This window comes from Citrobacter sp. LUTT5 (assembly GCF_009905315.1).
Taxonomy (GTDB): domain Bacteria; phylum Pseudomonadota; class Gammaproteobacteria; order Enterobacterales; family Enterobacteriaceae; genus Citrobacter; species Citrobacter freundii.
The window spans coordinates 115,343-173,013 of the sequence record NZ_CP047606.1 but is presented as its reverse complement, the minus strand read 5'-3'; the positions used below and the strand labels follow the sequence as shown (position 1 = coordinate 173,013).

General features: G+C 51.5%; 52 protein-coding genes and 3 pseudogenes (1 of these 55 cut by a window edge). 33 read left to right on the top strand and 22 right to left on the bottom strand.

What is annotated here, in order from left to right:
• A protein-coding gene (gene avtA / locus GUC46_RS00830; protein ID WP_003837697.1) for a valine--pyruvate transaminase crosses the window boundary here: on the top strand, positions 1 to 87 show its final stretch. 1,164 nt of this gene lie to the left of the window's left edge; 87 of the gene's 1,251 nt are visible here — the last part of the coding sequence; the start codon falls outside the window, past its left edge; the stop codon is at positions 85 to 87.
• 34 nt (positions 88 to 121) lie between these two features.
• Here the strand turns inward: avtA and GUC46_RS00825 are convergent, their stop codons facing one another.
• Both GUC46_RS00825 and yiaJ read right to left on the bottom strand, forming a co-directional pair.
• A complete protein-coding gene (locus GUC46_RS00825) occupies positions 122 to 595 on the bottom strand; it encodes a 4Fe-4S dicluster domain-containing protein (protein ID WP_130715271.1) in 474 nt (157 codons plus the stop codon).
• A gap of 117 nt (positions 596 to 712) precedes the next feature.
• Entirely contained in the window at positions 713 to 1,528 is an 816-nt protein-coding gene (gene yiaJ, locus GUC46_RS00820) for an IclR family transcriptional regulator YiaJ (RefSeq protein WP_003024237.1), read from the bottom strand.
• 217 nt (positions 1,529 to 1,745) lie between these two features.
• Here yiaJ and yiaK point away from each other — a divergent pair, with 217 nt between their 5' ends.
• The 8 genes from yiaK to araD all read left to right on the top strand — a co-directional run bounded on the left by yiaK (position 1,746) and on the right by araD (position 9,320).
• On the top strand, positions 1,746 to 2,744 hold the full coding sequence (gene yiaK, locus GUC46_RS00815; protein WP_138828018.1) for a 3-dehydro-L-gulonate 2-dehydrogenase: 999 nt from the start codon (positions 1,746 to 1,748) through the stop codon (positions 2,742 to 2,744).
• 11 nt (positions 2,745 to 2,755) lie between these two features.
• The gene (locus GUC46_RS00810) at positions 2,756 to 3,220 is read left to right on the top strand and encodes a YhcH/YjgK/YiaL family protein (RefSeq protein WP_003024232.1); all 465 of its coding nucleotides are present in this window, start codon (positions 2,756 to 2,758) and stop codon (positions 3,218 to 3,220) included.
• A 12-nt stretch (positions 3,221 to 3,232) separates the two neighbouring features.
• Positions 3,233 to 4,165, top strand: coding sequence for a DUF4862 family protein (locus tag GUC46_RS00805; RefSeq protein WP_003837689.1), 933 nt, complete (start codon positions 3,233 to 3,235; stop codon positions 4,163 to 4,165).
• Between the two features lie 31 nt (positions 4,166 to 4,196).
• Positions 4,197 to 5,516: an MFS transporter gene (locus GUC46_RS00800; protein ID WP_003837687.1), complete on the top strand. Its 1,320-nt coding sequence runs from the start codon at positions 4,197 to 4,199 to the stop codon at positions 5,514 to 5,516.
• A 97-nt stretch (positions 5,517 to 5,613) separates the two neighbouring features.
• The gene (locus tag GUC46_RS00795; protein WP_049001510.1) at positions 5,614 to 7,116 is read left to right on the top strand and encodes an FGGY-family carbohydrate kinase; all 1,503 of its coding nucleotides are present in this window, start codon (positions 5,614 to 5,616) and stop codon (positions 7,114 to 7,116) included.
• Positions 7,116 to 7,778 carry a 3-keto-L-gulonate-6-phosphate decarboxylase UlaD gene (gene ulaD / locus GUC46_RS00790; protein ID WP_049001526.1) on the top strand — a complete coding sequence of 221 codons (663 nt, stop codon included), beginning with the start codon at positions 7,116 to 7,118 and terminating at the stop codon, positions 7,776 to 7,778. The genes GUC46_RS00795 and ulaD overlap by 1 nt, the downstream gene beginning before the upstream one ends.
• The gene (locus GUC46_RS00785) at positions 7,771 to 8,631 is read left to right on the top strand and encodes an L-ribulose-5-phosphate 3-epimerase (RefSeq protein WP_003024218.1); all 861 of its coding nucleotides are present in this window, start codon (positions 7,771 to 7,773) and stop codon (positions 8,629 to 8,631) included. The genes ulaD and GUC46_RS00785 overlap by 8 nt, the downstream gene beginning before the upstream one ends.
• Positions 8,625 to 9,320: an L-ribulose-5-phosphate 4-epimerase gene (gene araD / locus GUC46_RS00780; RefSeq protein WP_003024215.1), complete on the top strand. Its 696-nt coding sequence runs from the start codon at positions 8,625 to 8,627 to the stop codon at positions 9,318 to 9,320. The genes GUC46_RS00785 and araD overlap by 7 nt, the downstream gene beginning before the upstream one ends.
• Positions 9,321 to 9,324: 4 nt before the next feature.
• Here araD and GUC46_RS00775 read toward each other — a convergent pair whose 3' ends face one another.
• On the bottom strand, positions 9,325 to 10,140 hold the full coding sequence (locus tag GUC46_RS00775; RefSeq protein ID WP_003844563.1) for a helix-turn-helix domain-containing protein: 816 nt from the start codon (positions 10,138 to 10,140) through the stop codon (positions 9,325 to 9,327).
• Positions 10,141 to 10,392: 252 nt separating this feature from the next.
• Between GUC46_RS00775 and GUC46_RS00770 the strand changes: the two genes are divergently transcribed.
• Positions 10,393 to 11,793 (top strand): MFS transporter, encoded by a 1,401-nt coding sequence (locus GUC46_RS00770; RefSeq protein ID WP_130715273.1) that lies wholly within the window; start codon positions 10,393 to 10,395, stop codon positions 11,791 to 11,793.
• 10 nt (positions 11,794 to 11,803) lie between these two features.
• Complete coding sequence (locus tag GUC46_RS00765; protein WP_130715274.1) at positions 11,804 to 13,759, top strand: glycoside hydrolase family 127 protein; 1,956 nt, start codon at positions 11,804 to 11,806, stop codon at positions 13,757 to 13,759.
• Positions 13,760 to 13,858: 99 nt separating this feature from the next.
• Here GUC46_RS00765 and GUC46_RS00760 read toward each other — a convergent pair whose 3' ends face one another.
• Entirely contained in the window at positions 13,859 to 14,599 is a 741-nt protein-coding gene (locus tag GUC46_RS00760) for a MipA/OmpV family protein (RefSeq protein ID WP_003024206.1), read from the bottom strand.
• Positions 14,600 to 14,720: 121 nt separating this feature from the next.
• On the opposite strand from GUC46_RS00760, the gene GUC46_RS00755 reads away from it, so the two are divergent.
• On the top strand, positions 14,721 to 15,683 hold the full coding sequence (locus tag GUC46_RS00755) for a LysR family transcriptional regulator (protein ID WP_130715275.1): 963 nt from the start codon (positions 14,721 to 14,723) through the stop codon (positions 15,681 to 15,683).
• Positions 15,684 to 15,690: 7 nt separating this feature from the next.
• On the opposite strand, the gene GUC46_RS00750 is transcribed toward GUC46_RS00755, so the two are convergent.
• From GUC46_RS00750 to GUC46_RS00720, 7 genes are all read right to left on the bottom strand, one after another.
• Positions 15,691 to 16,827: an HlyD family secretion protein gene (locus GUC46_RS00750; RefSeq protein WP_061549525.1), complete on the bottom strand. Its 1,137-nt coding sequence runs from the start codon at positions 16,825 to 16,827 to the stop codon at positions 15,691 to 15,693.
• A 5-nt stretch (positions 16,828 to 16,832) separates the two neighbouring features.
• The gene (locus GUC46_RS00745; RefSeq protein ID WP_003024200.1) at positions 16,833 to 17,156 is read right to left on the bottom strand and encodes a DUF3302 domain-containing protein; all 324 of its coding nucleotides are present in this window, start codon (positions 17,154 to 17,156) and stop codon (positions 16,833 to 16,835) included.
• Between the two features lie 211 nt (positions 17,157 to 17,367).
• Positions 17,368 to 18,906, bottom strand: a complete 1,539-nt coding sequence (aldB, locus tag GUC46_RS00740) for an aldehyde dehydrogenase AldB (protein ID WP_003837670.1) — start codon at positions 18,904 to 18,906, stop codon at positions 17,368 to 17,370.
• 92 nt (positions 18,907 to 18,998) lie between these two features.
• Positions 18,999 to 20,150: an L-threonine dehydrogenase gene (gene yiaY, locus GUC46_RS00735; RefSeq protein ID WP_003844555.1), complete on the bottom strand. Its 1,152-nt coding sequence runs from the start codon at positions 20,148 to 20,150 to the stop codon at positions 18,999 to 19,001.
• Between the two features lie 189 nt (positions 20,151 to 20,339).
• The gene (gene selB / locus GUC46_RS00730; protein ID WP_003024195.1) at positions 20,340 to 22,184 is read right to left on the bottom strand and encodes a selenocysteine-specific translation elongation factor; all 1,845 of its coding nucleotides are present in this window, start codon (positions 22,182 to 22,184) and stop codon (positions 20,340 to 20,342) included.
• On the bottom strand, positions 22,181 to 23,572 hold the full coding sequence (gene selA, locus GUC46_RS00725) for an L-seryl-tRNA(Sec) selenium transferase (RefSeq protein WP_130715276.1): 1,392 nt from the start codon (positions 23,570 to 23,572) through the stop codon (positions 22,181 to 22,183). The genes selB and selA overlap by 4 nt, the downstream gene beginning before the upstream one ends.
• A gap of 98 nt (positions 23,573 to 23,670) precedes the next feature.
• Positions 23,671 to 24,279: a glutathione S-transferase gene (locus GUC46_RS00720; RefSeq protein WP_003024191.1), complete on the bottom strand. Its 609-nt coding sequence runs from the start codon at positions 24,277 to 24,279 to the stop codon at positions 23,671 to 23,673.
• Positions 24,280 to 24,479: 200 nt separating this feature from the next.
• Here GUC46_RS00720 and GUC46_RS00715 point away from each other — a divergent pair.
• The 9 genes and pseudogenes from GUC46_RS00715 to GUC46_RS23975 form a co-directional block, all read left to right on the top strand.
• Positions 24,480 to 26,932: pseudogene (locus GUC46_RS00715) on the top strand (type VI secretion system Vgr family protein).
• 9 nt (positions 26,933 to 26,941) lie between these two features.
• Positions 26,942 to 27,934 carry a CHAP domain-containing protein gene (locus GUC46_RS00710; protein ID WP_044715523.1) on the top strand — a complete coding sequence of 331 codons (993 nt, stop codon included), beginning with the start codon at positions 26,942 to 26,944 and terminating at the stop codon, positions 27,932 to 27,934.
• 174 nt (positions 27,935 to 28,108) lie between these two features.
• Positions 28,109 to 28,507 (top strand): hypothetical protein, encoded by a 399-nt coding sequence (locus GUC46_RS00705; protein ID WP_160179648.1) that lies wholly within the window; start codon positions 28,109 to 28,111, stop codon positions 28,505 to 28,507.
• On the top strand, positions 28,491 to 29,189 hold the full coding sequence (locus tag GUC46_RS00700; RefSeq protein WP_053088662.1) for a hypothetical protein: 699 nt from the start codon (positions 28,491 to 28,493) through the stop codon (positions 29,187 to 29,189). The genes GUC46_RS00705 and GUC46_RS00700 overlap by 17 nt, the downstream gene beginning before the upstream one ends.
• Positions 29,189 to 29,692 carry a hypothetical protein gene (locus tag GUC46_RS00695; RefSeq protein WP_160179646.1) on the top strand — a complete coding sequence of 168 codons (504 nt, stop codon included), beginning with the start codon at positions 29,189 to 29,191 and terminating at the stop codon, positions 29,690 to 29,692. Before GUC46_RS00700 ends, GUC46_RS00695 begins: the two co-directional genes overlap by 1 nt.
• Positions 29,693 to 30,279: 587 nt before the next feature.
• Positions 30,280 to 31,560: pseudogene (locus GUC46_RS00690) on the top strand (type VI secretion system Vgr family protein); the annotation flags it as partial.
• Positions 31,561 to 32,211, top strand: coding sequence for a T6SS effector amidase Tae4 family protein (locus GUC46_RS00685; RefSeq protein WP_049002647.1), 651 nt, complete (start codon positions 31,561 to 31,563; stop codon positions 32,209 to 32,211).
• Entirely contained in the window at positions 32,208 to 32,822 is a 615-nt protein-coding gene (locus GUC46_RS00680) for a hypothetical protein (protein WP_044714158.1), read from the top strand. Before GUC46_RS00685 ends, GUC46_RS00680 begins: the two co-directional genes overlap by 4 nt.
• 86 nt (positions 32,823 to 32,908) lie before the next feature.
• Positions 32,909 to 33,202, top strand: a pseudogene (locus GUC46_RS23975) (RHS repeat protein); the annotation flags it as partial.
• Positions 33,203 to 34,089: 887 nt separating this feature from the next.
• On the opposite strand, the gene GUC46_RS00675 reads toward GUC46_RS23975, so the two are convergent.
• Together GUC46_RS00675 and GUC46_RS00670 are read right to left on the bottom strand one after the other, a co-directional pair.
• On the bottom strand, positions 34,090 to 35,226 hold the full coding sequence (locus tag GUC46_RS00675; protein ID WP_003024188.1) for an HlyD family secretion protein: 1,137 nt from the start codon (positions 35,224 to 35,226) through the stop codon (positions 34,090 to 34,092).
• A gap of 2 nt (positions 35,227 to 35,228) precedes the next feature.
• Positions 35,229 to 35,591, bottom strand: coding sequence for a DUF3302 domain-containing protein (locus tag GUC46_RS00670; RefSeq protein ID WP_003844553.1), 363 nt, complete (start codon positions 35,589 to 35,591; stop codon positions 35,229 to 35,231).
• Positions 35,592 to 36,122: 531 nt separating this feature from the next.
• Here GUC46_RS00670 and mtlA point away from each other — a divergent pair.
• From mtlA to mtlR, 3 genes are all read left to right on the top strand, one after another.
• Complete coding sequence (mtlA, locus tag GUC46_RS00665) at positions 36,123 to 38,039, top strand: PTS mannitol transporter subunit IICBA (protein ID WP_003024181.1); 1,917 nt, start codon at positions 36,123 to 36,125, stop codon at positions 38,037 to 38,039.
• Positions 38,040 to 38,259: 220 nt separating this feature from the next.
• Entirely contained in the window at positions 38,260 to 39,408 is a 1,149-nt protein-coding gene (gene mtlD, locus GUC46_RS00660) for a mannitol-1-phosphate 5-dehydrogenase (protein WP_160179642.1), read from the top strand.
• A complete protein-coding gene (gene mtlR, locus GUC46_RS00655; RefSeq protein ID WP_003024179.1) occupies positions 39,408 to 39,995 on the top strand; it encodes a mannitol operon repressor MtlR in 588 nt (195 codons plus the stop codon). Before mtlD ends, mtlR begins: the two co-directional genes overlap by 1 nt.
• A gap of 12 nt (positions 39,996 to 40,007) precedes the next feature.
• Here mtlR and GUC46_RS00650 read toward each other — a convergent pair whose 3' ends face one another.
• Entirely contained in the window at positions 40,008 to 40,214 is a 207-nt protein-coding gene (locus GUC46_RS00650; protein ID WP_003024176.1) for a hypothetical protein, read from the bottom strand.
• A 292-nt stretch (positions 40,215 to 40,506) separates the two neighbouring features.
• Here GUC46_RS00650 and GUC46_RS00645 point away from each other — a divergent pair, with 292 nt between their 5' ends.
• The 6 genes from GUC46_RS00645 to trmL all read left to right on the top strand — a co-directional run bounded on the left by GUC46_RS00645 (position 40,507) and on the right by trmL (position 46,803).
• The gene (locus GUC46_RS00645; protein ID WP_003024174.1) at positions 40,507 to 40,869 is read left to right on the top strand and encodes a YibL family ribosome-associated protein; all 363 of its coding nucleotides are present in this window, start codon (positions 40,507 to 40,509) and stop codon (positions 40,867 to 40,869) included.
• A 262-nt stretch (positions 40,870 to 41,131) separates the two neighbouring features.
• Positions 41,132 to 42,787, top strand: coding sequence for an L-lactate permease (lldP, locus tag GUC46_RS00640; protein ID WP_003837651.1), 1,656 nt, complete (start codon positions 41,132 to 41,134; stop codon positions 42,785 to 42,787).
• Positions 42,784 to 43,560, top strand: a complete 777-nt coding sequence (gene lldR, locus GUC46_RS00635; RefSeq protein WP_046671016.1) for a transcriptional regulator LldR — start codon at positions 42,784 to 42,786, stop codon at positions 43,558 to 43,560. The genes lldP and lldR overlap by 4 nt, the downstream gene beginning before the upstream one ends.
• On the top strand, positions 43,557 to 44,747 hold the full coding sequence (gene lldD / locus GUC46_RS00630) for an FMN-dependent L-lactate dehydrogenase LldD (protein ID WP_003837647.1): 1,191 nt from the start codon (positions 43,557 to 43,559) through the stop codon (positions 44,745 to 44,747). Before lldR ends, lldD begins: the two co-directional genes overlap by 4 nt.
• A 195-nt stretch (positions 44,748 to 44,942) precedes the next feature.
• On the top strand, positions 44,943 to 46,283 hold the full coding sequence (locus tag GUC46_RS00625) for an aromatic acid/H+ symport family MFS transporter (RefSeq protein ID WP_130715279.1): 1,341 nt from the start codon (positions 44,943 to 44,945) through the stop codon (positions 46,281 to 46,283).
• A gap of 46 nt (positions 46,284 to 46,329) precedes the next feature.
• Positions 46,330 to 46,803, top strand: coding sequence for a tRNA (uridine(34)/cytosine(34)/5-carboxymethylaminomethyluridine(34)-2'-O)-methyltransferase TrmL (trmL, locus tag GUC46_RS00620; protein ID WP_016151165.1), 474 nt, complete (start codon positions 46,330 to 46,332; stop codon positions 46,801 to 46,803).
• A gap of 86 nt (positions 46,804 to 46,889) precedes the next feature.
• Here the strand turns inward: trmL and cysE are convergent, their stop codons facing one another.
• The 5 genes from cysE to GUC46_RS00595 all read right to left on the bottom strand — a co-directional run bounded on the left by cysE (position 46,890) and on the right by GUC46_RS00595 (position 50,058).
• Positions 46,890 to 47,711, bottom strand: a complete 822-nt coding sequence (gene cysE / locus GUC46_RS00615; protein WP_003024160.1) for a serine O-acetyltransferase — start codon at positions 47,709 to 47,711, stop codon at positions 46,890 to 46,892.
• A gap of 78 nt (positions 47,712 to 47,789) precedes the next feature.
• Complete coding sequence (gene gpsA, locus GUC46_RS00610; protein ID WP_003844543.1) at positions 47,790 to 48,809, bottom strand: NAD(P)H-dependent glycerol-3-phosphate dehydrogenase; 1,020 nt, start codon at positions 48,807 to 48,809, stop codon at positions 47,790 to 47,792.
• Positions 48,809 to 49,276, bottom strand: coding sequence for a protein-export chaperone SecB (gene secB / locus GUC46_RS00605; RefSeq protein WP_003024155.1), 468 nt, complete (start codon positions 49,274 to 49,276; stop codon positions 48,809 to 48,811). Before secB ends, gpsA begins: the two co-directional genes overlap by 1 nt.
• 46 nt (positions 49,277 to 49,322) lie before the next feature.
• Positions 49,323 to 49,574 carry a glutaredoxin 3 gene (gene grxC / locus GUC46_RS00600; protein ID WP_003024152.1) on the bottom strand — a complete coding sequence of 84 codons (252 nt, stop codon included), beginning with the start codon at positions 49,572 to 49,574 and terminating at the stop codon, positions 49,323 to 49,325.
• 52 nt (positions 49,575 to 49,626) lie between these two features.
• Positions 49,627 to 50,058: a rhodanese-like domain-containing protein gene (locus tag GUC46_RS00595; protein WP_003024148.1), complete on the bottom strand. Its 432-nt coding sequence runs from the start codon at positions 50,056 to 50,058 to the stop codon at positions 49,627 to 49,629.
• Between the two features lie 248 nt (positions 50,059 to 50,306).
• Here GUC46_RS00595 and gpmM point away from each other — a divergent pair, with 248 nt between their 5' ends.
• Genes gpmM through GUC46_RS00580 form a run of 3 tightly spaced genes read left to right on the top strand, consistent with a single transcriptional unit; the run spans position 50,307 to position 54,083 of the window.
• Positions 50,307 to 51,851, top strand: a complete 1,545-nt coding sequence (gpmM, locus tag GUC46_RS00590; RefSeq protein WP_003837640.1) for a 2,3-bisphosphoglycerate-independent phosphoglycerate mutase — start codon at positions 50,307 to 50,309, stop codon at positions 51,849 to 51,851.
• Between the two features lie 33 nt (positions 51,852 to 51,884).
• A complete protein-coding gene (gene envC / locus GUC46_RS00585; protein ID WP_230122419.1) occupies positions 51,885 to 53,144 on the top strand; it encodes a murein hydrolase activator EnvC in 1,260 nt (419 codons plus the stop codon).
• Positions 53,145 to 53,147: 3 nt separating this feature from the next.
• Positions 53,148 to 54,083 (top strand): divergent polysaccharide deacetylase family protein, encoded by a 936-nt coding sequence (locus GUC46_RS00580; RefSeq protein WP_071698848.1) that lies wholly within the window; start codon positions 53,148 to 53,150, stop codon positions 54,081 to 54,083.
• On the opposite strand, the gene GUC46_RS00575 is transcribed toward GUC46_RS00580, so the two are convergent.
• From GUC46_RS00575 to kbl, 3 genes are all read right to left on the bottom strand, one after another.
• Complete coding sequence (locus tag GUC46_RS00575) at positions 54,084 to 55,121, bottom strand: glycosyltransferase (RefSeq protein ID WP_088902953.1); 1,038 nt, start codon at positions 55,119 to 55,121, stop codon at positions 54,084 to 54,086.
• Between the two features lie 192 nt (positions 55,122 to 55,313).
• Positions 55,314 to 56,339 carry an L-threonine 3-dehydrogenase gene (tdh, locus tag GUC46_RS00570; protein ID WP_003024132.1) on the bottom strand — a complete coding sequence of 342 codons (1,026 nt, stop codon included), beginning with the start codon at positions 56,337 to 56,339 and terminating at the stop codon, positions 55,314 to 55,316.
• Between the two features lie 9 nt (positions 56,340 to 56,348).
• Positions 56,349 to 57,545, bottom strand: coding sequence for a glycine C-acetyltransferase (kbl, locus tag GUC46_RS00565; protein ID WP_003837635.1), 1,197 nt, complete (start codon positions 57,543 to 57,545; stop codon positions 56,349 to 56,351).
• Positions 57,546 to 57,671 lie beyond the last annotated feature (126 nt).

Here is a 57,671-nt window from a genome sequence, read left to right as displayed (position 1 = left end):
ATGAACTACGTGCCAGAACCAGAGAAAATCGAAGCTGGCGTGAAGATTCTGGCTGAAGAGATCGAACGCGCCTGGCTGGAAGGCTAACGCAAACCCGACCCAAGTGCGGGTCGGGCTCACTTCACAGCGGTTGTGAACGCAGACGCTGTCGCTGAATACTGACGGCATCAATACACTGCAACGCGCTGGTCGGGCAGGCTTCTACACACGCTGGCCCCGTCTCACGATGCCAGCACAAATCGCATTTTATCGCCTGCACCCGCGACGAACGGGCAACGACATTCATTGCCCCAAACGGGCAGGCCAGCATACAGCTTTTACAACCAATACAACGTGTCTGTTCAACGAAGATATGCCCATGTTCACGACGAATGGCGTGCGTTGGGCAAACATTCGCACAGGGAGCGTCTTCGCATTGATGGCAGGAGACCGCCGTTGTAAAGGCGTCATCTTTGATTACCCGAATCCGCGGTATAAACGCAGAAGAAGAGACCGACGCACAGTCCTGGTTTTGCTGGTGCGCGACGACGCAGGCAACTTCGCAGGTACGACACCCAATACATTTTGCCGCATCCGCCATAATAAACGCGTTCATTGTCCCCTCCCTCTGCGTGAAAACCACAGAGTGCCAGAGAGGTCGCCCTTGTCGCTTTGATCGGACAGGGGAAACGGTTAAATATTGTCAGGTGCCTGAATAACTATGGATCTCTGCCTAATCGCGAACGGTAAAACCCAGCTCATTTGAAATCGCCTGCGCGGTTTCCCGTAGTGGCTTGAGTAGATTTTTTTCCCCTATCTGCTTAAGTCGCGAGGTAGAGAGTGAAATTGACACCGCGTACGGCACCCGACCATGAATATCAAACACCGGCACGGCAATACAGGAAACGCCCAGTTCGTTCTCTTCCCGATCCATCGCCATACTGCTTTCGCGGATCTGCGCCAATTCGTCGTACATCGCCGGTAAACCGGTAATGGTATTGCGGGTCAGGGGCTGAATAAGATCCTGATGGCTCTCCCAGTAGGCTTCCACATAATCCGCATGCCCAAACGCCATGTAAATTTTACCCATCGCCGAGCAATACAGCGGCATATGCTGACCGATATAAGCGCGGGTACGCAGCATGCCCGTCGTCGGTTCCAGCTTATAAATCAGAATCGCGTGGTCATCTTCACGGCTTGAGAAGTTGATGGTTTCACCAGTGGCGATATTCAGCGCTTCGAGGTGCGGCGCAGCAACATGGATGATGTTCAGTGACGACAACGCCTTCTGACCCACGGCAATAAATTTGGTGGTCAGGCGATAACTCCCTGCCGCTGGCGCGGGGGTGACATACCCACAGGATTGCAGCCCTTGCAGCAGTCGATGCACAGTACTTTTGTTCAGCCCTGCCAGTTCAGACAAATGCGCCAACGGGCACCCATTCGGATAGTTACTCAGAATCTCAATCAACATCAAACCACGGAACAGGCTCTGACTTCCGGCTGGCCTCTCTTTGTCTTGCGTCATTTCACTCTCTTTTGTGCCCATCGCTTCCGCTCCCCTTTTCGTCGCGCTCTGATGGTAGCGCAAAGTGTGTTTCAGTTCACGATCTGAACCGAAAAAACACAACTATTTGATTTTGATGATTTTAAAAAATAGACCACCCCGTTGATCTGTCAAAATTTGATCGCTATATTTGAAATCAGATTTCGCATAGTGAAATTTAGAGATAAAAAAGCGATCAAATTTAAACAAGGAAACAGGAATGAAAGTCACTTTTGAGCAGTTGAAAGATGCGTTCAATCGGGTACTGCTGGCACGCGGTATCGCCGTTGAAACCGCCGATGCCTGTGCCGAAATGTTTGCGCGCACCACCGAGTCCGGCGTGTATTCACACGGCGTGAATCGTTTTCCTCGTTTTATTCAGCAATTAGATAACGGCGACATCATTCCTGAGGCCAAACCGCAACGCATTACTAGCCTGGGAGCGATTGAACAATGGGATGCCCAGCGTTCGATCGGAAATCTGACGGCGAAAAAGATGATGGACAGAGCCATTGAGCTGGCCTCCGATCACGGTATTGGCCTGGTCGCACTGCGTAACGCCAACCACTGGATGCGCGGCGGCAGCTATGGCTGGCAGGCGGCGGAGAAAGGTTACATCGGTATCTGCTGGACTAACTCGATTGCCGTCATGCCGCCGTGGGGTTCGAAAGAGTGCCGCATTGGTACTAACCCGTTGATCGTCGCGATCCCCTCATCGCCAATCACCATGGTTGATATGTCGATGTCGATGTTCTCCTACGGCATGCTGGAAGTGAATCGCCTGGCCGGTCGCGAACTGCCGGTAGATGGTGGCTTTGATGATGAAGGCAATCTCACTAAAGAGCCGGGCGTTATCGAAAAAAACCGCCGCATTTTACCAATGGGTTACTGGAAAGGTTCAGGTCTGTCGATTGTGCTGGATATGATCGCCACCCTGCTTTCAGACGGTTCTTCCGTGGCCGAGGTCACCCAGGACAACAGCGATGAATATGGCGTTTCACAGATTTTCATCGCCATTGAAGTAGACAAGCTGATCGATGGCGCCACCCGTGATGCCAAGCTACAGCGGATTATGGATTTCATCACCTCCGCCGAACGCGCCGATGAAAACACACCTGTCCGCCTGCCGGGCCACGAGTTTACAAAGCTGCTGGAAGAAAACCGCCGCAACGGTATCACCGTTGATGACAGCGTCTGGGCCAAAATTCAGGTGTTGTAAGGAGTCAGAGTATGATCTTTGGACATATCGCTCAGCCTAACCCATGTCGTTTACCCGCGGCGATTGAAAGGGCACTCGACTTTCTGCGCAGCACAGACTTCCGCAATCTGGAACCGGGCGTGGTAGAAATCGACGGTAAAAATATCTTCGCGCAGGTTATCGATTTAACCACGCGTGACGTTGCCGAAAATCGCCCGGAGGTGCATCGCCGCTACCTGGATATTCAATTTCTGGCCTGGGGCGAAGAGAAAATCGGGATCGCGATTGATACCGGGAATAACCAAATCAGCGAATCGTTATTAGAACAGCGCGATATTATTTTTTATCACGCCAGCGAACATGAATCTTTCATTGAAATGATTCCGGGAAGTTATGCCATATTTTTCCCGCAGGATGTTCATCGCCCTGCATGTCATAAAACTGTCGCCACGCCGATCCGCAAAATAGTTGTGAAGGTTGCTATTTCAGTTTTATAAAAGGAGCACAACATGAGCGTTAATAATGCCGGTTATATTATCGGTGCGTACCCCTGTGCACCCTCATTTCACCAAAAGAGTGAAGAGGAAGAGAAGGAATTCTGGCGACAGCTCGCCGATACTCCCGATATTCGCGGTCTGGAGCAGCCCTGCCTTGAACATCTTCACCCGTTAGGCGACGAATGGTTATTACGTCATACGCCGGGCGACTGGCAAATCGTGGTCACCGCCATTATGGAAACCATGCGCCGTCGCGGCGCAAACAGCGCTTTTGGGCTGGCCTCCAGCGACGAAGAACAGCGTAAAGCCAGCGTGGCGTATTACCGTCATCTGCAGCAGAAAATCAACCATATCAATACGGCACACGCCGGAAAAGTGATTGCGCTGGAACTGCATGCCGCCCCCAATGCCAGCAACCCAAATGTTGCACAGGCCACCGACGCGTTTGCCCGTTCGCTGAAAGAGATTACCTCCTGGGACTGGTCCTGCGATCTGGTGCTGGAACATTGCGATGCCATGACCGGCATTGCGCCACGCAAAGGCTTTCTGCCGTTAGACAATGTGCTGGAGGTCATTGCCGGGTATGACATCAGCGTGTGCATTAACTGGGCGCGATCGACCATTGAAGGGCAGAACCCCGCCCTGGCGCTGGCCCACACGCAGCAGGCCAAACGGGCTGGAAAACTGGGCGCGCTGATGTTCTCCGGTACCACGCTTGCGGGGGAATACGGCGAATGGCAGGACTTACACGCGCCGTTTGCCCCATTCTGCCCACAAAGCCTGATGACCACCGACCATGCCCGCGAACTATTCGCCTGCGCAGAAGCCGAACCATTGCAATTTGCCGGTATTAAATTGCTGGAAATAAATGCCAATGCAGATGTGAACCATCGCGTAGCAATATTGCGCGACGGTATCGCCGCATTAAATAAAGCAAAACTATAAAAATAAAATACTACTCTACGAGAATATTAATATGAACATGACCTCTCGCCCTACACTCAAAGATATACCCCGTCAGCGCTGGCTGCGGATTATTCCACCTATTCTCATCGCCTGTATTATTTCTTATATGGACCGCGTCAATATCGCTTTCGCGATGCCGGGCGGAATGGATGAGGAATTAGGTATTTCCGCCACCATGGCAGGACTGGCTGGCGGTATTTTCTTTATCGGTTATCTGTTTTTACAGGTTCCCGGCGGAAAAATTGCCGTTCACGGCAGCGGCAAGAAATTTATCGGCTGGTCGCTGGTTGCCTGGGCGGTTATTTCCGTCCTCACGGGGTTAATCACTAATCAGTACCAACTGCTGGTTCTGCGCTTTTTACTCGGCGTTGCCGAAGGCGGCATGCTGCCGGTGGTGCTGACGATGATCAGTAACTGGTTCCCCGACGCCGAGCGTGGTCGCGCCAATGCGATTGTGATTATGTTTGTGCCGATTGCCGGGATCATTACCGCTCCGCTCTCGGGCTGGATTATCACCGTTCTCGACTGGCGCTGGCTGTTCATCATTGAAGGTTTGCTTTCCGTCGTTGTACTGGTGTTGTGGGCCTATACCGTTTACGACCGTCCACAGGAGGCGCGCTGGATCTCTGAGGCCGAGAAAAATTACCTGGTCGAAACGCTTGCCGCCGAGCAAAAAGCCATTGCCGGAACGGAAGTCAAAAATGCCTCTCTGGGCGCGGTGCTTTCCGATAAAACCATGTGGCAGCTCATCGCGCTGAACTTCTTCTATCAGACCGGGATTTACGGTTACACCCTGTGGCTGCCGACCATCCTCAAAGAGTTGACGCACAGCAGCATGGGACAGGTCGGTATGCTCGCCATTCTGCCGTACGTCGGGGCCATTGCCGGGATGTTCCTGTTCTCTTCTCTCTCTGACCGCACCGGTAAACGCAAGCTGTTCGTCTGCCTGCCGTTGATTGGCTTTGCCCTGTGCATGTTCCTTTCCGTGGCGCTGAAAAATAACGTCTGGCTGGCTTATGCCGCGCTGGTCGGCTGCGGCTTCTTCCTGCAATCGGCAGCGGGCGTGTTCTGGACCATTCCGGCGCGTTTGTTCAGTGCGGAAATGGCCGGTGGCGCGCGTGGAGTCATCAACGCGCTGGGCAACCTCGGCGGCTTCTGCGGTCCTTATGCGGTCGGCGTACTCATCACCCTGTATAGCAAAGATGCGGGGGTTTACTGCCTGGCTATCTCACTGGCTCTGGCCGCGCTGATGGCGCTGCTGCTGCCAGCCAAATGCGACGCCGGTGCCGCTCCGCTAAAGACACTGAATCCACATAAACGTACAGCGTAAAACAATGCCCGGTGGCGCTGCGCTTACCGGGCCTACAGGTAGCAACCGTCCCAGGCCGGATAAGCGCAGCGCCATCCGGCAAAAATGAGATAACAAGATGAGTGAGAAAGAGACCTTCTGGCTGGGTATTGATTGTGGCGGTACGTATCTGAAAGCCGGGTTGTATGACGCCAAAGGTCATGAACATGGCATTAACCGGCAATCGTTGCAGACCGCATCGCCATTGCCCGGTTACGCCGAACGCGATATGCACCAGTTGTGGCAACAATGTGTAGCCACGATCGCCGGGCTGTTAGCGCGCACCGGCGTCTGCGGCGATCAAATCAAAGGCGTCGGTATTTCCGCTCAGGGCAAAGGCCTGTTCCTTCTCGATAAGCAGGATAAACCGCTGGGCAATGCCATCCTCTCTTCCGACCGCCGGGCGATGGACATCGTTCAGCGCTGGCAGCAGGATGGGATCCCTGAGCAGCTCTACCCGGTCACCCGCCAGACATTGTGGACCGGGCATCCGGCATCATTGCTGCGCTGGGTGAAAGAGAATCAACCTCACCGTTACGCGCAAATTGGCTGCGTCATGATGGGCCATGACTATCTGCGCTGGTGCTTAACCGGCGTCAAAGGCTGTGAAGAGAGCAATATTTCCGAGTCGAACCTCTACAACATGGCTTCGGGTCAGTACGACTCGCGCCTGACCCAGTGGCTGGGCATCAGTGAGATCGACAATGCGCTACCACCGATTGTCGGTTCAGCAGAAATATGCGGGGAAATCACCGCTCAGACAGCCGCCATAACCGGTCTGGCGGCGGGCACGCCCGTCGTCGGCGGACTGTTTGATGTGGTTTCCACCGCACTCTGCGCCGGTATCGAAGATGAATACACCCTCAACGCGGTGATGGGTACCTGGGCCGTCACCAGCGGGATCGCTCACGGTCTGCGCGACCACGAGGCCCATCCCTATGTTTATGGGCGCTATGTCAACGACGGGCAGTACATCGTTCACGAAGCTAGCCCGACCTCTTCCGGCAATCTGGAATGGTTTACCGCCCAGTGGGGCGAACTCTCTTTTGCTGAGATCAATCAGGCCGTCGCCAGCTTACCGAAAGCCGGTAGCGAGCTTTTCTTCCTGCCCTTTTTGTACGGCAGCAACGCCGGGCTGGAGATGACCAGCGGCTTTTATGGCATGCAGGCAATACACACTCGCGCCCACTTATTACAGGCCATCTACGAAGGCGTGGTTTTTAGCCACATGACCCACCTCAACCGCATGCGCGAACGTTTTACGAAGGCGCATACCCTGCGCGTCACTGGCGGTCCGGCGCACTCCGACATCTGGATGCAAATGCTGGCAGACGTCAGCGGTTTACGTATCGAATTGCCGCAGATTGAAGAGACCGGTTGCTTTGGCGCTGCGCTCGCCGCCCGCGTCGGCACCGGCGTTTATTCCAACTTCAGCGACGCCCAGCGCAGCCTACAGCACCCGGTGCGCACGCTATTGCCGGACGCCGCCGCGCAGTCGAGCTACCAGCGTAAATACCGCCAATACCTGGATTTAATTACCGCACTACAGGGCTACCACGCCCGCATTAAGGAGCACGAATGATGAGTCGACCATTACTGCAACTGGCGCTCGACCACACCAGCCTTGAAGCCGCACAACGCGACGTCGCGCTGCTACAAGAGAACGTCGATATCGTTGAAGCGGGGACGATTCTCTGCTTAACCGAAGGACTGAGCGCCGTGAAAGCACTGCGTGCCCAGTGCCCGACTAAAATCATCGTCGCCGACTGGAAAGTGGCCGATGCGGGCGAAACCCTCGCGCAGCAAGCCTTTGGAGCAGGTGCAAACTGGATGACCATTATCTGTGCTGCGCCGCTGGCGACGGTAGAGAAAGGTCATGGCATCGCGCAGTCCTGCGGCGGCGAAATTCAGATGGAGCTGTTCGGCAACTGGACGCTGGATGATGCCCGCGACTGGTATCGCGTTGGCGTTCGCCAGGCGATTTACCATCGTGGCCGCGATGCTCAGGCCAGCGGACAACAGTGGGGAGAAGCAGACCTGGCGCGTATGAAGGCGCTTTCTGATATTGGTCTGGAACTGTCGATTACCGGTGGGATCACGCCCGCCGATCTGTCGTTGTTTCGCGATATTAACGTCAAAGCTTTTATTGCCGGGCGCGCGCTGGCGGGAGCGCAAAACCCAGCGCAGGTTGCTGGCGAATTCCATGCGCAAATCGACGCCATCTGGGGAACACAGCATGCGTAATCATCCATTAGGTATCTATGAAAAAGCGCTGGCGAAAGACCTCTCCTGGCCGGAACGGCTGGTGCTGGCAAAAAGCTGCGGTTTTGATTTCGTCGAGATGTCGGTGGATGAAACCGATGAACGTCTGTCGCGTCTCGACTGGAGTCCGGCTCAGCGCGCATCGCTGGTGAGCGCGATGCTGGAAACCGGCGTGGCGATCCCATCAATGTGCTTGTCCGCCCACCGTCGTTTTCCCTTTGGCAGCCGCGATGAAGCCGTGCGTGAGCGGGCGCGAGAAATAATGAGCAAAGCCATTCGTCTGGCGCGCGATCTGGGTATCCGCACTATTCAACTGGCTGGTTACGACGTCTATTACGAAGAACATGACGCAGGAACGCAGCAGCGCTTTGCCGAAGGGCTGGCATGGGCAGTCGAGCAAGCCGCTGCCGCGCAGGTGATGCTGGCGGTAGAAATCATGGATACCGCGTTTATGAACTCGATCAGCAAGTGGAAAAAGTGGGATGAAATGCTGTCATCGCCGTGGTTCACCGTTTATCCGGACGTGGGCAACCTCAGCGCCTGGGGGAATGACGTCACTGCCGAATTGACGCTGGGCATTGACCGCATCGCTGCTATCCATCTGAAAGACACGCTGCCGGTAACCGAAACTCATCCGGGCCAGTTTCGCGATGTACCGTTTGGCGAAGGGTGCGTGGACTTTGTTGGCATCTTCAAAACGCTGCATCAGCTGAACTATCGCGGGTCGTTTCTGATTGAAATGTGGACTGAAAAAGCGAAGGAGCCGGTACTGGAAATTATCCAGGCACGGCGCTGGATAGAAGCACGCATGCAGGAAGGAGGATTTCCATGTTAGAACAACTGAAAGCCGAGGTGCTGGCGGCAAACCTGGCGCTCCCGGCTCATGGCTTAGTCACCTTTACCTGGGGCAACGTCAGCGCAGTGGATGAAACACGTAAACTGATGGTGATTAAGCCATCCGGCGTGGAATATGAGGTGATGACCGCCGACGACATGGTGGTAGTGGATATTGCCAGCGGCAACGTAGTGGAAGGCAACAAAAAACCGTCGTCCGACACGCCAACCCATCTGGCGCTGTATCGTCGTTATCCACAGATCGGCGGGATCGTCCATACCCATTCTCGCCACGCGACAATCTGGTCGCAGGCGGGTCTGGATCTCCCTGCATGGGGCACCACGCATGCCGATTATTTCTATGGTTCTATTCCGTGTACGCGTCTAATGACCGCTGAAGAGATCAACGGCGAATATGAATATCAAACCGGAGAGGTGATCATTCAGACCTTCGAGCAGCGCGATCTCAATCCGCTGCAGGTTCCGGCGGTATTGGTGCACTCCCACGGACCGTTCGCCTGGGGTAAAGACGCCGCAGACGCGGTGCATAACGCTGTGGTGCTCGAAGAGTGCGCCTACATGGGGTTGTTCTCTCGCCAGTTAGCCCCGCAGTTGCCGGATATGCAGTCTGAGTTGCTGGATAAACATTATCTGCGCAAACACGGGGCGAATGCGTATTACGGACAATAACGGGTCAGGCGCTATTGATATGTTCTTTGCAATAGCGCCGTTTCCACGCCGCGGGCGTCAGGCTGGTGTGCTTGTGGAATATTTTGCGAAAATAACCCACATCATTAAATCCACATTTCATCGCCACCTCGGTTAGCGACAGCGAATCGCTGATTAACAGTTTTTCTGCCGCCCTCACCCGCTGACGGTGCAACGCTTCGGTTAGCGTCAGCCGGAAAGCGCCACGGAAAACGCGCCCCAGATAATCCGCATTGCAATGCAGCTCTTTCGCCAACGTTGAGGCGGAAATCGGCAGGTGGAACCGGGTGTGAATGATTTGCTGCGCTTTCCAGGCCAACGCATTCCCGGGGCTGTCGACAGGTTGCTCGCTGGCGGCTGCGGATATTTGCTGCAAAATCAGCAGCAGGATCAGTTCCAGCGCCATGCTGCGATGAATATTTTCCTGCTCGCGTAAGAACTGGCGAAACAGCGAAATAATATATTGGGGCTCGCCCACCCGGGTATGTTGAGGGATAGCAAGTAACGGTTCCGTTATTGATGCGTCGTTTTCTGCCGTCACCTCAAAATGCAGCCAGTAAAATTTCAAATCAGCCGGAAATTGCCCAACGCCAATATGCAAGCGCTGCGGCCACAGCAGCAAACTTTCTCCGGCATTCACGCAAAAAACTGTCTGGCCTTCGCGAATCGTTAATGTCCCTTTTTCAACAAAGATAATTTCCCAGGATTGCAATCGTCGCGCAGGATGACTGCCCACGCCCCGGGAAATAAATAGCCCACCATTTTGCACTTTAATCGGAAGAGACATGGATAATTCGAGCATATATATTCAAATTCCCGCTTTCTACATTATTTAAACCGATCTTTATCATTGATTATTCACGATAAACCTGCTTTCCGCCGGATCGAAATCACATTTTTATAATGAAGTCGGAATTGTCATCTTTTTATACTTTTCTCTTCCCTTGTTGACCCAAACATTTCGTGCAGAATAAATAACGTATTTTGCAAATTACAAACAAATAACCCGCAACGTAGCGGGATACTTTCTGAACATCCTCTCCGGGAGTTATTTATGACTTCGGCTCCGATTACAACATCTGATTTGGCACAGCGCGCCCAGGACGACAAATTATCCCTGCGTGAAAAAATTGGTTATGGGCTAGGCGATGCTGGCGGGACGGTAATTACCTGCCTGATCATGAACTTCCTGACATTTTTCTACACCGATGTCTTCGGGTTAACGCCTGCGCTAGTCGGCACATTATTTATTGCCCTGCGTGTATTTGACGCCATTTCCGACCCCATCATGGGCGTGCTGGCCGACCGTACGCAAAGCCGCTGGGGGCGCTTTCGCCCGTGGCAACTGTGGGTTGCGATTCCGATCGGTATTATTGGCGTGCTCACTTTTACCGTCCCGGACGCCAGCATGGGGGTCAAGATCGCCTGGGCATTCGGCACCTATCTCCTGCTCTCTGTCGGCTATACCGCCATCAACGTACCGTATTGTGCGCTGATCAACACCATGACGACCCGCCATAACGAGGTGATCGCCTGTCAGTCCTGGCGCTTTGTGCTGTGCGGCGTGGCGGGATTCCTGGTTTCCGTTGGTCTGCCGTGGATGGTGGATATTCTGGGTCAGGGCAATGCCGCGCAGGGTTATCAGTTTGGCGTGGGCATCCTGTGTGCCATCGCGGTGGTGATGTTCCTGTGCTGTTTCTTCTGGGTTCGCGAGCGTGTGCCGCTGGCGATGATGGGGAAATTTACCCTGCGTGAACACATTGGCGGTCTGCGCAAAAACGATCAGCTATTGTTGATGCTGGTAATGTCTTTCCTGCTGATCAACGTCTTTAATATTCGCGGCGGCGGGTACATGTATTTTATTACCTACGTGCTGGAAGGCAGCACCGCCTATACGTCGCTGTTTTTCACCATGGTCACTTTCGCGTCCATCATCGGTTCAGTGATCGTCAGCCCCCTGACCCGCCGCATCGATACTGTCAAACTCTATTACTACACCAATCTGGTGCTGACGGCCCTGGCGATACTGATGTGGTTCCTGCCAACCGGCCCGGCTTATCAGACGCTGTGGCTGGCAGTCATCCTCGGTAACGGCATTATTTTAGGCTTCACGCTGCCGTTGCACTTCTCACTGATGGCCTTCGCCGACGATTACGGCGAGTGGAAAACCGGCGTACGTTCCTCCGGCATGAATTTCGCCTTCAATCTGTTCTTCATCAAGCTGGCCTGGGCCTCAAGTGCGGGGATCATCAGCCTGCTGTTTATTTTTGTCGCCTATCAGCCAGGCGCTGGTAACCAAACCACCAGCTCGCTGCAAGGAATTACCGCGATGGAGACGCTGCTGCCCGCGCTGTTCCACCTGCTGTTGGCGCTGTCTATCCGCATCTGCAAACTCAATAATCCGATGATGTCGCGCATTGCCACCGATCTGCGTCAGCGTCATGTACAGCCTTAAGGAGCACGAAATGAACGTACTGGAAGTCGACCTGCATAAGCTCACCGTCAGCGATCCGTTCCTCGGACAATATCAGCAGTTGGTGCGTGACGTGGTGATCCCCTATCAATGGGATGCGCTCAATGACCGCATTGCAGAGGCGGAACCAAGTCATGCGATAGAGAATTTCCGTATCGCCGCGGGCCTGCAGGATGGCGAATTTTACGGCATGGTTTTTCAGGATAGCGACGTAGCAAAGTGGCTGGAGGCCGTTGCCTGGTCCCTGTGCCAGAAACCCGATGCGGAACTTGAACAAACGGCCGATGAAGTCATTGAACTGGTGGCGGCCGCCCAGTGTGAAGACGGCTATCTCAATACGTACTTCACAGTGAAAGCACCGGATGAACGCTGGACCAACCTCGCCGAGTGTCATGAGTTGTACTGTGCAGGTCATTTGATCGAAGCAGGCGTCGCGTTCTTTCAGGCAACGGGTAAACGCCGTCTGTTAGAGGTGGTGTGTCGCCTGGCGGATCACATCGACAACGTGTTTGGACTCAGGGAGAATCAACTGCGCGGCTACCCAGGACACCCGGAAATCGAACTGGCGTTAATGCGCTTATACGAAGTGACCCAGCAACCACGCTATATGGCGCTGGTAAATTACTTTGTGGAACAGCGCGGCGCACAGCCCCATTTCTATGACGAAGAGTACGAAAAGCGCGGCCAAACCTCTTACTGGCATACTTACGGTCCGGCATGGATGGTGAAGGATAAACCCTATAGCCAGGCTCATCAGCCCATTTCAGAACAGCAAACGGCGATCGGGCATGCGGTGCGCTTTGTCTACCTGATGACCGGCGTCGCTCATCTGGCACGCTTAAGCCAGGACGAAGGCAAGCGTCAGGATTGCCTGCGTCTGTGGAAAAACATGGCACAGCGCCAGTTGTACATTACCGGCGGGATCGGTTCACAAAGCAGCGGCGAGGCGTTTAGCAGCGATTACGATCTGCCCAACGACTCCGTGTATGCGGAAAGCTGCGCCTCAATCGGCCTGATGATGTTCGCCCGCAGAATGCTGGAAATGGAAGCCGACAGCCAGTATGCCGACGTGATGGAGCGCGCCCTGTATAATACCGTATTGGGCGGGATGGCGCTCGATGGCAAGCACTTCTTCTATGTGAACCCGCTGGAAGTACATCCTAAATCATTAAAATTCAATCATATTTATGACCACGTGAAACCCGTTCGTCAGCGCTGGTTTGGCTGCGCCTGTTGCCCGCCGAATATCGCCCGCGTGCTAACCTCAATTGGCCACTACATCTATACACCGCGTCAGGACGCGCTGTATATCAATATGTACGTGGGCAATAGCATGGAGGTCCCTGTTGTAAACGGCTCGCTTAAACTGCGTATTAGCGGAGATTACCCATGGCATGAGCAGGTAAAAATCACCATCGAATCACCGCAGTCGGTTTATCACACCCTGGCTCTGCGCCTGCCAGACTGGTGCTCCGCGCCGCAGGTTGTGTTGAATGATCAGCCGGTTGAGCAGGATATTCGCAAAGGCTATTTGCACATCAGTCGAACCTGGCAGGAAGGCGATACGCTCAGTTTGACCCTGCCAATGCCGGTGCGTCGGGTATACGGAAATCCATTAGTGCGTCATGTTGCCGGTAAGGTCGCTATTCAGCGTGGACCACTGGTATATTGCCTGGAGCAGGCCGACAACGGCGAGGAATTGCATAATCTGTGGTTGCCAAAAGAGAGTGAGTTCAGAGTATTCGAAGGTAAGGGATTGTTCAGCCATAAAATGTTAATTCAGGCTGAAGGTGTGAAGCAAAGTGCAGCCGATGCAGCACAACAATCGTTGTGGCACTACGATGTTTCCCCAACTTCGCGTCAGGCGCATACATTGACGTTTATTCCGTGGTTTAGCTGGGCAAACCGTGGTGAAGGCGAAATGCGTATCTGGATAAACGAGCAGTAATTAAACCGTGCCGGATGGCGACGCTTCACGTCTTATCCGGCCTACAACACCTATCCACGTAGGCCTGATAAGCGAAGCGCCATCAGGCACGTATTTAAATCAGAAACGCCAGGTCAGACCGGACATAAAGGTAAAGCTGTCATCGCGATCTACCATCGGGCTATTTTTAATGTCATCCGGCAGTGCGCTATAATTGGCGCTTGCCAGCAGCGTCAGGTTAGTGGTCAATGCGTATTTAGCGGACAGGCCAACATACGGTGTCCAGCTATCGCCTGGGGAATAGCTTGATAAGCCACTACGACGGGACTCATTACCCGATATGCCGTAGTAGTATTCATTGAAGTTTTCGTCATAGTAGAGCACGCCAATCGATGGCGTCAGCGTCAGCTTGCCCATCGGCATTGGACGGAACAGTGAAACTTCCCCTACCCAGCCATTACTGTTGTCCAGCACATCCGCAGCGGCGGAGACTTTCACGCTACCCCATCTTTCATGGTGATACCACGCGGCACCCGCCATTGCAGTTGCGTCACGCTTATCCAGCTTTTTCATCGCATGATCGTCATTATCGCCGGGATCAAACTCAAGCGGCATATAAGAGGCAGTAATACTAAATTCATTACTTTCACTCTTAGACAAAATATAACCTAGCGTTGTTTGCCTAAAATAAAATGATTCACTTTCGTAACTGACTAGCGGTACTGCGTGAACATTATCATTATACCCGCGATAAGGTGATTCATTATATACAGCACCAGCGCCAATAGAAAACTCTGCGGCAGTTGCACTCGCCATAAAAGAAAAGGCGAGCAGTGCCACAATATTGTGTTTAATTAACATGCCAACATTCCATTTTAAAATAAGCTACAAAACTGGTGCATAATAATGCTTACAATTTCATCGATGCAAGGTTCATATTTATATAGTAATATATAAAAAATTATATATATTGGGCTTGGCGATGAATAAATTACAACTTAAACACCGGGAGCTGAAGATTATTTCGGTAATCGCTGCCAGTGAAAATATCAGTCATGCCGCGACTGTTCTCGGCATCGCACAGGCCAACGTCAGTAAATATCTTGCTGATTTTGAATCAAAAGTTGGATTAAAGGTGTTTGACCGCACCACCCGGCAACTGACCCTCACGCCGTTTGGTATAGCGTTACTTCCTTACATCAATGACATGTTAGACAGAAACGAGCAGTTAAATAATTTCATTGCTGATTATAAGCACGAGAAACGTGGAAAAGTAACGGTATATGCACCAACCGGAATTATCGCTTACTTATCGCAACATGTTATTGCAAAAATTATGGATATTGGCGATATCAGTCTGGTGCTAAAAACCTATAACCTGGAACGTAAAGCCTTTTATGAAGGAGTCGAATTTCCTGATGACTGTGATGTTTTAATTACTTATGCACATCCAAAAGATGAATCTTTGGTCGCCAGTTTTATTACCAAATATGTAGTTACCGCTTTCGCCAGTAATCAATATCTGGCCCAACATCCCATCAGCACTCCTGAAGAACTTGAGCATCACTCCTGTATTCTGATTGATTCCATGATGATTGATGATGCTAACATTTGGCGATTCTCTTCCCCCGGTGGTAAAGAGATGCATGATTACCGCGTAACGGGTAACTATGTTTGCGACAATACGCAATCTGCGTTGTCGTTGGCGCGAAACCATCTGGGCATTGTTTTTGCACCCAAGGCGAGCGTACAAAAAGAAAGTCAGACTAACGGGCTGGTTCCGTGTTTCTCCGGACAGCATGAATGGTGGCTGGATCTGGTGGCGATTTTCCGCAAACGTGAATATCAGCCATGGCGGGTACAGTTTATTCTTGATGAGATGTTGGCGGAGATTCGCCGGCAGCTTGCTCAGTCGCTGGATCAGCAGACTGAGCAAGCAAAATAGCCTGAGTTTAATGATCGAGATACAGGTAATGCACCCAACTGGTCATGCGCAACAAGACTTTGCGCATGACGGACACATGTTCGAAGTGGTCAGAATAAACCGCGACCTGCGCGTAGATCCCATCAGGTAACGCGCTAACCTCCGCATTATCATTCAGCTCAATCGTGGCGATCACCCCTTCCGAACCGGGCGTAGAATTTAAGGATTGCAGCGCCCCATTCGACTGGTATGTCCCGCCCGGCACTGCCGGACTAATTGCAGCCAGTTTACCGCTGAATACCTTACCCGGCAGCGCGTTAAATACCACTTCCGCTTCATCGCCAGGTTCCAGACGCAGCAGCGAGTTCTGACGGAACTGGGCGATAATTTGCCTTTTTTGATCCGGGATGAATACCATCACCGGACGCATCGGCAGCGCGGCGGCATAGGTTCCCGGGCGCATCAGCACCTGCGTAACATAGCCATCGCTGGGCGCGCGAACCACCGTCTGGTCCAGGTTGAACTCCGCTTCGGCTAACTGCGCTTTCAGGCTGGCAATTTGCGAATTCTCGCCCAGTATCAGGCTGTCTAACTGACTCTGGATTTGTTGCTGCTCCGCGACGGAAGATTTCACCGACGCTTCCTGCGCCAGATAGTTTTGCCGCGCCGCATCAATATCGCGTTCAGAAAAAGGATTCACCTTCGCCTGACTACCCTGCGCATAGCGCTGGTAATCTTTTGCCAGTTTGTCACGCGTGGCCTTTGCCCGCTGCGTGTTGGCTTTCATTTCGTCTAACTGCGCAACCAGAGCCTGCTCTTTATGCTGTGCGGTGACAATATCAGCTTTCAGGCGATCGACCCGTGCCTGATAACGCCCTGGATTAAGCTTAAACAGAACCTCGCCTTTTTTGATTAGCGTATTCTTCTTATCCGTCACTTCTGTCACTACACCCGTTACCTGCGGCACCACGGGAATAGAAATTACCGCCTTTTGTGCTTTAAAGGTATACGGATGGTTATAATTCATCAGTAATATAAGCCCGCAAACAATGAATATACCGCCTAATGCTGCGGTAGGAACTGTCCATTTATTTACAGGAATTTTAAAAACTTTAAATATTGACCATGCACACGCCACATAGGTCAGAACAATTAGTAAATCCATCGATATTACTCCGCCGGAGAGGTCTTGGCCTCACCCAGTTTCTTTTCCAGATCCGCAACCCTTGCCTGAAGCTGGATCAGGGAAGAATCCGCGCTCTGCATACCCCATCCGCGCTCCGGACGATAAAGCGTTGCCCAGATCCATAAAAAGGGCCAAATAACATGTAAGGTAAACAAACTAACCCAACCCGCAACATGTATTGCGTCGGCATGGGGGTGGTTACGTTTCTTTGCAATTAGATAGGGAATATCATGCAGAATAATAATCCCGTAAAAAATGACCAGGAATACAAAAATAAGCACTCCTAATGCAAAATAATTAAGGAACATATTTGCCTCAGGGATTTAAATTAAGGAATTCAGATGCAATTTGATTTAAACAATAGAGTTGATAATAGTATTGGAATGACCAGACTGGATGCAATTTTCTTATTTATATAACGATATATGGGTTTCTATATATACACGTCGTCTTTCGAGCTGCAGGACATAACTTGATGCCCGGTACGCTAAACGCGACCGGGCAGTAAGAGACGTGAAATTAAAACAGCCCCAGTGGTTTATCAGAGTAGCTCACCAACAGGCACTTGGTTTGCTGATAATGTTCAAGCATCATCTTATGCGTCTCGCGCCCGATGCCCGACTGCTTATAGCCACCAAACGCCGCATGTGCCGGATACGCATGGTAACAGTTGGTCCAAACTCGCCCCGCCTGAATCCCACGTCCCATTTTGTACGCCAGATTTCCATTACGACTCCAGACACCAGCGCCAAGCCCATATTGGGTGTCATTAGCGATTTCCAGCGCCTCTTCCATGGTTTTAAACGTTGTGACAGCCAGCACCGGCCCGAAGATCTCCTCCTGGAAAACCCGCATGTTGTTCTTACCAAACAGAATGGTTGGTTCGAGGTAGTACCCCTCTTTTAACTCGCCATCCAGCTGCTTGCGCCGCCCGCCGGTGAGAACATCTGCTCCTTCTTTCTTACCAATGTCGATGTAATTCAGAATAGTTTCCAGTTGACCATGCGACACCTGCGCGCCCATTTGCGTCACGCTGTCTAACGGGTTGCCGCTACGGATACTTTCCACCCGACGAATGGCTCTTTCCATAAAACGTTCATAAATGGATTCCTGAACCAGCGCACGACTCGGACAGGTACACACTTCGCCCTGGTTGAAGGCAAACAATGCAAAACCTTCCAGCGCTTTGTCAAAGAACGCATCTTCTTCATCCATCACGTCCGCGAAGAAGATATTGGGTGATTTCCCGCCCAGTTCCAGCGTGACAGGAATAATGTTCTGCGTGGCGTACTGCATGATCTGCTGCCCAACTTCCGTTGAGCCGGTAAACGCCACTTTCGCAATACGTTTTGACGTCGCCAGATACTCACCGATCTCCCCACCCGCGCCGTTTACCACGTTCACCACGCCAGGCGGGAGCAGATCGCCGATGACTTCCATCAGCAACAGCACGGACAGCGGCGTCAGGCGCGCGGGTTTCAGCACCACGCAGTTACCCGCCGCCAGCGCGGGTGCCATCTTCCAGCTGGCCATCAGCAGCGGGAAGTTCCACGGGATAATTTGCCCTACCACGCCAAGAGGTTCATGGAAGTGATAAGCCACGGTTTCGCTATCAACCTCGCTGATTCCCCCTTCCTGCGCACGAATACAGGAGGCAAAATAGCGGAAATGGTCAATTGCCAGCGGCACATCTGCCGCGCTGGTTTCGCGGATGGGTTTACCGTTATCCCAGGTTTCAGCCGTTGCCAGCAGCTCCAGATTTTGCTCCATACGATCGGCAATTTTGAACAAAATCGCCGCCCTGTCCTGCACGGAAGTCTGCGCCCATTTATCTTTTACTTTATGCGCGGCATCCAGTGCCAGATCGATGTCCTTTTTGCCGGAAGAGGCCACTTCGCACAGTAATTGCCCGGTTACCGGCGTCAGGTTTTGGTAATACTCGCCGTCCACCGGGGCAACCCAGTCACCACCGATAAAGTTATCGTATCGGGCTTTTAACTTCAGGGGGTAACCATACTCGCCGGGGTAAATACGCGTTGAAGGGGGGTTATTGGTCATGACCGTCTCCTTGCTGTAGGGGTACTACAAGGGTAGACGGGACTGGCGAATTATTCGCCAGCCTTTTACTGCTTTACGACAGGTATCACGAATTACATAGCAGCACGATAAATCGCCATGATTTCTTCATGTGTCGCCTGAATAGGGTTAGTGAAACCACAGGCATCTTTCAGGGCATTAGTCGCCAGAACGGCAAAATCTTCTTCCTTCACGTTCAGCTCACGCAGACCGGCCGGTATATTCACTTTCTGCGCCAGTTCGCGGATCGCCGCGATGCAGGCCTCTGCCCCTTGCTCTTCGCTCAGACCAGCAACGTTCACACCCATTGCCGAGGCGCAATCGCGCAGGCGGGCGGCAGCAACTTTACTATTAAATACCTGTACATGCGGCAGCAGTACGGCATTACATACTCCGTGTGGCAGATCGTAGAAGCCACCCAGCTGGTGCGCCATTGCATGCACGTAGCCAAGAGAGGCATTGTTAAAGGCCATACCTGCGAGGAACTGCGCATAGGCCATGGCTTCGCGCGCCTGAGCATTACTGCCCTCTTCAACGGCGACCGGCAGGTTTTGCGCAATCATGGTGACCGCTTTCAGCGCACACGCATCGGTAATCGGCGTGGCAGCAATCGACACGTAGGCTTCGATAGCGTGGGTTAACGCATCCATACCGGTAGCCGCCGTCAGAGACTTCGGCATGCCGACCATCAGCGAGGAGTCGTTAACCGACAGCAGCGGCGTAACGTGCTTATCGACAATCGCCATTTTAATGTGGCGTACTTCATCGGTGATGATGCAGAAGCGGGTCATTTCAGATGCCGTACCCGCCGTGGTGTTGATGGCGATCATCGGCAGCTGCGGTTTTGCAGAACGGTCTACACCTTCGTAATCGCGAATATCCCCACCATTAGCCGCCACCAGCGCAATACCTTTTGCACAATCGTGTGGAGAACCGCCACCGAGAGAAATAACGCTATCACAGTCGTTTTCAGTCAACATTTGCAGGCCAGCGGCAACGTTGCTGGTTGTGGGATTAGGATGCGTACCATCGTAAATTACGCTGAAAATATCACGTTCCTGTAATGCCTTTTGAATCTCGCCAGCCATACCTAATTTCGTCAGCATGGCATCCGTGACAATCAGCGTACGGCGAAAACCATATTCCGCCATTGTATTCATTGCGTCTTTTAATGAATCAGCGCCGATTACATTCACGGAAGGAATAAAAAATGTTGAAGCAGCCATTGTACGATCCTTAATTACTCTAAAAGAGTCAGGAAGCATACGAGTGAAATATCCAACAGAATATGATCATGGTTGTTATTTTAATAACAACCAAAATTAAAAAGCACATTAGGTTCATAATCTAATGTGCTTATTTCAATCAATATCTATTTTGTATTAATTCATTTAATTCCTGAATTAATTGTTTCATTACTTTTCGGGGAACAGCAATGCATCGCGTAATAAATGATCATTTCCCCGACGGCGAGTAAAACCAATGCGATCAAAATATTCCAGAATCTGAATAGCCAATTTGCGCCCGATGTTAAGCCTGTCGCGAAAATCAGCGGCACATGTCGATCCCCTTTCCTGATCCAGTTCGCGGATCATATTGGCAAAGGCCACTATCCGATCGTTACGGTAATAACGATCTTTCACGATCGCGGTGATGATGCCTTGCTGCGCCGCTTGTCGTAACACCACACGCATCATTTGCTCATCCGTGCCCGTCTGTTTTGCCAGGTCGCGCACCCACCACGGCTCATCGCCAAAAAGCGGTTCTGCTTTTTGCCAGATAGCCTGCTGCTCATCGCTGAAACCGGCCTTGTGATCGGGCAAATGCAGCCAGCCATGATGACTATGGATGACGCCGCTCTCGCGCATCTTTTCAATCAGCAGCAGGACCAGCGCTTCATCTTCCATCGGCAAAGCCATCCGGCGCAGGCGTTCGCGCCCAGGTCCAGGCTCATCGCGGTGCTGGTCGTGGTAAGTCGCCAGCGTATCGAGGATTTTGCGCTGCCAGCGCGCTGCAACAGTGGCATCCAACAGACTGTATCCTGCCTGAATAAAACCATGCTGCTCGATCAACGGACGCATGCCGTTACCGTTGAGCTGACGCGCCCAGGCGAAGTCGGGAATATTTACCGCTCCACGCGTCAGATGCAACGCCAGAGCGTCACCATCACTCTGTGCGTTTTCCAACGCCGACAGCCACTGCAAATATTCCGGCTTACGCTTCCCGCGACGCGGCGGATTGAGCGTGACCACGCGCGCACCTGCCAGCGTCGTGCGAGCCGAAATATCGCGCAGCACCAGACGATCGTTATCGGCGAGCCAGAGCGGCGTATCAAACACCAGTTCCGCCAGCGTCCCTTCAAGCAGCGAGATTCTCCCGGTAACGTGGCTGGCAGCGTGGTGAATATGCAACGGTTGCCACTGCATCAGCGGCGCGGCATGTTCTAAAGAGACAATCACGCGGGTAAACGCCTCTGGCGGCGCATCAGCAAGCAGCCAGTCGCCGCGGTTAAGTTCTTCTTTTTGCGCATCACCGGCAATATTTAGCGCAATACGTTGTCCCGCCTGCGCGCGATCGGTGGCCTGATTTTGTGCATGCAGGCTACGTACGCGCATCGGTTTGTTGACGCCCGTGAGCCACAGTGTGTCACCGACATTCACTTCACCGCTGAGCGCCGTCCCGGTCACCACCAGTCCCGCGCCTTTGACCGTAAAGGCACGGTCAATCGCCAGGCGGAAGCTGTGATCGCGGGCATGCTCGCGCGACGTTAATTGCAGCAAATGTTCGCGCAGTTCCTCGATGCCACGGCCTTCACTGGCGGCAGTGACGAATAGCACCGACTCCGCGAAACCATAATTCCCCAGCGTGGCCTTAATCTCCGCACGCACCTCTTCAATTCTTGCTTCGTCCACGCGGTCGGCTTTCGTAAGCGCCACGGTGATCTGCGGATTACCCGTCAGTTGCAGAATTTGCAAATGCTCACGCGTTTGCGCCATCACGCCGTCATCACACGCCACCACCAGCAGCGCGTGATCAATCCCACCAACACCCGCCAGCATGTTAGACAGAAACTTTTCGTGTCCGGGTACATCGATAAATCCCAGTATCCGCCCGTCCGGCTGCGGCCAGTAGGCATAGCCGAGATCGATGGTCATACCGCGCTTTTTTTCTTCCGGCAGACGGTCGGCATTCACGCCGGTAATCGCCTGTAATAACGTTGTTTTTCCGTGGTCAACGTGTCCGGCGGTTGCAATAATCATTTCAGCATCATCTCCATAAACCGGGTCTCGTCTTCAAGGCAGCGCAGATCCAGCCACATGCGGCCATCATAAATCCGGCCAATGATCGGCACGGGCAGTGCACGCCAACGGACGGCCAGTGCTTCGAGGCGGCTACCGCGTCCGTCATGGGGGGTAAAGGTTAATGCCGCGCTGGGCAGCCTATCAACCGGTAGCGAGCCGCTGCCAATTTGCGACAGGCAAGGCATGACGTTCAGGGCGAATTCGTCACCGTAATGCTCGGCAAGCCGTGCCTGTAAGTGTTGGGCCTGCGCGTGGACAGCCTCCTGCGAGCGAGTGAGCTGGCGTAACGTCGGCAACTTCTGCGCCAGCGCTTCCGGGTGCAGGTAGAGTCGCAGCGTCGCTTCCAGCGCAGCCAGTGTCATTTTATCAGCCCGTAATGCGCGTTTCAGCGGATGGCTCTGTAAGCGAGCGATCATCTCTTTTTTACCGACGATAATCCCGGCCTGCGGCCCGCCCAGTAATTTATCGCCAGAGAAGCTCACCAGACTGACGCCAGCGGCAATCAGCTGTTGCGGCATCGGCTCCTGCGGTAATCCATACTGGCTGAGATCGACCAGTGAGCCGCTGCCGAGATCCGCCACCACCGGCACATCCAGTTCCTTGCCAATAGCGGCCAGCTCAGCCTCATCCACCGACTTCGTGAAGCCTTCAATGCTGTAATTACTGGTATGGACTTTCATCAGCAGAGCGGTATTTTCATTCACCGCCTGACGGTAATCTTTCGCATGGGTCCGGTTGGTGGTACCGACTTCGCGCAGAACACATCCGGCCTGGCACATCACGTCCGGAATACGAAACGCGCCGCCAATTTCCACCAGCTCACCGCGCGAAACGACCACCTCTTTGCCGTTGGCCGTGGCGGCCAGCATCAGTAAAACCGCTGCCGCATTGTTATTGACGATACAGGCGTCCTCCGCTCCCGTCAGACGGCAGAGTAAATCCGCCAGCGCCCGATCCCGATGTCCACGTCCGGCATCATCCAGGCTGTATTCCAGCGTCACTGGCGTGCGCATGGCTTGCACCACCGCCTCGATCGCTTCTTCGGCCTGCGACGCTCGCCCAAGGTTGGTATGCAGCACCGTTCCGGTCAGGTTAATCACCGGACGCAGCGCGCTTTGCGATTCTCGTTCCAGCCGGGCGCTGGCTTCTTGCGCCCAGTCCTCACACCATGCCGGGAGCGCGTGCGTGTCGCGAATCGTATCTCTGGCTTCGTCAAGCATATGACGCAGCAGGTCAACCACCCGGGTATGACCGTGAGAGTCACGTAAGGCTGGGAAGGCGCTATCGCGCAATAAACGATCGATAGCGGGAAGCTGGCTGTAGAGTGAACGCATGTCGGTTGTCATGAAAGGGCCTGGCTGTTGGTGGCCCTCTCCACCGCGGAGAGGGCTATCGATATAGGAAGGATTGTACCGTGACTTTGCTCAGGCAGGTATTATCTGCATCAAGCCTTTGGCGGTTCTGTGCGGGCAAAACTTTCGCGTTGAAAAAGCGTTTCCACCAGTTTGACCAGACGTGGGCGGTCCACACACCAGCCGGGCGCGACCCGACGGAAATTGAGATAACCGACGGCACAGGCAATCGCGATGGTAGCCAGGTTAACCGTATCAGTTTTCAGCGTTCCGTCCGCCAGATAGCCTTCCAGCATATCCAGACTGCGGGTGATCTTCTCCCGCTGGCGTAACAGTTCAGTTTCTGACTGCTGCGCGGCGGGGCGAGCCTGCTCGCGCACCGAGACTAATCCCGCATCCATAATACCGTCGGCCAACGCTTCCAGTTGACGAACTTTGAGTGCCGCTAACGGTTCACCCGGTAGCATGGCTGGCGCAATATCCAGCAGCTCGATGTATTCTGCGATGATCGGAGAGTCAAACCAGTACTCACCCTCATCGGTGACCAACGCGGGTACTTTTCCTAGCGGGTTATAACGCGCCACGCCGCTATCCGCGCTATAGGGAAGTTCATTAACAAATTCGAAGGTGATGCCCTTTTCCAGTAACAGAATAGAAATTTTACGCACAAAAGGGCTGGTATAGCTGCCAATGAGTTTCATGCCGGGTCCTTTTTGCCAACAAAAATATCAGTATGGCTCAGGTCACCGTAAATGGCAGGTGATGACTTACATTCTTACTGTTTTACTTATGACCTAAACGTTTTCTGAATTTAAGCTGCTTTTTATACAACGTACTTTTCCCTGCATTGTTCGGGACGTATGGTTCTCTGCAAAAGTATGAATACGTCACGGAGTAACTCATGTCACAGCAGGGACTGCGCTTTACGCTCGACGTGGACGGGTTAGTGGCGATGAGCACCGCCGTCGTCAGCTTCACCCTCAGCCAGAATCTCTCCACCCCCTTTTTGCTCTGCGTTGATATCGCCAGCGGCCTGCCTGACCTCACCGCCACAGATTTTCTCGAGAAAAACGCCACCCTCACTGTCTGGCAGGGGGCTGTTGCACTGCGTTATCTTCACGGCATCATCACCGGCGTGGAGCTCAGGGAGAACAACGACTGGCAGATGAATTACCAGCTGACTGTTTCGCCCCCGCTCTGGCGGGCAGGGCTGCGGCAGAACTTCCGCATCTTTCAGCAGCAGGATATCCAGACTATTTCCTCCACCCTGCTTGCTGAAAACGACGTCACTGACTGGGTGCCTTCCTTTTATGAGCCCCATCCCGCCCGCGAATTCTGCGTGCAGTACGGCGAAACTGACCTCAATTTTCTGAGCCGCCTGTGGGCCGAAGAGGGTATTTTCTTCTTTGACTGGTTCCTCCCGACCGGTCCCGACCAGAAACTGGTGCTCTGCGATGACGTCGCCGGGGTCTCCACACTCGGCGACATGCCCTTTAACCCGAACACCCGGGAAGCCACCACCGCATGCATCAGTGCGTTCCGCTACCGGGCGCAGATTCGCCCTTCCTCGGTGGAAAACCGGGATTACACCTTTAAAGCCCCGGATGGCCCGGTTACTTCAGCCATCACGCCAAAAACCTCAACGGCCAGCGCACACAGTATGAAATCTTTGATTATCCGGGACGCTTCAAAGACGTACAGCATGGTCAGGACTTTGCCCGCTACCGGGCGGAGGGCCACCGGCAGGATGCTGAAACGGCAGCCTGCGTGAGCAACTCCCGAAACTGTGGCCCGGCAAACGTTTTACCCTGACCGGTCACCCGTCAGAGACGCTGAACCGCGAATGGCAGGTCACCGGCTCTGTACTGGAAGGAAAGCAGCCACAGGCGCAGCACGGTAGCTCCGGTGAAGGCACCACACTCAGTAACCACGGACGTCATCCCGGCTGACCGGACATGGCGTGCCTCCCCGCTGCCCAAACCCGCCGTGGACGGCCCGCAGAGTGCCATTGTCACCGGTCCTGCCGGCGAGGAAATCTTCTGCGACGAGCATGGCCGGGTGCGGGTGCGTTTCCACTGGGACCGCTACTGCCCGGGAAACGAAGACAGCTCCTGCTGGGTGCGGGTGTCACAGGCGTGGGCCGGTGCCGGATTCGGCAACCTCGCCATTCCGCGTGTGGGTCAGGAAGTGATAGTGGATTTCCTGAACGGCGACCCGGACCAGCCCATTATTATGGGCCGCACCTACCACCGGGATAACCGCTCGCCGGGCAGCCTGCCGGGCACGAAAACGCAGATGACCATCCGCTCGAAGACCTACAAAGGTGGCGGATTTAACGAACTGAAATTCGATGATGCGACGGGCAATGAGCAGGTCTATATCCATGCGCAGAAGAACATGGATACGGAGGTGCTGAACAACCGAACCACTGATGTGAAGGTGGACCATACGGAGACCATCGGCAATAACCAGAGCATCACTGTGGGACTCGGGCAGACCATCACGGTGGGTAAAGAAAACGCATCCGGACACGACCGGACAGTCACGGTCGCGCATGACCAGCGCAACACGACGGGGAATGACCGTCAGGTGACGGTGGGTCATGATGACACGGTGACCGTAAAAAACGACCGGAAGACAGAAGTGATGCACGACCGGCGTGAGCAGGTGGGGAATGACGAGACGCTGGTTGTGGGCAATGACCGGAAGATGTCGGTGAAGGGAAAACAGGAGCAGACCACCACCGGTGACCATATCAGCCTGGTGAAAGGGATGAAGAGCCTGGAGGTGAAGGGAGACCTGGCGCAGAAGATAAGCGGCGCGCTGGGAATAAAGGTTCAGAGCGATATTGTGCTGGAAAGCAGCAGCCGGATAAGCCTGAAGGTGGGCGGTTCGTTTGTGGTCATCCACCCGGGCGGCGTGGATATTATGGGGCCGAAAATCAATCTCAACAGCGGCGGGAGTCCGGGTACGCCAGTGGGGACTCTGCAACCAGCGGTGCTGAAAGCACTGGCGAGTGAGGGAGATGTAATGCCTGAGCAGAATAATAGTGAAGACAGCAATAACCCCGAGAACAATGACAGTTCAAAAGAACAGAATGAACCAGAATCTGATGAAGAAAATAGAAAAATTCAAATTATCACAAATAAATTGAGTATATCGGAATCACAGGTGGTCGGGCTGGACTTTAAAATCAGGAATGAGAATGATGATACATTAATTAGGTCCATTACATCCCAGAGCACTGGGGAAAGTGAATTATATCCAGAGGCATTATTTTCAGACGCATGTTACTTACTCATTGGTAAAGAAAGTGATGAGTGGCAGGTTTATGTTTCTGTAGATGACTTATAAGGTGAACATATGTCGTCAGAACTGTTAGTTGTTTTTAAAGATTCATTGATGGGAAGCCCATCAGGTTTGCAATACAAAATTACCGTAAATGATATTGAGATAGATAATAACAATGTATCTGAGCACAATAATTCGTTAATATATCATTTTACAACAAAAGGCGATATAATTACTATTTCATCATCCAGCTTGCAAAAAACAATTCCGACTGCAAGTGAGTATGAAATTAAAATATTTATTCTAGATAAAGAATCCGAAAAAGAAATAGGGAGTACGATCCTACCAGATGGAAAAAAAGTGACAATGGTAGTCGTATCGCCCTGGACCAAGGTACCAATCAATGTTAATGAGTCAGGTGATAATTTTCCTGGCGATTTTTTCGATGTTGAATATGAAGAGAGAATATCATCAAAAATATCTTTCGGTGAGAAAAGTACTGTAATAAAAAGTACAAAGATAGTAATAAGAGATATTCCAAGAAAGATAATATTAACCGCCTTGAAATATCGGGGATCCACAAAATGGGCCGGAACAAAGGAAAAAGATTCTTACCATCCCATACTGAAAAAAACATATCATTTTGGGTCGAATACGAATAAATGTAGTGCCTTTGTAAATGATGTATTGCTTGAGGCTGGACTGACTGTACCGTGGATTGAAACTGGTTATGCACATTATACACCACAATGGCTTTATCAGGAACTTAGACCTCCCCTGGCAGAAGAATGGGCTGATCCAACAAAGTTAGCAGAACAATGGAAATACTCCACTACACCCCAACCAGGAGATGTAGGCGCCTATATAAAAAAAGAGAAAGGTGCGACAGGACATGCAGGAATAATTATTTCATCAGGAGTTACGATATCAGCAAACAGTGAAGTAATTATAGTCAATGATGCAGGATTTAGAAATAAAAATGGCACTGCTATAACTACAAAATTTCATTCTGAAAATGATTTCAATTCTTTCAGAAGATATAGGTTACAAGATGAAAAAAAATAGAATAACATTAATAATTATACTCATAATGATTATCTTTACTTCATTAGCATACTTTAATTTTTAAGTGCCAACAAAACATCTTGCCAAGCCTATAGAAATACAGCACCTAAAGAAAACATTTTTTCTAAAATAATTACAGAGGGAAGTGAATCAAAGATTGGTAGATGGAAAGAAATGGAGAATGTATACGATATTTTTTTCAACGATCAATTATATATGATTAGTGAAACCCCAAAAGACTATCTTTCTAGCGCTATTAGAATAATATTAAGTAAAGACTATGATCAAAGCCAGAAAGTTTACACTATTATATTAATGCAAAACCTACCCATTAAAGAGTATATGTGTTTCATGGATGCAGTGAATGAACAATTTGAAAAAGGTCTTATTGACAAAGAAGTAGCTCGGTTTGCCATTTTACCCGACATTAATCTTTACAGTACATCAATTTATTATTGGTGGCTCCCAGATTGGCGAGAAAGGTTTAAGAAAAATGCCAATAGTCTATTTAAACAAAAACTGATAGATGATGTATTAAGCGGCCGATACTTCTTCTATGCGTTACGAAAATAAGCAGCATAAAGATCGTAAGTCAATAAATATATTCAAAACTTGTCAATGGTATAAAAAAGCGATTAAACAAGGGTTGGTTGCAGACATGCCCTTACTCAATAAAAAAGGAGAGACAGTAAAAGACAAAAAAGGTGAGGTGGTGTATGAAAAAAAACTTCAGGTTTCTACAGATAAGTGGAAAAACCTTGAGGAATTAAAAAAAGGCAGATATATCACGGGAATAACACCATATCCTAGTCACGCAACGGCAGATGTACAGCAATGGTTAAATCTTCGTTTTAAACCTGAATATGCCATTATGGCAGCAGTCGATTACGGCGTCGAAAATTTAGCATCGCTGAAAAAAGCGGGATATAAGATTGACGGACTTAATGATGCTGAAAAAGCTAAAATCATATACTTAACTCATCATCTTGGTCTAAGTGACGCAAAACGTTTTATTAACAATAAAATTACTGAAGGTAGTGCAAAAATTTTACTAACTGCACAAGTGGGAGATGAGTCAGCCAAGGCAAGGTCCAAAACAGCAGGGTATGTGAAAGCACACAGAAAGTGGCTGATGAATTATATAGATGGAAACATTAAATTAAGTGATTATTTTTGCCATGAGAAAACAACCATAAACAACCCTGAAGATATCGATCTAATAGATATAATTAAAAAGATCAATAAGGAAATATAATGACCAAGTATTTTGCTCCCATCTTGTCCTTACTAATATTCTCATCTACAAGCATGGCTGATTGCAATTCTAATTCGTTATTTTGTTATTATACTAAGTTTGGTATTCTCGATCAGATAACGAGATCCACCTCTGGTGATGATTACTCTTACCTTACCCTTAATGGAGTGAATATATACAAGGCAAAAACCGATTACATGTCATTCATGGATGATGATATGGGTTTTTTTAAGAATAACAAATACTTTACCACTAAGACAGTTATTACATATACTTTAAACGAGCGTTGCCTTGATAGAATAGATTATCAGGGTTTTTGCAGTATCAGTGTAGTTCTCGATTTTTCAGGCGACAAACCTGTTATATCCAATGGATTCACTCCGGATTCAGGCAATTCGGTTATCGACTGGGTTTCATGGGGAAAAGCAAATGCAATCATTGTGTTTGAAGATGAATCTAAGTTCAAATATATGAATGGACATGTTGAGCGTATTGTTAAATAAAGGTAAGATTATCGCTGTTATTAAATTGAGGTGACGGATTCAATGGATATCGCACATGTTTCGATTTCTACCGGTAAGTGGAAAAATCTTGAGGAATTAAGATATATCACGGGAATAACGCCGTATCCTCGTCACGCAACGGCAGATGTACAGCAATGGTTAAATCTGCGTTTTTAAACCTGAATACGCCATTATAGCGGCAGTCGATTATGGGGTTGAAAATTTAGCATCGCTGAAAAAGGCAGGATATAAGATTGACGAACTTAATGATGCTGAAAAAGCTAAGCTTATATACTTAACCCATCATCTTGGCCTAAGCGATGCAAAACGTTTTATTAACAATAAAATTACTGAAGGTGGTGCAAAAGAATTGCTAATAGCACAAGTGGGAGAGGAATCAGCCATTTCAAAAGCCCACCAAAATGGAGGGTATATGAAAGCTCACAGAAAGTGGCCAATGGATTATATAGATAACAATATTAATGTGGGTACATATTTTTGCCCAAAACTAGTCAACTCCCAAAAAGTAAAGACTTACGGATTAGAATCGATTATGAATAAAATTCAAGAGATAGAAAAATGAGTAAGTGTCACAGGCGTGGGCCGGTGCCGGATTTGGCAACCTCGCCATTCCGCGCGTGGGTCAGGAAGTGATAGTGGATTTCCTGAACGGCGACCCGGACCAGCCCATTATTATGGGCCGCACCTACCACCAGGATAACCGCTCGCCGGGCAGCCTGCCGGGCACGAAAACGCAGATGACCATCCGCTCGAAGACCTACAAAGGTGGCGGATTTAACGAACTGAAATTCGATGATGCGACGGGCAATGAGCAGGTCTATATCCATGCGCAGAAGAACATGGATACGGAGGTGCTGAACAACCGAACCACTGATGTGAAGGTGGACCATACGGAGACCATCGGCAATAACCAGAGCATCACTGTGGGACTCGGGCAGACCATCACGGTGGGTAAAGAAAACGCATCCGGACACGACCGGACAGTCACGGTCGCGCATGACCAGCGCAACACGACGGGGAATGACCGTCAGGTGACGGTGGGTCATGATGACACGGTGACCGTAAAAAACGACCGGAAGACAGAAGTGATGCACGACCGGCGTGAGCAGGTGGGGAATGACGAGACGCTGGTTGTGGGCAATGACCGGAAGATGTCGGTGAAGGGAAAACAGGAGCAGACCACCACCGGTGACCATATCAGCCTGGTGAAAGGAATGAAGAGCCTGGAGGTGAAGGGAGACCTGGCGCAGAAGATAAGCGGCGCGCTGGGGCTCAAGGTTCAGAGCGATATTGTGCTGGAAAGCAGCAGCCGGATAAGCCTGAAGGTGGGCGGTTCGTTTGTGGTCATCCACCCGGGCGGCGTGGACATTATGGGGCCGAAGATAAACCTGAACGGCGGGGGGAGTGCGGGAACGCCGGTGGGGGTGATGCAGCCGGGCGCGCTGGAGGCGCTGGCGGATAATGCGGGAGACGGGAAGGATAACAGAAGTGGCGATGGTGATAACGGTGCCGGGAGTGGAGTGGGCGATGACCAGGGTTACTCCAGCAGTGGGGATGATGAACAGGATAATAAAGAGAAAAAAATCACCTCAATTAGCTGGTCTTATGGTGAAGAACAAACAGAGCTTAGTGATATATCTAGACACTATGTTGATTTGAATCTTCATATGCATACTCTAAATTATGATATAGGTGAAAACGTAAGTTGTGATGTTTTTTATTTCACTCCTGATGGGACGGAGGATAGCCTTTCTGTTAGTGCTGATGTAAATAAAAATAATGAAGCTATTGCGATGAATATTTTTTCTGATATTTCCTCTAAAATATATCTTTACTATGGTGATTAAATGGCTGGGATAGTGACGGTTAAAGAAAAGGATAAAGACATAGGCAAGGTCGTTGTAAAAAGACCACCGTATGACCTCATCAAGGAAAAATATTTGGACCTATTCCCTAACAATGTAGATACGGGTGCTCCGTTGGATAGTGCCGCTTCTGTATATTTTGCGTATCTGTGGGTCGGTGGGCATGCTTTTAGAGAGTATAAAAGAAATCCATCCGCATATGGTAACGCATGCGCGTTACGAATCAGTTACGCTTTGAATATGTCTGGGATGCTTATTCCATCAAAGGTTTCGGTGTTGCCTACAACAAAAATTGGTGGGAATAGAATACTCCAGGGCGGAAATGAATATGTGATTGATGGGGGTAAATATTATTACATATATTCCGTAGAAAATCTCATAACTTTCCTTGAGTACGCTTGGGGAAAAGCAGACATGTTTAAATATGTTCCAAAGAGAGTTTCACAATTAGATGAACTTAAGAAAATGAATAAGAAAGGGATTGTTATATTTTACATTGACGGATTTAGTGATGCGACTGGTCATGCTACTATCTGGGATGGAGTTAAATGCCTTGATGGCAGTACATATTATGATCCGTCGTTACATCCAAAACAGACACTTACTGCTATTAAATTTTGGGATCTCAAATGAAGTTAAGTATGTTCTTTATACTTTTATTATTGAGTTGTGGTGAAGTGTTTGCTTCAGAGCCAGATTATATCCTGCGAGGCAGAGCAATATTATCTCAGTGGGGGGAGATTTATTGTATTAAAAAGTATGTTTTGCAAGGGGTTGATAACAATGATGTTAATGATTCATTACATCTATTTGATTATAGTGATAGAGTGAGCTCTTTAATTTATAGTGATATTTCTAAAGGTAATGTGTTTTATTACATAGATAAGAATATCAGTGATTTTGGGAATTTAGTTAATGGAAAACGGTTAAATCTCATCGCTTGTGTTGAGTTGGTGGATTCTGTTAAGTATATAGAATTTATAAAAAAACAAGACCGATATTTTTACCAAAATAATGCTGGCGTGGGATCTGTAATTCGGTCCTGTGGGCAGAAAATTCCATTTGGAGGATACTGGAGAATGATCTCAAGGTATGGCATTTATGAAAGTCGTAGATTTAAAAAAGGAGATATTTTTCCTGAGTGGAAAAGTAATGATGGATTTAATGGTGGCGAATGGATTCTTGAGTCAAGGGATGATGGCGGTCCCATTAAATTAGATGTCCCATATTTTAAATTTGATTAAATAAATTTAAAAATCAACATCGGGCTTAGGGAAAGATCACACTAAAGAGTGTTTTTTGTACAGATAAATAGAAAGGAACTATCTATGCCCACAGCCCTTACGACTACACACCGTATTGTCGGAAATGGGTGAAACCAAACCTGACCTGCACACCGTGGGATGATCCCAGCTATCCTGGGATGGACACAAAGACAGCAAGAGATTACCTCCCACAAAAAGATTGGCATATAGATAAATTACCTGCGGGATATACTTGCGCAGAGACTTATTTATTCCCAGACCTTGATGCCCCCGGAGGACCTGCAACGGCAGGGATAGATGATTTGGCTGAATTAGGAGTTAAAGGTGCTCAGAGAATTATGAGAGGAGCAAGAAAATGAAACGATTTTTATTAATTTTTTTACAATCATCATTAATTTTAATGCATTAGCATCTTGTGAAATACATCCTGCCGAAGGCTCCTTGCAGGACTTGCTGGATACAGCTGAAAAAAAAGCGTTTTACGATAATGAAATTACACATATTAATGTGAGAAGCCATATTAGGGGTGCTTTTGCTCAGGAAAAGAGTAGCGACCCTGCGCAGTTGTTGGCAATTCTTGATAATTCATCCATGGTAAAATACTTCAAAGCAGAGAATTCGACTTACGCTCGTATGACCGCGTATCTTCCTAAAAAAATGAATCTTACGAATGTGTCACCGAGATTCAATATGGAGTACTTCGTAGTGAGAGAAAGTAAATCCTGGCTGAGGAAATGCATAATAGCGGTGTGGCCGGAAGAGGCATGGAGCCAAAACGGAAGATCTACATCATTGTAGACTGCCGCTGGCGCTGATTGATGCCGATAACCGTGTGATATGACGGGCGGAAAATGACGAATGGGGTAATCTGCTTTATGAAGATAACCCGCTGAATCTGCAACAGCTTATCCGGTTGCCAGAACAGCAGCGGGATAAAAAAACTGGGCTGTACTCCCCCTGACTGGCTAGAAAGGTTTAAGAAAAAACAACATGCTTTTTAAACAGACTCTGATAGATAATTTATTAAGCAATCGATACTTCCTCTATGTCTTACGAAAATGATCAGTGTGACTATTGTAAATCAATAAATATCCGAGGATATGAGTCAGATTGAATGGTGGAGGGGAAAAAAGAATAACCTCAAGTAAACATATTCAACATCCAAGGTAAATGAATTGCTATTTACAACATATAAACAATTCACTTTACCTTGGTTAAATTTCTATCCGTGTAATCCAATATCAACTCAATGATCCAAATAAAGATAATGCATCCAGCTGGTCATGCGCAGCAGCACTTTACGCATCACTGAAACGTGAGCGAAATGGTCGGAATAGACCGCCACCTGAGCATAGATACCGTCCGGCAGCGCATCCACATCGGCATTAGGATCCAACTCAATCGTAGCCAGCACGCCATCGGTACCCGGCACCACAGTTAAGGACTGTAATGCCCCCTGCGCCTGATAAGAACCGCCCGGCACAACCGGAAGAATGGAGGTCAACTTACCGGAGAAAACCTGACCAGGCAGCGCGTTGAAGACCACTTCCGCTTCATCACCCGGTTTAAGACGCAGCAACGAGTTCTGGCGGAATTGCGCCACAATTTGCCGTTTCTGTTCCGGAATAAATACCATCACCGGGCGCAGAGGTAGTGCGGCGGCGTAGGTCCCGGGCCGAATAAGCACCTGCGTAACATAGCCGTTGCTGGGGGCACGGACGATAGTCTGCTCAAGATTGTATTTGGCTTCAGCGAGCTGAGCGCGCAGAGACGCAACCTGAGATTGCTCCCCGTTGACCATACTGTCTAACTGACTCTGAATCTGCGTCTGTTCGGCAACGGAACCTTTTACCAGCGCGTCCTGTGCCAGATAGTTCTGCCGGGCGTTGTCGATATCGCTTTCAGAGAAGGGATTAACCTTCGCCTGGCTGCCCTTCAAATAGCGTTGATAATCTTTATACAGACGATCGCGTTCAGCGGAAACGCGGGTAGTATTGGCGACGGCTTCAGAAAGTTGGGCTTTCAGATTGTCGATGTTGTGTGTGGCGGTAACAAGATCAGCCTGCAGTCTGTCAACACGTGCCTGATAGCGGCCTGGATCGAGTTTAAATAACACTTCGCCTTTTTTAATCAACTGATTATTTTTATCCGTTACCTCACTAACAATTCCTGTGACTTGCGGAGTGATCGGAATTGAAATAACCGCTTTTTGCGCCGTAAAGGTATACGGGTGGTTATAGTTCATTAATAAGATCAGTCCCGCAACAATGAATACCCCACCTAATGCAGCAGTAGCGAGCGTCCATTGGTTTACCGGAATACGGAATATTTTAAAGATGGCCCAGGCAAAGGCCACATAGGTCAGGACTATCAACAAATCCATGATTAAATCTCCGGAAAGGTGGAGTTATCTGTTTTCTTCTCCCCATCCAGTCTTTTTTCCAACTGGGTGATGCGCTCTGCCAGTGCGGCAATCTCGGGGTCTGGGTCCTTTCCGTTCGACATGATGTGTGATTGCATGCCCCACCCCCGTTCAGGCTGGTAGAGCGTCGCCCAAATCCACAGGAACGGCCATATTGCATGGAGTGTAAACAGGCTAATCCAACCCGCCGTATGAATGGCATCAGCATGAGGATGGTTGCGTTTTTTAGCCATATTATAGGGAATATCGTGAATGGCGATGATTCCGTAAAACAGAACCAGAAAGACGAAGATCAGCACGCCCAGTGCGAAATAATTTAGAAACATACCTGCCTCGAATTCACGCTAATTAGAGTTTTTTTATGCCGGCAGCCGCATGCACCCAGGCTGATGTTTTGAACATAACTGCAGTTTGGGGTTTTCGCCATACCACAAAATAAATATTTTTTCTGGTGAGAAGTTGCTTTCTTTTGCAATAAAAATATCGGGGGGTAGAACCTGCTGTAGATCACATCCGAGCAAATGCAGATGAAAATACTTTGCGATCTGCATCACAAAGATTCAACAAACAGCAAAGGATAAAATGTGAATCAGTTCACATTTACCCCCCATTTTTGGCGAATTCTGATCCAGTGATGTTTTTTTGTACCGATATTTTGTGATTAAGATCACATTAACTAACGCCATACACCCTATATTTACGTGACGAATATCACATAAAAGGTCGTCGACTGGACAGTTGAACGATTCAGTGCCAGATTTCGCAGTATCTACAGGGTCCGGCTACCTCCTGCCGCTACATTAACAAACCTCGGGCTTTCAGCCTGCGCGATAGCAAACATAAGAAGGGGTGTTTTTATGTCATCCGATATTAAGATCAAGGTGCAAAGCTTTGGTCGATTCCTCAGCAACATGGTGATGCCAAATATCGGCGCGTTTATCGCGTGGGGTATTATCACCGCATTATTCATTCCGACAGGGTGGTTGCCGAACGAAACGCTGGCGAAGCTTGTCGGTCCTATGATCACCTATCTGCTGCCGCTACTGATCGGTTATACCGGTGGTAAGCTGGTTGGCGGCGAACGTGGCGGCGTGGTTGGTGCTATCACCACCATGGGCGTTATCGTCGGTGCAGATATGCCAATGTTCCTCGGCGCGATGATCGCAGGCCCGCTGGGCGGCTGGGCTATCAAACATTTCGACAACTGGGTAGACGGTAAGATCAAGTCCGGTTTTGAGATGCTGGTGAATAACTTCTCCGCAGGCATCATCGGGATGATCCTCGCCATTCTGGCATTCCTTGGCATTGGCCCATTGGTTGAAGCACTGTCCAAAATCCTGGCGGCAGGCGTTAACTTCATGGTTGTCCATGACATGCTGCCGCTGGCGTCTATCTTCGTTGAACCGGCGAAAATCCTGTTCCTCAACAACGCCATCAACCACGGTATTTTCTCACCGCTGGGTATTCAGCAGTCCCATGAGATGGGCAAATCCATCTTCTTCCTGATTGAAGCTAACCCGGGTCCGGGTATGGGCGTTCTGCTGGCATACATGTTCTTCGGTCGCGGCAGCGCTAAGCAGTCTGCGGGCGGCGCGGCAATCATTCACTTCCTGGGTGGTATCCACGAAATTTACTTCCCGTACGTGCTGATGAACCCACGTCTGATCCTGGCCGTTATCCTCGGCGGTATGACTGGCGTATTTACCCTGACTATCCTGAACGGCGGTCTGGTTTCTCCGGCCTCTCCGGGTTCTATCCTGGCCGTGCTGGCCATGACGCCGAAGGGCGCTTACTTCGCTAACATCGCTGCTATCTGTGCTGCTATGGCAGTCTCCTTTGTGGTTTCAGCCATTCTGCTAAAAACCAGCAAAGTGAAAGAAGATGATGACATTGATGCCGCAACCCGTCGTATGCACGACATGAAAGCGGAATCCAAAGGCGCATCTCCGCTGGCGGCTGGCGACGTGACCAACGACCTGAGCCATGTGCGTAAAATCATCGTTGCCTGCGATGCCGGCATGGGTTCCAGCGCCATGGGTGCGGGCGTACTGCGTAAGAAAGTACAGGATGCAGGTCTGTCTCAGATTTCCGTCACTAACAGCGCGATTAACAATCTGCCGCCGGATGTGGATCTGGTCATTACCCACCGTGACCTGACCGAACGCGCGATGCGCCAGGTGCCTCAGGCACAGCACATTTCGCTGACCAACTTCCTCGACAGCGGCCTGTACTCCAACCTGACCGAACGTCTGGTCGCTGCACAGCGCCACAACGTGAACGAAGAGAAAGTCCGCGATCACCTGAAAGACAGCTTTGAAGAGGGTGATACCCACCTGTTCAAACTGGGTGCGGAGAATATCTTCCTCGGTCGTAAAGCAACTAACAAAGAGGAAGCAATTCGCTTTGCTGGTGAGCAACTGGTGAAAGGCGGTTACGTTGAGCCAGAATACGTCGAGGCGATGCTGGACCGCGAAAAACTGACTCCGACTTACCTCGGCGAGTCCATCGCAGTACCGCACGGGACGGTTGAAGCCAAAGACCGTGTGCTGAAAACCGGTGTGGTGTTCTGCCAGTACCCGGAAGGCGTTCGCTTCGGTGAAGAAGAAGACGATATTGCCCGCCTGGTGATTGGTATCGCAGCACGTAACAACGAGCACATCCAGGTGATTACCAGCCTGACCAACGCGCTGGATGACGAATCCGTGATCGAACGTCTGGCCCATACCACCAGCGTGGATGAAGTTCTGGAGCTGCTGGCTGGTAAAAAAGCTTAACGGTTAAGTATCTCCAAAATAGTTCGAGCTGCAGGAAGGCGGCAACGCAGTGAATCCCCAGGAGCGTACATAAGTACGTGACTGGGGTGAGCGAGGAGAGCCAACGCATCTGCAGTTCGAAATATGAAGGCGATATCCTCTCCCTTGTGGAGAGGGTTAGGTTGAGGGAAAAGCCTCACCCCAGCCCTCTTGGGTAAAAACATTGATGAAGGTTAATACTATGAAAGCATTACATTTTGGCGCAGGTAATATCGGTCGTGGCTTTATCGGCAAACTGCTGGCGGACGCGGGGATACAGCTGACGTTCGCGGATGTAAATCAGGTCGTGCTCGATGCCCTGAATGCCCGTCATAGCTATCAGGTTCATGTCGTAGGTGAAAACGAACAGGTTGATACCGTCTCCGGCGTCAACGCCGTGAGCAGCATCGGCGATGATGTCGTCGACCTGATTGCCCATGTAGATTTAGTCACTACCGCCGTCGGTCCGGTCGTGCTTGAGCGTATCGCTCCGGCCATCGCCAAAGGGCTGGTTAAACGCAAGGCACAGGGTATAGCTACTCCGCTGAATATCATCGCCTGTGAAAACATGGTGCGCGGAACGACCCAGTTGAAAGGCCATGTAATGAACGCGCTGGCAGATGAAGACAAAGCCTGGGTTGAAGAACATGTTGGCTTCGTCGATTCCGCCGTGGACCGCATTGTTCCGCCTTCGGCTTCAGCAACCAATGACCCGCTGGAAGTTACCGTAGAAACCTTCAGTGAGTGGATTGTCGACAAAACACAGTTCAAAGGTGAACTACCAAATATTCCAGGAATGGAATTAACTGATAACCTAATGGCATTTGTCGAACGTAAACTCTTCACGCTGAACACCGGGCATGCTATAACCGCGTACCTCGGAAAATTGACCGGTCATCAGACCATCCGTGACGCGATTCTCGACGAGAAAATCCGCGCAGTGGTAAAAGGTGCGATGGAAGAGAGCGGCGCGGTACTGATCAAACGCTATGGTTTTGATGCAGCAAAACATGCGGCATACATTCAGAAAATCCTCGGTCGCTTTGAAAACCCGTATCTGAAAGATGACGTTGAGCGCGTGGGTCGTCAGCCGCTGCGTAAGCTGAGCGCGGGAGATCGTCTGATTAAACCGCTGCTGGGTACGCTGGAGTATGGTTTGCCGCATGCGAATCTGGTTATCGGTATTGCGGCAGCGATGCACTATCGCAGCGAAGAAGATCCGCAGGCACAGGAACTGGCCGCGCTGATTGACGAAAAAGGTCCACAGTCCGCGCTGGCGCAAGTTTCCGGGCTGGATGCCAACAGCGATGTCGTGCTTGAGGCTGTTAACGCGTATAACGCAAAGAAATGATGCAGGACCTGGCGCAGGATATCCTGCGCCTGAATAATAGATTGTCAGATATGCAGGCAATAATGGAACAAACGCAGGCCTTTGAAAATCGTGTGCTTGAGCGTCTGAATGCTGGCAAAACCGTACGCAGCTTCCTCATCACCGCCGTAGAACTGCTCACCGAGGCGGTGAATATTCTTGTGCTTCAGGTATTTCGCAAAGACGACTATGCGGTGAAATATGCTGTAGAACCACTGCTTGACGGCGACGGTCCGCTGGGCGATCTTTCCGTTCGCCTGAAGCTCATCTACGGTCTGGGCGTGCTCAGCCGACCGGAGTATGAAGACGCCGAGCTTCTGATGGCGCTGCGGGAAGAGTTAAACCATGACGGCAATGAATATGCGTTCACCGACGATGAAATTCTTGGTCCGTTTGGCGAACTCCACTGCGTGACGGCACTCCCGCCGCCACCGCAGTTTGATACCTCAGACTCAGGTCTGCACGCGATGCAGATCCAGCGCTACCAGCAGATGGTGCGCTCCACGATGGTACTTTCCCTGACCGAGCTGATTTCTAAAATCAGCTTAAAAAAAGCCTTTCAAAAATAAGACGATGCTTGCTTATTTCTCTTCCTGCTGCGGTCGATAAAGCTGCCGATAGTACGCCAGACGTTGCAGATACAACTGCGCATTCTCCTGCGGTATTTCAGAAGGGACAACGTTGCGTGGCGGTGTTTTATTCAGATACTCGCGAAAAGCCTGGCTTGAAGCCATAAAATCGACCGTCTTATCAATTAGAGCCGAAACGTTCTCACCTATTTTCGCCATAATCTTCCCTCCTCCATGTATTAACCGCGCTCAGCCTGCGCGGTTGATCATTTAAGTTTAGGATCGGTTTGGCAATTACATTAAGGAAAACGTGCTTCACTATGAACCCGCCAACAAAATGCGCCATGGTCGATCTTATCGCTTAAAATTCCTTATTAATCAAAATAGTAATATTTTCATTAGCTGAATAATACTTGCAACATTTGATTATTTATCTTCGATTAGTTGTGAATAATCCCGCTCTGCGCGCATACTATAGGATATTCATCCTATTTTTATCAGAAGCTATCCTATGAAAGAAGTCGAAAAAAACGAAATTAAACGCCTGAGCGATCGTCTGGACGCTATCCGCCACCAGCAGGCTGACCTGTCTCTGGTTGAAGCCGCCGACAAATATGCTGAGTTGGAGCAAGAGAAAGAAACTCTGGAAAACGAGATTGCACGTCTGCGTGAAGTCCATGGTCAGAAGCTGAGCAAAGAAGCGCAAAAGCTGACGAAACTCCCTTTCCGTCGTACCATCACCAAAAAAGAACAGGCCGACATGGGCAAGCTGAAGAAGAGCGTGCGCGGCCTGATTGTCGTTCACCCGATGACCGAGCTTGGCCGTGAAATGGGCCTGAAAGAGATGACGGGCTTCGCGAAGAGCGAGTTCTGATCTCCCACCGGGCAACATCCGCTTGCCCGGTCCTTCACTTCCCCTCGCAATTGGCCCTACCAATTTTAGCCAGATCATACCAGCACCTCACATTTCATTAAAATGTGCATACAATACCGTTGCCAATAAATAACATTTGATTAACCATTCATTGTCATTACCCCTACACAACAATATTGGCAGGGCCACTTTTACACATAATGTGACGAAGATTTGAGCAAAGACTCATTCCATTATGTCGGCGGCCCCCAGGAGACCTGCAATGAATCTCTGGCAACAGAACTACGACCCGGCCGGTAACATCTGGCTTTCCAGTCTGATCGCATCGCTCCCCATCCTGTTCTTTTTCTTCGCCCTGATTAAGCTCAAGCTGAAAGGCTACGTTGCGGCGTCATGGACGGTGGTGATCGCTTTGTCGGTCGCCCTGCTGTTTTACAAAATGCCGGTCGATCACGCTCTGGCATCCGTAGTGTACGGTTTCTTCTACGGTCTGTGGCCAATTGCCTGGATCATTATCGCCGCGGTATTCGTCTATAAAATCTCGGTGAAGACCGGGCAGTTCGACATTATCCGCTCCTCGATACTCTCGATTACCCCAGACCAGCGTCTGCAAATGCTGATTGTCGGTTTCTCCTTTGGGGCATTCCTCGAAGGGGCGGCAGGCTTCGGTGCTCCGGTAGCGATTACCGCCGCACTGCTGGTTGGCCTTGGCTTTAACCCGCTGTATGCGGCAGGTTTGTGCTTAATCGTAAACACCGCTCCAGTCGCTTTTGGGGCAATGGGCATTCCGATTCTGGTTGCCGGTCAGGTTACCGGGCTGGACAGCTTCGAGATTGGCCAGATGGTGGGCCGTCAACTGCCGTTCCTGACCATTATCGTGCTGTTCTGGATTATGGCGATTATGGATGGCTGGCGTGGCGTGAAAGAAACCTGGCCTGCGGTGATGGTCGCTGGCGGCTCGTTTGCTATCGCGCAGTATCTCAGCTCTAACTTTATCGGACCGGAACTGCCGGACATCATCTCTTCTCTGGTTTCCCTGGTCTGTCTGACGCTGTTCCTGAAGCGCTGGCAGCCGGTACGCATCTTCCGCTTTGGTGATATGGGCGCTTCGCAGGTCGATATGGATCTGTCGCGCACCCGCTACACCGCCGGGCAAATCATCCGAGCCTGGTCGCCGTTCCTGTTCCTGACAGCTACCGTCACGCTGTGGAGCATACCGCCGTTTAAAGCGCTGTTTGCGCCAGGCGGCGCGATGTACCACTGGGTGGTCAATATTCCGGTTCCGTTCCTCGACAAGCTGGTTGCCCGTATGCCGCCGGTCGTACACGAAGCCACAGCCTACGCGGCGGTGTACAAATTTGACTGGTTCTCCGCGACCGGTACCGCAATACTGTTTGCCGCCCTGCTGTCCATCGTCTGGCTGAAGATGAAGCCGTCTGCTGCGCTTCAGACCTTTGGTAGCACGCTGAAAGATCTGGCGCTACCTATCTACTCCATCGGGATGGTGCTGGCATTCGCGTTTATCTCTAACTACTCCGGGCTTTCATCCACCCTGGCATTGGCCCTGGCTCACACCGGCAGCGCATTTACCTTCTTCTCGCCGTTCCTTGGCTGGCTGGGGGTATTCCTGACTGGATCCGACACCTCATCAAACGCACTGTTTGCCGCCCTACAGGCCACGGCCGCTCAGCAAATCGGTGTTTCGGATGTATTAATGGTGGCTGCAAATACCACCGGCGGCGTGACCGGAAAAATGATCTCTCCGCAATCTATCGCTATCGCCTGTGCGGCAGTGGGATTAGTGGGAAAAGAGTCTGACCTGTTCCGCTTTACCGTGAAGCACAGTCTGATTTTCACCTGCATGGTGGGTGTGATTACCACACTGCAGGCCTATGTCTTAACCTGGATGATTCCATGATAGTAATGCCCAGACGCTTGTCAGACGAAGTCGCATCTCGTGTGCGGGCGCTGATTGAAGAACAACAGCTGGAAGCGGGCATGAAGTTGCCCGCTGAGCGCCAGCTGGCCGTACAGCTCGGCGTATCGCGCAACTCGCTGCGCGAGGCGTTAGCAAAGCTGGTAAGTGAAGGCGTACTGATTAGCCGTCGTGGCGGTGGGACGTTTGTCCGCTGGCAGCATGAGGCATGGTCTGAACAAAACATCGTTCAGCCGCTGAAAACCCTGCTGGCGGACGATCCTGATTACAGTTTCGATATTCTGGAAGCCCGCCACGCCATCGAAGCCAGCACCGCCTGGCACGCAGCTATGCGTGCCACTGCTGCCGACAAAGAGAAGATCAGGCTCTGTTTCGAGGCCACACAAAGCGAAGATCCAGATCTCGCCTCGCAGGCAGACGTTCGCTTTCATCTCGCCATTGCGGAGGCCTCACACAACGTGGTGCTGTTACAGACCATGCGCGGTTTCTTCGACGTATTGCAGTCTTCGGTGAAACAGAGCCGCCAGCGAATGTACCTCGTGCCGCCCGTATTTTCACAGCTAACGGCACAGCATCAGGCCGTACTGGATGCGATTGTTGCCGGAGATGCCGACGGCGCGCGTAAAGCGATGATGGCGCACCTCAGTTTTGTCCACACCACGATTAAACGATTTGATGAAGATCAGGCCCGCCAGGCGCGAATCACCCGCCTGCCCGGTGACCCTGGTGAGAATAGCAGGGAGAACAACACATGATTATTTCAGCAGCCAGCGACTATCGCGCCGCAGCCCAGCGCATCCTACCCCCCTTCTTGTTCCACTATATTGACGGTGGGGCGTATGCAGAGCACACTTTGCGCCGTAACGTGGCAGACCTGTCGGAGGTGGCCCTTCGCCAGCGCGTGCTGAAGAATATGTCCGACCTGAGCCTGGAGACAAAACTGTTCAACGAAACGCTCTCCATGCCGGTGGCCCTTGCACCTGTCGGTCTGTGCGGCATGTATGCGCGTCGGGGCGAAGTTCAGGCCGCCGCCGCCGCTGATGCCAAAGGCATTCCGTTTACGCTTTCCACAGTATCCGTATGCCCGATTGAAGAAGTCGCCCCGACTATCAAGCGTCCGATGTGGTTTCAGCTGTATGTTCTGCGCGATCGCGGCTTTATGCGTAACGCCCTGGAACGAGCCAAAGCGGCAGGTTGCTCCACGCTGGTCTTTACCGTCGATATGCCAACACCTGGCGCACGCTACCGTGACGCCCATTCCGGGATGAGCGGCCCAAATGCGGCACTGCGCCGCTACTGGCAGGCAGTCACCCATCCACAATGGGCATGGGACGTTGGCCTGAACGGTCGCCCGCATGATTTAGGCAATATCTCGACCTATCTTGGCAAACCCACCGGCCTTGAAGACTACATCGGCTGGCTGGCGAATAATTTCGATCCGTCGATTTCCTGGAAAGACCTCGAGTGGATCCGCGAATTTTGGGATGGTCCGATGGTGATCAAAGGGATCCTCGATCCTGAAGATGCTCGCGACGCCGTACGCTTCGGCGCTGATGGCATCGTTGTCTCTAACCACGGTGGTCGCCAGTTAGACGGCGTGCTGTCTTCAGCTCGCGCGTTACCCGCTATTGCCGATGCGGTAAAAGGCGATATCACCATTCTGGCAGACAGCGGGATCCGCAACGGTCTGGACGTCGTACGCATGATTGCGCTGGGCGCGGATAGTGTTCTGCTGGGACGTGCTTATCTGTACGCACTGGCAACCCACGGTCAGGCCGGGGTAGCGAATCTGCTGAATCTGATCGAGAAAGAGATGAAGGTGGCAATGACCCTGACCGGTGCAAAATCGATTAGCGAAATCAGTCATGATTCGCTGGTACAAGAACTGGGAAAAAGCCTGCCTGCTGCGCTGGCACCTCTGGTTCAGGGTAGCGCGGCGTAACAATATCCCCATAAAACCCACTTTCTGCATGGTCGGTCTGTTCTCAGTCCGGCCATTTTTTATCCAAAAATAACGACCAGTTAACATTTATAACCAATATATTTGACAACTTTTTATCCACCTGTCAGATGTATATACAAGCTAATACAAGGGCGAAATATACAGATAACAACCATCATAACGGGCGAGGGTAACATGGCTTATTCCGGAAAAGTGAATATCCAGCAGGCGATAGATGACAGTCCTTTTTCGCGCTTCCACTGGGTCATTATTGTCCTGGGTTTTCTGGTCCTGGCCATCGACGGCTTCGATACGGCGGCGATGGGCTATATTGCGCCCACGCTCTCAGCCGACTGGGGCATCAAGAAGCAGGACCTTGGACCGGTGTTAAGCGCTGCACTACTGGGCCTGTCATTTGGTGCACTGCTGGCCGGGCCGATTTCCGATCGTATGGGCCGTAAACGCGTGCTGGTCTTTTCCTGTCTGTTTTTTGGCCTAGCCAGTCTGGGAACTGCCTATGCCCAGACGCTGAATATGCTCACATTTTGGCGCTTTCTCACCGGGCTGGGTCTTGGCGCGGCAATGCCCAATGCCATCACCCTGGTGTCAGAATTTGCACCAAAACGCTGTCGTTCAATGGCGATTAACACCATGTACTGCGGCTTTCCGTTAGGGGCTGCAGGCGGCGGGGTGATCTCCTCCTGGCTTATCCCCAACTACGGCTGGCACAGCGTCCTGCTTGCCGGTGCGATCGCCCCGCTGGCCCTCACCGTATTGTTGGTGCTGTTCCTGCCGGAGTCGGTAAAGTATCTGGTTCACCGCGGTAAAGGGGTTGCACAGGTTAAACGCATTGCTCAACGCTTTATATCGGGAAGTCTGGAACAGGTTACCCAGTTTTATCTGGATGAAGACCGCGTCACGGTCAAAAAAGGCAGCGTGGCACAGCTATTCAGTATGCCCTGGCTGCCGGGCACGCTGATGCTCTGGATGACCTACTTTATGGGATTGGTTATCTATTACGTGCTGCTGAGCTGGATGCCAACGCTGATGCTGGGAATGGGCTATCCGCTGGCTGAATCCGCCTGGCTGACGTCACTGTTTACCTTCGGCGGTACTGCGGGGATCCTGCTGGCCGGTTGGTTAATGGATCGCTGGGAAGCACATAAAGTGGTGTCACTTGGCTTTATTCTGACGATGCTGTTTGCCCTCGCTCTCGGGTTTGAACATAACCATATCATCCTGTTCGGCGCACTGATCTTCCTGATGGGGATTACCATGAACGGCGCGCAGTCCGGGCTGCAGACGCTGGCCGCCACGTTTTATCCAACCCACTGCCGCGCGACGGGCATTGCCTGGATGCAGGGCGTGGGCCGCTTCGGTGGCGTAGCCGGAACGATGATGAGCGCCCAGTTGCTTTCCCTGCAATGGCAGGCAGACAGTATATTAATGTTCCTCAGCCTTCCGGCGCTGATTGCGGCTGCCGCAACGATTTACAAACTGCAACGCTATAAACCGTACACGCTGACCGTCGCATAGTACCCGCTCTTTCTGCTATTCTGCCCCCCGTTATCAAGGGGGCAGTATGCTTAACATCGTTTTATTCGAACCAGAAATCCCGCCAAATACCGGCAATATTATCCGTCTTTGCGCCAACACCGGCTTTCGTCTGCATATTATTGAGCCAATGGGCTTTACCTGGGACGACAAGCGCCTGCGTCGCGCGGGGCTGGATTACCATGAGTTTACCGCCGTGCTGCGCCACCCTGATTACGCCAGCTTCGTCGCCGCAGAAAATCCGCAACGTCTGTTTGCCCTGACCACCAAAGGTACGCCAGCGCATAGCGCGGTAAGCTATCAGGACGGGGATTATCTGATGTTTGGCCCGGAAACTCGCGGTCTGCCATCCAGCATCCTCGACGCGCTGCCAGCCGAACAAAAAATTCGAATTCCGATGATGCCGGACAGTCGCAGCATGAACCTGTCAAATGCGGTGTCGGTGGTGGTGTATGAGGCCTGGCGCCAGTTAGGTTATCCCGGCGCGGTATTGCGTAGTTGATTTTTGTCGGATGGCGGCTGACGCCTTATCCGACCTACGAGATTTGTAGGCCCGGTAAGCACTGCGCCGCCGGGCATAGCTCGAAATCAGATGCCATCACCGTATTCGAAAGTATGATGAATCCCGTTGAAATGCTGATCCATATCCATAGACGGTTTATCGCTGTCAGGCTTACCGACGATGCGTGCAGGTACGCCTGCCGCAGTGGTATGCGGGGGTACCGGTTGTAAAACCACGGAACCTGCGCCAATCTTCGCGCCGCGCCCGACTTCAATGTTGCCGAGAATTTTTGCCCCCGCGCCAATCATTACACCTTCACGAATTTTCGGATGACGATCGCCGCCGGCTTTACCGGTCCCGCCGAGCGTGACGGATTGCAGAATAGAGACATCATTTTCAATCACTGCCGTTTCACCGACCACAATGCCGGTTGCGTGATCGAGCATAATCCCACGGCCAATTTTTGCCGCCGGATGAATGTCTACCTGGAAGGTAACGGACACCTGATTTTGCAGGAAGATCGCCAACGCCTGACGCCCCTGATGCCACAGCCAGTGACCGATACGGTAGGCCTGAAGCGCATGAAAACCCTTCAGGTACAGAAGTGGGGTGGAATATTTATCGACAGCCGGGTCACGCGTACGTACCGCCTGAATATCACAGGCCGCTGAGGCAATCATTTCAGGATCGGCGGCATAGGCCTCTTCCACGACTTCGCGAATCGCAATGGCGGGCATGATTGGAGAAGCAAGTTTATTCGCCAGCATATAGCTTAGCGCACTGCCGAGATTTTCATGTTTGAGCAGCGTTGCGTGGTAAAAACTGGCCAACATTGGCTCACATTCCGCCAGTGCCCGGGCTTCCGCTTTAATGTTTTTCCAGACGATATCCAGTTCTTCACACGGCATTGCGTACTCCAGAAGGTAGCAAAACGACCGACCCGTTCTTCGCGGGTCGGGTCGTTAGATTGAAACGGTTCCTTACGGCTAGTGGCTGCTTCGCTCGTCCTTGCGCGCACGACCTAATAACGTCAATGCTGCCTCGCGCGCGTTTTTTCCGCAATACAATACTTGATAAATTTCCTCGGTTATTGGCATCTCGACACCAAAACGGTGCGCCAATTCACGAACTTCTTTCGTATTGCGATAGCCTTCAACCACCTGACCAATCTTGTCCTGCGCGCCCTGCACGTCCATACCCTGGCCGAGCATCATGCCAAAACGACGGTTACGCGACTGGTTGTCGGTGCAGGTCAGCACCAGATCGCCTAAACCCGCCATCCCCATAAAGGTGGCAGGATCGGCACCCAGCGCCGCGCCAAGGCGAGACATTTCGGTCAGTCCACGGGTGATCAATGCGGTACGCGCATTCGCGCCAAAACCGATGCCGTCAGACATCCCCGCACCAATCGCAATGACGTTTTTCACCGCGCCGCCAAGCTGCACGCCAATGAAATCCGGGTTGCTGTAAACGCGAAAGCTTTTGCCGCAGTGCAGCAACTGCTGGAGATCGTCAGCAAAGGCGTCGTCCGTCGAGGCCAGAGAAATCGCCGTCGGCATGCCCGCAGCCAGCTCTTTGGCGAACGTCGGGCCGGAAATAACCGCCAGTGGAATTGAGTCCCCCAGCGCTTCACGCGCGACGTCCTGCAGCAGACGCCCTGTTTCCGCCTCCAGACCTTTTGTCGCCCAGACCAGTCGTGCGTCAGGACGCATCAATGGTTTGATGTTTCGCAGCACTTCGCCAAAGACGTGGCTCGGCACCACCACCAGAATATTACGACTGGCGGCCAGCGCAGTGGCTAAATCACTTTCCAGGCGCAGTGTGTCAGGAAAAGGCACATCAGGAAGGAACGCGACGTTGCAGCGATCGTGCTCAAGGGTCGCGATATGTTTCGGATCATGGCCCCACAGGACAACCTGATGGCCATTTCTTGCCAGGGTGATGGCAAGAGCGGTGCCGTACGAGCCGGCACCAATCACAGTCATTGAAGCATTACTTTGGTTCATCAGGCATCCTGATGTTCTTCAGTACCTTCGCCAGCCTGCTGCTGTAAATAGTTCATGAACAGCGCATCAAAGTTGACCGGCGCAAGGTTCAGTTGCGGGAACGTACCGCGTGAAACCAGGCTGGTGATGCATTCGCGGGCATACGGGAACAGAATGTTCGGGCAGTATGCGCCCAGGCAATGCGCCATCTGAGTCCCTTCGATACCACTGATGGAGAAAATACCGCCCTGCTGAACTTCGCACAGGAACGCAGTTTCTTCACCAAGAGAAGCCGTTACAGTGACACGCAGCACTACTTCATACACGTCATCTGCCAGTTGGGTAGATGCGGTATCAAGATCAAGTTTAACCTCTGGCTGCCAATCTTTCTGGAAAACATGCGGTGCATTTGGCGCTTCGAAAGACACATCCTTGGTATAGATACGTTGGATCTGGAAAGCCATTTCAGTGTTATTTTGTTCTGACATGTTTAGAAAACCCTTAGTGTTGTCCTTTAAATACTTTCAGTACGCCTTATCGCAGCAGGGGATCCAGTCCACCACGCGCATCCAACGCATACAAGTCGTCACAACCGCCAATGTGCTGTGCATCAATAAAAATCTGCGGAACCGTCGTACGGCCACTGCGCTTGATCATCTCTTCACGTTTTACGGCATCGCCGTCAATCGGAAGCTCCTGGAAACTCACACCCTTGCTGTTCAACAGCGCTTTTGCGCGATGGCAAAACGGGCAGGTTGCTTTGGTGTAGATCTCAATATTGGCCATGACTTATCTCCAGTGTTCTTTTTACCCTGCGGCATGAAAGAAGATGGGTAAATTACTTGCCGCGAACCAGTGGCAGATTCTCACCACTCCAGCCCGCTACGCCGTCTTTCAGTACGGATACTTGCTCAAAACCGGCTTTAATCAGCGCAGTTGCTGAATCCTGGCACTGCATGCCTGAACCATCAACCACAATCACAGGTTTGTTTTTGTGTTTTTCAAGTTCGCCAAAATTGTTGGCTTTGATTTCGCTCGGCAGCAGGTTAGTGGAGCCTGCGATATGGCCTTTGCGGAAGTCGTCGCGCTGGCGTAAATCCACAACAACGGCGTCTTCTTTGTTGATGAGACGTGTAGCTTCGCCGCGAGTAATCACCTTCACTTTTGAGGTCAGGCTCTTAAACGTGGTAAATAATACAGCCGCCAGTAACGCAATCCAGGCGATACTCAAGACAGGGTGGCGACTAACAAATTGCATAATTTCTTGCATGGGGGGTAACAACTCCCGACTCAGTGATTAAAAAACCAGGAAAGGAGTATACCTGCGCGTTGGCGCAAATACAGCCAGAGCGTGCATTGGATTGCATTTTTGCGGGGCGCTACGGAAAAAAAAATGTAAATCGGTGTTCCCCCTGGCACGCGATCCCCCATTATTTGATCTTCGGGGGCTACTTTATCGATTCAGCTGTAGTAAAATTACGCAATTATTTTTTATCTCTTGAGTGTGAGGTTGTCGCAATGTCGGTTTCTAAAAAACCTATGGTACTGGTGATTCTGGATGGCTACGGCTATCGCGAAGACAGCCAGGATAACGCCATTTTTAGTGCTAAAACCCCGGTAATGGATGCGCTGTGGGCAAAACGTCCGCATACCCTGATTGATGCGTCCGGTCTGGAAGTCGGCCTGCCCGATCGCCAGATGGGCAACTCCGAAGTGGGTCACGTCAACCTGGGCGCGGGCCGTATCGTGTATCAGGACCTTACCCGTCTGGACGTTGAAATCAAAGAACGTACTTTCTTCGCTAACCCGGTGCTGACCGATGCGGTCGACCAGGCAAAAAATGCCGGGAAAGCGGTACACATCATGGGTCTGCTCTCTGCTGGCGGCGTTCACAGCCACGAAGATCACATCATGGCGATGGTAGAAATGGCCGCTGAACGCGGCGCTGAAAAAATCTATCTGCACGCTTTCCTTGATGGTCGTGATACCCCGCCGCGCAGCGCTGAACATTCACTGCAGAAATTTGAAGAGAAATTTGCCGCACTGGGCAAAGGCCGCGTAGCGTCCATCATCGGTCGTTACTACGCTATGGACCGCGACAACCGTTGGGATCGCGTAGAACAGGCTTACGATCTGATGACGCTGGCGAAGGGCGAGTTCCAGTTCGCTACGGCGGTTGAAGGTCTGCAGGCTGCTTATGCCCGCGACGAAAACGACGAATTCGTCAAAGCGACCGTGATCCGTGCCGAAGGTCAGGCAGATGCTGCTATGGAAGATGGCGATACGCTGATTTTCATGAACTTCCGTGCTGACCGTGCGCGTGAAATCACCCGTGCGTTTGTTAACGCTGATTTCGACGGCTTCGCCCGTAAGAAAGTCGTTAACCTCAACTTTGTGATGCTGACCGAATACGCGGCAGACATCAAAACTGCGGTTGCTTACCCACCAGCATCTCTGGCCAACACCTTTGGTGAGTGGATGGCGAAGAACGAAAAAACGCAGCTGCGTATTTCCGAAACTGAAAAATATGCGCACGTGACCTTCTTCTTCAACGGCGGCGTAGAAGAGCCGTTCAAAGGCGAAGACCGCATCCTGATCAACTCTCCGAAAGTTGCGACCTACGATCTGCAGCCGGAAATGAGCTCTGCTGAACTGACTGAGAAGCTGGTTGCAGCGATTGAGAGCGGTAAATACGACACCATCATTTGTAACTACCCGAACGGCGACATGGTTGGTCACACCGGGGTGATGGAAGCAGCAGTTAAAGCGGTTGAAGCGCTGGATCACTGCGTTGAGCAGGTGACTAAAGCGGTTGAGTCCGTTGGCGGCCAGTTGCTGATCACCGCAGACCACGGTAACGCAGAGCAGATGCGCGATCCGTCCACCGGTCAGGCACATACTGCACATACCAACCTGCCCGTTCCGCTGATTTATGTCGGTGGTAAGAACGTCAAAGCAGTCGAAGGCGGCAAACTTTCTGATATCGCCCCGACGATGCTGACGCTGATGGGTATGGAAATCCCGCAAGAGATGACTGGTAAGCCGCTGTTCATCGTGGAATAATCCCTCCCCATGAGGGGAAAGGCGATTAATACCATCACTCGGGCCGTGAAACCGCGTAAGTTTTCAGTCAGGCCCTTGTTCTACGCCAGCGCGCTTAGCGCTGGCGTATTGCTGTGCGCCTTTTCCGCCCACGCGGACGAACGCGATCAGCTCAAATCTATTCAGGCCGATATCGCGGCAAAAGAACGCGCGGTACGCCAACAGCAACAACAACGTTCTACTCTCCTCGCTCAGCTTAAAGCTCAGGAACAAGCCATCGCCGTTGCCGCAAGGCAGTTACGCGAAACGCAGAACTCACTGGCACAACTGAACGCGCAAATCGCAGAGATGAACGCAGCACTCGCGAAGCTGGAAAAGCAACGAGCAGCGCAAGAGCGCAGTCTGGCAGCCCAGTTAGACGCCGCGTTTCGCCAGGGTGAACACACCGGTATTCAGCTCATCCTTAGCGGCGAAGAAAGCCAGCGCGGACAGCGTCTGCAGGCCTATTTCGGCTATCTGAACCAGGCGAGGCAAGAAACTATCGCGCAGCTGAAACAAACGCGCGAAGAGGTCGATTCGCAAAAAGCCGAGCTGGAAGATAAGCAGAGCGAACAGCAGACCCTGCTGTACGAACAACGCGCTCAGCAGGCTAAGCTGGAGCAGGCGCGTAACGAACGCCAGAAAACACTGGCGGGTCTGGAGTCCTCGATTCAACAGGGCCAGCAGCAACTGGGCGAAATGCGCGCTAACGAATCCCGTCTGCGCAACAGCATTGCTCGCGCCGAAGCTGCGGCCAAAGCGCGCGCGGAACGTGAAGCGCGCGAGGCGCAGGCCGTACGTGATAAGCAGAAGGATGCGTCACGAAAAGGCTCGACCTACAAGCCGACCGAAAGCGAAAAATCACTGATGTCCCGTACCGGCGGCCTGGGTTCGCCGCGCGGCCAGGCATTCTGGCCCGTTCGTGGCCCAACACTGCATCGTTATGGCGAACAACTGCAGGGTGAGCTACGTTGGAAGGGGATGGTTATTGGCGCATCCGAAGGCACCGAAGTTAAAGCCATTGCCGATGGTCGCGTCATTCTGGCGGACTGGTTGCAGGGCTATGGCCTGGTGGTCGTCGTTGAGCACGGTAAAGGCGATATGAGCCTGTACGGTTATAACCAGAGCGCGCTGGTCAGCGTCGGTACGCAGGTTCGCGCCGGGCAGCCTATTGCACTTGTGGGTAGCAGCGGCGGTCAGGGCAGGCCGGCACTCTATTTCGAAATTCGTCGCCAGGGTCAGGCGGTCAATCCACAGCCGTGGTTGGGAAGATAAGTTTTGCCACAACAATTTCGTCGTCTACTACTCTCTCTCGCCAGCCTGCTGGCCTTCGCAACACCTGTTTTTGCTGGCAAACTCGCCATCGTCATTGATGATTTCGGCTATCGCCCACACACTGAAAACCAGGTACTGGCGATGCCTTCTACCATCTCCGTTGCCGTTCTGCCTAACGCCCCACATGCGCGAGAAATGGCAATCAAAGCACATAACAGCGGGCATGAAGTATTAATCCATCTGCCAATGGCGCCGCTGAGCAAGCAGCCGTTAGAGAAAGATACATTACGCCCTGAAATGAGCAGCGAAGAGATTGAGCGAATTATTCGCGACGCGGTAAGCAAAGTACCGAATGCGGTCGGTCTGAACAACCATATGGGCAGCGCGATGACCTCCAGCCTGTTTGGCATGCAGAAGGTGATGCAGGCGCTGGAGCGATACGATCTCTACTTCCTGGACAGCATGACCATTGGTAACAGCCAGGCAATGCGCGCAGCGTCAGGGACCGGTGTGAAAGTCATCAAACGCAAAGTCTTCCTGGATGACACGCAAAACGAAGCCGATATTCGCCGTCAGTTTAATCATGCCGTCGAGCTGGCGCGCCGCAACGGTTCCGCAATCGCCATTGGCCATCCTCACCCGTCTACGGTTCGTGTCCTGCAGCAGATGCTGTATAGCCTGCCAGCCGACATCACGTTGGTTCGCCCAAGCAGCCTGCTCAATGAACCGCAGGTGGATACCTCCAGACCAAACCTCACGCCACCGAAGAACGGTATACCTGATGCGCCGCGTAATCCTTTCCGCGGGGTGAAATTATGCAAACCGAAGCAGCCGTTAGAGCCGGTGTACGCCAGCCGCTTCTTCAGCGTGCTCGGCGAAAGCATTACCCAAAGCACGCTGGTGCAGTATATGCGCCTGCAGTGGCAGGGCTGGCAATAATCAGTCTTTGCTATCCAGCGTTAAATGAGCCAGGCGGCGCGGCGTCAGTGCTTTATCGCGCCACTGGTTAAAGCGGATGGCCCACAACAGCACCTGATAACCCAGCTTAACGCTGCAAATATTGCTTACCATACGCTTGAACATACCTGACACGAATACTTCAGCAATCATGCGCTGGCGGATTTTCTCGTCCGGTTCTTTACGGATGCAATGACAAACGCGTAGCGCTTCGTAAATCACCTGCTGTTTGAATTCCGGGTAAATGGGAATGCGCCCGGCGTAATCATGATTCATCTTATCCAGCAGACGGGTAATTTTGATGTAGTGGCGCTGGTAAGCGAGATTTTTCAGCCCGGTGCGCGGCAGACGGCTAACAGATGCGCCGTGCAGGAAGTATTTATACAGAGGGATTTCCGTGTAACGCGCGCGCTTCGCATTAAACATAAACTCCGTCGTCCAGATAATATCCTGGTGATGCAGGCCAGACAGGAAGGTCAGCCCCGCGTCGCGGATAGTCTGATGACGATAAACGCCCATCCAGACAACGTGTCGCCAACGGCGGCTGGCTAACGCTTTGCGTAACCAGTCTGGCCCGGTCATCACGCCGGTAGAACGAATACGATCGGTAGGAATGGATGCCCAGGTGTGGCCGGTTTCCGCAATACACCAATCAGCGTTGCACTGCGCAACATCCAGGTTGTCTTTCAGCGCCATAGTCATCAGCGTTTCATACATTTCCGGATAGGCAATATCATCGCCGTCTACGTACGCGATGTACTCCCCCCTGGCGACTTTCATCCCGGTATTGCGCGCCGCCGAAACGCCCCCATTGCGCTGGTGCAGCAGATGAACGTGTGGATAACGATCCGCATAAGACTGAGCAAGCTCCGCAGAGTTATCCGTAGAGCCATCATTAACAATGATGATCTCCAGGTTCTTCCAGGTTTGCGCAATCAGCGAATCCATACACGCAATGAACGGTTCACCCGTGTTGTAAAGCGGCATAATGACGCTCAGGAGACCAGGGATATAGGTCATATCAAATCCAGCCAGACAATAGAGTAATCGGCACTTTTTAGCATATTAAGCGGTAGATTTTCAGAAAAAAATATTAATTCTTTAGCGGAAAATGCGCCGGGCGGGGGAGATTGTGCAGGCAAAAAACGCCCCGGATGATTAATGATAATCAACATCCGGGGACAACACACAGAATCCACAGGGTGGATACGGTTAATCCCAGCTCAGGATCACTTTCCCTGACTGGCCTGAACGCATCGCGTCAAAGCCCTGCTGGAATTCATCGATGGAGAATCGATGGGTGATGATCGGCGACAAATCCAGACCAGACTGGATCAGTGCAGCCATTTTGTACCATGTCTCAAACATCTCACGACCGTAGATACCTTTAATAAACAGTCCTTTAAAGATAACTTTCGTCCAGTCGATGGACATATCAGATGGCGGAATACCCAGCATAGCAATACGGCCACCGTGATTCATGGTGTCCAGCATAGCGCGAAACGCTGGCGGCGCCCCGGACATCTCCAGGCCCACATCAAACCCTTCGGTCATACCCAGTTCAGCCATCACGTCGGTCAGATTCTCTTTCGACACGTTGACCGCGCGGGTGATACCCATTTTGCGCGCCAGCTCAAGGCGATACTCATTAACGTCGGTGATCACCACGTGGCGTGCGCCAACGTGCTTCGCGACTGCCGCCGCCATAATACCGATTGGACCCGCACCGGACACCAGTACATCTTCCCCAACCAGATCGAACGACAGCGCCGTGTGCACTGCATTACCGAACGGATCGAAGATAGACGCCAGGTCGTCGGAGATATTGTCCGGGATTTTAAATGCGTTAAATGCCGGGATCACCAGGTACTCCGCAAAGCAGCCCGGACGGTTTACACCAACACCGGTCGTATTGCGGCACAGGTGAGTACGTCCACCGCGGCAGTTACGGCAATGTCCGCAGGTGATATGACCTTCGCCTGAAACGCGATCGCCGATTTTAAAGCCTTTAACTTCCTGACCGATGCCAACAACTTCGCCGACATATTCATGCCCAACGACCATCGGTACTGGGATGGTTTTTTGCGACCATTCATCCCAGTTATAAATGTGAACGTCAGTCCCGCAGATGGCTGTTTTACGGATTTTAATCAGCAAATCGTTATGACCGACTTCCGGTTCAGGAACGTCAGTCATCCAAATGCCCTCTTCCGCTTTCAGTTTGGATAACGCTTTCATTTCACATCCTCAGGCAATAACGCCCAGTTGTTTACCAATGCGTGTGAACGCCTCAACAGCACGCGTAATCTGCTCAGGGGTATGCGCCGCAGACATCTGGGTACGGATACGCGCCTGGCCTTTTGGAACCACCGGATAGAAGAATCCGGTAACGTAAATCCCCTCTTTTTGCAGTTCACGAGCAAAGTCCTGCGCGATCACTGCATCACCCAACATCACCGGGATAATCGCGTGATCGGCACCGGCCAGAGTAAAGCCAGCGGCAGACATTTGCTCACGGAACTGACGTGCGTTCGCCCACAGGCGGTCGCGCAGGTCACTGCCAGCTTCAACCATTTCCAGCACTTTAATGGAGGCCGCAACAATCGCTGGCGCCAGTGAGTTGGAGAACAAATAAGGACGGGAACGCTGACGCAGCCACTCAACAACTTCTTTGCGAGCTGCGGTGTAACCACCGGATGCGCCGCCGAGTGCTTTACCCAGCGTACCGGTGATGATGTCCACGCGACCCATCACGTCACAGTATTCATGGGAGCCACGACCATTTTCGCCGACAAAACCGACGGCATGGGAATCATCAACCATGACCAGCGCGTCATATTTATCCGCCAGATCGCAAACGCCTTTCAGGTTAGCGATCACACCATCCATAGAGAACACGCCATCAGTGGCGATCAGGATATGACGAGCGCCCGCTTCACGTGCTTCTTTCAGGCGAGCTTCCAGTTCCACCATATCGTTGTTGGCGTAACGGAAACGTTTTGCTTTACACAGACGAACGCCATCTATGATAGAAGCGTGGTTCAGGGCATCGGAAATAATTGCGTCTTCTGCGCCCAGCAGCGTTTCAAACAGGCCGCCATTGGCGTCGAAGCAGGAAGAGTAAAGGATGGCATCTTCCATACCGAGGAATGCCGCCAGTTTTTGCTCCAGTTGCTTATGGCTATCCTGGGTACCGCAAATAAAGCGAACCGAAGCCATACCAAATCCGTGAGAATCCATACCCGCTTTTGCCGCTGCAATTAGCTCCGGGTGGTTAGCCAGTCCCAGATAGTTGTTCGCACAAAAGTTAATAACGTGGCTTCCGTCCGCCACGGTGATATCCGCCTGCTGGGCAGATGTAATAATGCGCTCTTCTTTAAACAATCCTTCCGCACGTGCGGTGTCGAGATCGTTGGTTAACTGTTTGTAAAAATCCCCACGCATTTCAATTCTCCAGACTGGGCAAATTTCAGCACATATTACCCAAAGCTATACGTTGATACGAGATGACGCATCATCACTTCTTCAAAATGAAGCATAAATCACGTGTACCCGCACGGCTTATCGGTG

What these genes read in the sequence shown, in the direction of transcription:
- GUC46_RS00685 (WP_049002647.1), top strand. Translation starts at nt 31,561, where the DNA reads ATGGCTGGGATAGTGACGGTTAAAGAAAAGGATAAAGACATAGGCAAG.
- ulaD (WP_049001526.1), top strand. Translation starts at nt 7,116, where the DNA reads ATGAGTCGACCATTACTGCAACTGGCGCTCGACCACACCAGCCTTGAA.
- mtlD (WP_160179642.1), top strand. Translation starts at nt 38,260, where the DNA reads ATGAAAGCATTACATTTTGGCGCAGGTAATATCGGTCGTGGCTTTATC.
- GUC46_RS00755 (WP_130715275.1), top strand. Translation starts at nt 14,721, where the DNA reads ATGAATAAATTACAACTTAAACACCGGGAGCTGAAGATTATTTCGGTA.
- GUC46_RS00625 (WP_130715279.1), top strand. Translation starts at nt 44,943, where the DNA reads ATGGCTTATTCCGGAAAAGTGAATATCCAGCAGGCGATAGATGACAGT.
- yiaJ (WP_003024237.1), bottom strand. Translation starts at nt 1,528, where the DNA reads ATGGGCACAAAAGAGAGTGAAATGACGCAAGACAAAGAGAGGCCAGCC.
- GUC46_RS00745 (WP_003024200.1), bottom strand. Translation starts at nt 17,156, where the DNA reads ATGTTCCTTAATTATTTTGCATTAGGAGTGCTTATTTTTGTATTCCTG.
- GUC46_RS00700 (WP_053088662.1), top strand. Translation starts at nt 28,491, where the DNA reads ATGCGTTACGAAAATAAGCAGCATAAAGATCGTAAGTCAATAAATATA.
- selB (WP_003024195.1), bottom strand. Translation starts at nt 22,184, where the DNA reads ATGATTATTGCAACCGCCGGACACGTTGACCACGGAAAAACAACGTTA.
- GUC46_RS00675 (WP_003024188.1), bottom strand. Translation starts at nt 35,226, where the DNA reads ATGGATTTGTTGATAGTCCTGACCTATGTGGCCTTTGCCTGGGCCATC.
- GUC46_RS00680 (WP_044714158.1), top strand. Translation starts at nt 32,208, where the DNA reads ATGAAGTTAAGTATGTTCTTTATACTTTTATTATTGAGTTGTGGTGAA.
- GUC46_RS00695 (WP_160179646.1), top strand. Translation starts at nt 29,189, where the DNA reads ATGACCAAGTATTTTGCTCCCATCTTGTCCTTACTAATATTCTCATCT.
- lldD (WP_003837647.1), top strand. Translation starts at nt 43,557, where the DNA reads ATGATTATTTCAGCAGCCAGCGACTATCGCGCCGCAGCCCAGCGCATC.
- trmL (WP_016151165.1), top strand. Translation starts at nt 46,330, where the DNA reads ATGCTTAACATCGTTTTATTCGAACCAGAAATCCCGCCAAATACCGGC.
- secB (WP_003024155.1), bottom strand. Translation starts at nt 49,276, where the DNA reads ATGTCAGAACAAAATAACACTGAAATGGCTTTCCAGATCCAACGTATC.
- GUC46_RS00760 (WP_003024206.1), bottom strand. Translation starts at nt 14,599, where the DNA reads ATGTTAATTAAACACAATATTGTGGCACTGCTCGCCTTTTCTTTTATG.
- GUC46_RS00825 (WP_130715271.1), bottom strand. Translation starts at nt 595, where the DNA reads ATGAACGCGTTTATTATGGCGGATGCGGCAAAATGTATTGGGTGTCGT.
- GUC46_RS00710 (WP_044715523.1), top strand. Translation starts at nt 26,942, where the DNA reads ATGTCGTCAGAACTGTTAGTTGTTTTTAAAGATTCATTGATGGGAAGC.
- GUC46_RS00720 (WP_003024191.1), bottom strand. Translation starts at nt 24,279, where the DNA reads ATGAAACTCATTGGCAGCTATACCAGCCCTTTTGTGCGTAAAATTTCT.
- grxC (WP_003024152.1), bottom strand. Translation starts at nt 49,574, where the DNA reads ATGGCCAATATTGAGATCTACACCAAAGCAACCTGCCCGTTTTGCCAT.
- GUC46_RS00770 (WP_130715273.1), top strand. Translation starts at nt 10,393, where the DNA reads ATGACTTCGGCTCCGATTACAACATCTGATTTGGCACAGCGCGCCCAG.
- kbl (WP_003837635.1), bottom strand. Translation starts at nt 57,545, where the DNA reads ATGCGTGGGGATTTTTACAAACAGTTAACCAACGATCTCGACACCGCA.
- mtlA (WP_003024181.1), top strand. Translation starts at nt 36,123, where the DNA reads ATGTCATCCGATATTAAGATCAAGGTGCAAAGCTTTGGTCGATTCCTC.
- GUC46_RS00810 (WP_003024232.1), top strand. Translation starts at nt 2,756, where the DNA reads ATGATCTTTGGACATATCGCTCAGCCTAACCCATGTCGTTTACCCGCG.
- araD (WP_003024215.1), top strand. Translation starts at nt 8,625, where the DNA reads ATGTTAGAACAACTGAAAGCCGAGGTGCTGGCGGCAAACCTGGCGCTC.
- lldR (WP_046671016.1), top strand. Translation starts at nt 42,784, where the DNA reads ATGATAGTAATGCCCAGACGCTTGTCAGACGAAGTCGCATCTCGTGTG.
- gpsA (WP_003844543.1), bottom strand. Translation starts at nt 48,809, where the DNA reads ATGAACCAAAGTAATGCTTCAATGACTGTGATTGGTGCCGGCTCGTAC.
- aldB (WP_003837670.1), bottom strand. Translation starts at nt 18,906, where the DNA reads ATGACCAATAACCCCCCTTCAACGCGTATTTACCCCGGCGAGTATGGT.
- GUC46_RS00750 (WP_061549525.1), bottom strand. Translation starts at nt 16,827, where the DNA reads ATGGATTTACTAATTGTTCTGACCTATGTGGCGTGTGCATGGTCAATA.
- GUC46_RS00575 (WP_088902953.1), bottom strand. Translation starts at nt 55,121, where the DNA reads ATGACCTATATCCCTGGTCTCCTGAGCGTCATTATGCCGCTTTACAAC.
- GUC46_RS00775 (WP_003844563.1), bottom strand. Translation starts at nt 10,140, where the DNA reads ATGCTCGAATTATCCATGTCTCTTCCGATTAAAGTGCAAAATGGTGGG.
- GUC46_RS00800 (WP_003837687.1), top strand. Translation starts at nt 4,197, where the DNA reads ATGAACATGACCTCTCGCCCTACACTCAAAGATATACCCCGTCAGCGC.
- GUC46_RS00765 (WP_130715274.1), top strand. Translation starts at nt 11,804, where the DNA reads ATGAACGTACTGGAAGTCGACCTGCATAAGCTCACCGTCAGCGATCCG.
- GUC46_RS00805 (WP_003837689.1), top strand. Translation starts at nt 3,233, where the DNA reads ATGAGCGTTAATAATGCCGGTTATATTATCGGTGCGTACCCCTGTGCA.
- GUC46_RS00650 (WP_003024176.1), bottom strand. Translation starts at nt 40,214, where the DNA reads ATGGCGAAAATAGGTGAGAACGTTTCGGCTCTAATTGATAAGACGGTC.
- tdh (WP_003024132.1), bottom strand. Translation starts at nt 56,339, where the DNA reads ATGAAAGCGTTATCCAAACTGAAAGCGGAAGAGGGCATTTGGATGACT.
- GUC46_RS00595 (WP_003024148.1), bottom strand. Translation starts at nt 50,058, where the DNA reads ATGCAAGAAATTATGCAATTTGTTAGTCGCCACCCTGTCTTGAGTATC.
- gpmM (WP_003837640.1), top strand. Translation starts at nt 50,307, where the DNA reads ATGTCGGTTTCTAAAAAACCTATGGTACTGGTGATTCTGGATGGCTAC.
- GUC46_RS00645 (WP_003024174.1), top strand. Translation starts at nt 40,507, where the DNA reads ATGAAAGAAGTCGAAAAAAACGAAATTAAACGCCTGAGCGATCGTCTG.
- GUC46_RS00785 (WP_003024218.1), top strand. Translation starts at nt 7,771, where the DNA reads ATGCGTAATCATCCATTAGGTATCTATGAAAAAGCGCTGGCGAAAGAC.
- yiaY (WP_003844555.1), bottom strand. Translation starts at nt 20,150, where the DNA reads ATGGCTGCTTCAACATTTTTTATTCCTTCCGTGAATGTAATCGGCGCT.
- lldP (WP_003837651.1), top strand. Translation starts at nt 41,132, where the DNA reads ATGAATCTCTGGCAACAGAACTACGACCCGGCCGGTAACATCTGGCTT.
- mtlR (WP_003024179.1), top strand. Translation starts at nt 39,408, where the DNA reads ATGCAGGACCTGGCGCAGGATATCCTGCGCCTGAATAATAGATTGTCA.
- cysE (WP_003024160.1), bottom strand. Translation starts at nt 47,711, where the DNA reads ATGCCGTGTGAAGAACTGGATATCGTCTGGAAAAACATTAAAGCGGAA.
- GUC46_RS00795 (WP_049001510.1), top strand. Translation starts at nt 5,614, where the DNA reads ATGAGTGAGAAAGAGACCTTCTGGCTGGGTATTGATTGTGGCGGTACG.
- selA (WP_130715276.1), bottom strand. Translation starts at nt 23,572, where the DNA reads ATGACAACCGACATGCGTTCACTCTACAGCCAGCTTCCCGCTATCGAT.
- GUC46_RS00670 (WP_003844553.1), bottom strand. Translation starts at nt 35,591, where the DNA reads ATGTTTCTAAATTATTTCGCACTGGGCGTGCTGATCTTCGTCTTTCTG.
- GUC46_RS00705 (WP_160179648.1), top strand. Translation starts at nt 28,109, where the DNA reads ATGGAGAATGTATACGATATTTTTTTCAACGATCAATTATATATGATT.
- yiaK (WP_138828018.1), top strand. Translation starts at nt 1,746, where the DNA reads ATGAAAGTCACTTTTGAGCAGTTGAAAGATGCGTTCAATCGGGTACTG.